This is a genomic window from Mycolicibacterium flavescens, from assembly GCF_001722335.1.
In the GTDB taxonomy this organism is placed as follows: domain Bacteria; phylum Actinomycetota; class Actinomycetes; order Mycobacteriales; family Mycobacteriaceae; genus Mycobacterium; species Mycobacterium flavescens.
Window position 1 is genome coordinate 1 of record NZ_MIHA01000022.1, and the last position, 54266, is coordinate 54266.

Annotated in this window: 62 protein-coding genes (1 of these 62 running past the window's edge); 36 read left to right on the plus strand and 26 right to left on the minus strand. The window is 68.0% G+C overall.

The genetic code is table 11. The features are described 5' to 3' along the window. The coding region (locus BHQ18_RS23525) for a DUF4192 family protein (protein ID WP_131815732.1) at window positions 1–295 on the minus strand (295 nt) is incomplete at its 3' end. 161 nt (window positions 296–456) lie between these two features. Here BHQ18_RS23525 and sthA point away from each other — a divergent pair. The 4 genes from sthA to BHQ18_RS23545 all read left to right on the plus strand — a co-directional run bounded on the left by sthA (window position 457) and on the right by BHQ18_RS23545 (window position 4887). After that, a complete protein-coding gene (gene sthA / locus BHQ18_RS23530) occupies window positions 457–1863 on the plus strand; it encodes a Si-specific NAD(P)(+) transhydrogenase (protein WP_205866181.1) in 1407 nt (468 codons plus the stop codon). Window positions 1864–2068: 205 nt separating this feature from the next. Next, the gene (locus BHQ18_RS23535; protein WP_069416072.1) at window positions 2069–3058 is read left to right on the plus strand and encodes a proteasome assembly chaperone family protein; all 990 of its coding nucleotides are present in this window, start codon (window positions 2069–2071) and stop codon (window positions 3056–3058) included. A gap of 63 nt (window positions 3059–3121) precedes the next feature. Next, entirely contained in the window at window positions 3122–4144 is a 1023-nt protein-coding gene (locus BHQ18_RS23540) for an alpha/beta fold hydrolase (protein WP_069416073.1), read from the plus strand. A gap of 56 nt (window positions 4145–4200) precedes the next feature. Continuing rightward, on the plus strand, window positions 4201–4887 hold the full coding sequence (locus tag BHQ18_RS23545; RefSeq protein WP_069416074.1) for a PhzF family protein: 687 nt from the start codon (window positions 4201–4203) through the stop codon (window positions 4885–4887). 17 nt (window positions 4888–4904) lie between these two features. Here BHQ18_RS23545 and nrdR read toward each other — a convergent pair whose 3' ends face one another. Together nrdR and BHQ18_RS23555 are read right to left on the minus strand one after the other, a co-directional pair. Beyond that, a complete protein-coding gene (gene nrdR / locus BHQ18_RS23550; protein WP_069416075.1) occupies window positions 4905–5372 on the minus strand; it encodes a transcriptional regulator NrdR in 468 nt (155 codons plus the stop codon). A 158-nt stretch (window positions 5373–5530) separates the two neighbouring features. Beyond that, window positions 5531–5998, minus strand: a complete 468-nt coding sequence (locus BHQ18_RS23555) for a LysM peptidoglycan-binding domain-containing protein (protein WP_069416166.1) — start codon at window positions 5996–5998, stop codon at window positions 5531–5533. 232 nt (window positions 5999–6230) lie between these two features. Here BHQ18_RS23555 and lexA point away from each other — a divergent pair, with 232 nt between their 5' ends. Continuing rightward, entirely contained in the window at window positions 6231–6926 is a 696-nt protein-coding gene (lexA, locus tag BHQ18_RS23560) for a transcriptional repressor LexA (protein WP_069416076.1), read from the plus strand. Here the strand turns inward: lexA and BHQ18_RS23565 are convergent. Then, window positions 6923–8971 (minus strand): sunset domain-containing protein, encoded by a 2049-nt coding sequence (locus tag BHQ18_RS23565; protein WP_205866177.1) that lies wholly within the window; start codon window positions 8969–8971, stop codon window positions 6923–6925. The genes lexA and BHQ18_RS23565 overlap by 4 nt on opposite strands. 385 nt (window positions 8972–9356) lie before the next feature. Here BHQ18_RS23565 and BHQ18_RS23570 point away from each other — a divergent pair, with 385 nt between their 5' ends. Together BHQ18_RS23570 and mbp1 are read left to right on the plus strand one after the other, a co-directional pair. Beyond that, window positions 9357–11645 carry a molybdopterin guanine dinucleotide-containing S/N-oxide reductase gene (locus BHQ18_RS23570; protein WP_069416077.1) on the plus strand — a complete coding sequence of 763 codons (2289 nt, stop codon included), beginning with the start codon at window positions 9357–9359 and terminating at the stop codon, window positions 11643–11645. Window positions 11646–11722: 77 nt separating this feature from the next. Then, complete coding sequence (gene mbp1, locus BHQ18_RS23575; protein WP_084294316.1) at window positions 11723–11962, plus strand: microaggregate-binding protein 1; 240 nt, start codon at window positions 11723–11725, stop codon at window positions 11960–11962. A gap of 51 nt (window positions 11963–12013) precedes the next feature. Here mbp1 and hflX read toward each other — a convergent pair whose 3' ends face one another. From hflX to BHQ18_RS23600, 5 genes are read right to left on the minus strand one after another with little or no spacing between them, the layout of a single operon-like run. Then, window positions 12014–13432, minus strand: coding sequence for a GTPase HflX (gene hflX, locus BHQ18_RS23580; protein ID WP_109789394.1), 1419 nt, complete (start codon window positions 13430–13432; stop codon window positions 12014–12016). 45 nt (window positions 13433–13477) lie between these two features. Beyond that, window positions 13478–14350, minus strand: a complete 873-nt coding sequence (dapF, locus tag BHQ18_RS23585; protein WP_069416080.1) for a diaminopimelate epimerase — start codon at window positions 14348–14350, stop codon at window positions 13478–13480. Between the two features lie 4 nt (window positions 14351–14354). After that, entirely contained in the window at window positions 14355–15269 is a 915-nt protein-coding gene (gene miaA / locus BHQ18_RS23590) for a tRNA (adenosine(37)-N6)-dimethylallyltransferase MiaA (protein WP_069416081.1), read from the minus strand. Continuing rightward, on the minus strand, window positions 15266–15949 hold the full coding sequence (locus BHQ18_RS23595) for a class III extradiol ring-cleavage dioxygenase family protein (RefSeq protein WP_069416082.1): 684 nt from the start codon (window positions 15947–15949) through the stop codon (window positions 15266–15268). Before BHQ18_RS23595 ends, miaA begins: the two co-directional genes overlap by 4 nt. Before the next feature lie 9 nt (window positions 15950–15958). Then, window positions 15959–16834 (minus strand): DMT family transporter, encoded by an 876-nt coding sequence (locus BHQ18_RS23600; RefSeq protein ID WP_069416083.1) that lies wholly within the window; start codon window positions 16832–16834, stop codon window positions 15959–15961. Window positions 16835–16993: 159 nt separating this feature from the next. Here BHQ18_RS23600 and BHQ18_RS23605 point away from each other — a divergent pair, with 159 nt between their 5' ends. Further along, window positions 16994–18322, plus strand: a complete 1329-nt coding sequence (locus BHQ18_RS23605) for a DUF349 domain-containing protein (protein WP_084294307.1) — start codon at window positions 16994–16996, stop codon at window positions 18320–18322. Between the two features lie 4 nt (window positions 18323–18326). Here BHQ18_RS23605 and BHQ18_RS23610 read toward each other — a convergent pair whose 3' ends face one another. Beyond that, window positions 18327–18701, minus strand: a complete 375-nt coding sequence (locus BHQ18_RS23610) for a lipoprotein LpqH (protein ID WP_234794298.1) — start codon at window positions 18699–18701, stop codon at window positions 18327–18329. Between the two features lie 183 nt (window positions 18702–18884). On the opposite strand from BHQ18_RS23610, the gene BHQ18_RS23615 reads away from it, so the two are divergent. Next, entirely contained in the window at window positions 18885–19322 is a 438-nt protein-coding gene (locus BHQ18_RS23615) for a lipoprotein LpqH (protein ID WP_069416086.1), read from the plus strand. Between the two features lie 245 nt (window positions 19323–19567). On the opposite strand, the gene BHQ18_RS23620 is transcribed toward BHQ18_RS23615, so the two are convergent. From BHQ18_RS23620 to BHQ18_RS30630, 3 genes are all read right to left on the minus strand, one after another. Next, on the minus strand, window positions 19568–19894 hold the full coding sequence (locus tag BHQ18_RS23620; RefSeq protein WP_234794291.1) for a hypothetical protein: 327 nt from the start codon (window positions 19892–19894) through the stop codon (window positions 19568–19570). Window positions 19895–19908: 14 nt separating this feature from the next. After that, window positions 19909–20751 carry a SigB/SigF/SigG family RNA polymerase sigma factor gene (locus tag BHQ18_RS23625; protein WP_084294309.1) on the minus strand — a complete coding sequence of 281 codons (843 nt, stop codon included), beginning with the start codon at window positions 20749–20751 and terminating at the stop codon, window positions 19909–19911. Window positions 20752–21165: 414 nt separating this feature from the next. Next, window positions 21166–21402, minus strand: coding sequence for a hypothetical protein (locus tag BHQ18_RS30630; protein ID WP_234794292.1), 237 nt, complete (start codon window positions 21400–21402; stop codon window positions 21166–21168). Between BHQ18_RS30630 and BHQ18_RS30635 the strand changes: the two genes are divergently transcribed. Further along, the gene (locus tag BHQ18_RS30635; protein WP_234794293.1) at window positions 21392–21691 is read left to right on the plus strand and encodes a copper chaperone PCu(A)C domain-containing protein; all 300 of its coding nucleotides are present in this window, start codon (window positions 21392–21394) and stop codon (window positions 21689–21691) included. The genes BHQ18_RS30630 and BHQ18_RS30635 overlap by 11 nt on opposite strands. A 30-nt stretch (window positions 21692–21721) precedes the next feature. On the opposite strand, the gene BHQ18_RS23635 is transcribed toward BHQ18_RS30635, so the two are convergent. Further along, window positions 21722–22306: an Rv2732c family membrane protein gene (locus tag BHQ18_RS23635; RefSeq protein ID WP_069416089.1), complete on the minus strand. Its 585-nt coding sequence runs from the start codon at window positions 22304–22306 to the stop codon at window positions 21722–21724. Continuing rightward, window positions 22294–23847: a tRNA (N6-isopentenyl adenosine(37)-C2)-methylthiotransferase MiaB gene (miaB, locus tag BHQ18_RS23640; protein ID WP_069416169.1), complete on the minus strand. Its 1554-nt coding sequence runs from the start codon at window positions 23845–23847 to the stop codon at window positions 22294–22296. The genes BHQ18_RS23635 and miaB overlap by 13 nt, the downstream gene beginning before the upstream one ends. A 205-nt stretch (window positions 23848–24052) precedes the next feature. On the opposite strand from miaB, the gene BHQ18_RS23645 reads away from it, so the two are divergent. From BHQ18_RS23645 to BHQ18_RS23660, 4 genes are read left to right on the plus strand one after another with little or no spacing between them, the layout of a single operon-like run. Further along, entirely contained in the window at window positions 24053–24781 is a 729-nt protein-coding gene (locus BHQ18_RS23645; RefSeq protein ID WP_069416090.1) for an amino acid ABC transporter ATP-binding protein, read from the plus strand. A 16-nt stretch (window positions 24782–24797) separates the two neighbouring features. Continuing rightward, window positions 24798–25610 carry a glutamate ABC transporter substrate-binding protein gene (locus BHQ18_RS23650; RefSeq protein ID WP_069416091.1) on the plus strand — a complete coding sequence of 271 codons (813 nt, stop codon included), beginning with the start codon at window positions 24798–24800 and terminating at the stop codon, window positions 25608–25610. Window positions 25611–25637: 27 nt separating this feature from the next. After that, window positions 25638–26321 (plus strand): amino acid ABC transporter permease, encoded by a 684-nt coding sequence (locus BHQ18_RS23655; protein WP_069416092.1) that lies wholly within the window; start codon window positions 25638–25640, stop codon window positions 26319–26321. Then, window positions 26318–27199: an amino acid ABC transporter permease gene (locus BHQ18_RS23660; RefSeq protein ID WP_069416093.1), complete on the plus strand. Its 882-nt coding sequence runs from the start codon at window positions 26318–26320 to the stop codon at window positions 27197–27199. The genes BHQ18_RS23655 and BHQ18_RS23660 overlap by 4 nt, the downstream gene beginning before the upstream one ends. A 2-nt stretch (window positions 27200–27201) precedes the next feature. On the opposite strand, the gene BHQ18_RS23665 is transcribed toward BHQ18_RS23660, so the two are convergent. Then, window positions 27202–28023: a TIGR03560 family F420-dependent LLM class oxidoreductase gene (locus BHQ18_RS23665; protein ID WP_069416094.1), complete on the minus strand. Its 822-nt coding sequence runs from the start codon at window positions 28021–28023 to the stop codon at window positions 27202–27204. A gap of 145 nt (window positions 28024–28168) precedes the next feature. On the opposite strand from BHQ18_RS23665, the gene BHQ18_RS23670 reads away from it, so the two are divergent. Both BHQ18_RS23670 and BHQ18_RS23675 read left to right on the plus strand, forming a co-directional pair. Continuing rightward, a complete protein-coding gene (locus tag BHQ18_RS23670; protein WP_084294318.1) occupies window positions 28169–28513 on the plus strand; it encodes a DUF1622 domain-containing protein in 345 nt (114 codons plus the stop codon). Beyond that, window positions 28510–28782 carry a hypothetical protein gene (locus BHQ18_RS23675; RefSeq protein WP_069416096.1) on the plus strand — a complete coding sequence of 91 codons (273 nt, stop codon included), beginning with the start codon at window positions 28510–28512 and terminating at the stop codon, window positions 28780–28782. The genes BHQ18_RS23670 and BHQ18_RS23675 overlap by 4 nt, the downstream gene beginning before the upstream one ends. Here the strand turns inward: BHQ18_RS23675 and recX are convergent. Beyond that, the gene (recX, locus tag BHQ18_RS23680) at window positions 28739–29260 is read right to left on the minus strand and encodes a recombination regulator RecX (protein WP_069416097.1); all 522 of its coding nucleotides are present in this window, start codon (window positions 29258–29260) and stop codon (window positions 28739–28741) included. The genes BHQ18_RS23675 and recX overlap by 44 nt on opposite strands. Next, entirely contained in the window at window positions 29226–31358 is a 2133-nt protein-coding gene (gene recA / locus BHQ18_RS23685) for an intein-containing recombinase RecA (protein ID WP_069416098.1), read from the minus strand. Before recA ends, recX begins: the two co-directional genes overlap by 35 nt. Window positions 31359–31619: 261 nt before the next feature. Between recA and BHQ18_RS23690 the strand changes: the two genes are divergently transcribed. From BHQ18_RS23690 to hypD, 18 genes are all read left to right on the plus strand, one after another. Next, on the plus strand, window positions 31620–31949 hold the full coding sequence (locus BHQ18_RS23690; protein ID WP_069416099.1) for a hydrogenase maturation nickel metallochaperone HypA/HybF: 330 nt from the start codon (window positions 31620–31622) through the stop codon (window positions 31947–31949). Between the two features lies 1 nt (window position 31950). Then, complete coding sequence (hypB, locus tag BHQ18_RS23695; protein ID WP_069416100.1) at window positions 31951–32727, plus strand: hydrogenase nickel incorporation protein HypB; 777 nt, start codon at window positions 31951–31953, stop codon at window positions 32725–32727. 121 nt (window positions 32728–32848) lie between these two features. Beyond that, window positions 32849–33904: an NADH-quinone oxidoreductase subunit B family protein gene (locus BHQ18_RS23700; RefSeq protein WP_069416101.1), complete on the plus strand. Its 1056-nt coding sequence runs from the start codon at window positions 32849–32851 to the stop codon at window positions 33902–33904. A gap of 84 nt (window positions 33905–33988) precedes the next feature. Continuing rightward, on the plus strand, window positions 33989–35785 hold the full coding sequence (locus BHQ18_RS23705; protein WP_069416102.1) for a nickel-dependent hydrogenase large subunit: 1797 nt from the start codon (window positions 33989–33991) through the stop codon (window positions 35783–35785). 3 nt (window positions 35786–35788) lie between these two features. Then, window positions 35789–36721, plus strand: a complete 933-nt coding sequence (locus BHQ18_RS23710; protein ID WP_069416103.1) for a NifU-related iron-sulfur-binding protein — start codon at window positions 35789–35791, stop codon at window positions 36719–36721. Next, entirely contained in the window at window positions 36718–37359 is a 642-nt protein-coding gene (locus BHQ18_RS23715) for a DUF5947 family protein (RefSeq protein WP_069416104.1), read from the plus strand. Before BHQ18_RS23710 ends, BHQ18_RS23715 begins: the two co-directional genes overlap by 4 nt. Continuing rightward, on the plus strand, window positions 37347–37991 hold the full coding sequence (locus BHQ18_RS23720; protein WP_069416105.1) for a DUF6084 family protein: 645 nt from the start codon (window positions 37347–37349) through the stop codon (window positions 37989–37991). Before BHQ18_RS23715 ends, BHQ18_RS23720 begins: the two co-directional genes overlap by 13 nt. Then, complete coding sequence (locus BHQ18_RS23725; RefSeq protein WP_069416106.1) at window positions 37988–39316, plus strand: hypothetical protein; 1329 nt, start codon at window positions 37988–37990, stop codon at window positions 39314–39316. The genes BHQ18_RS23720 and BHQ18_RS23725 overlap by 4 nt, the downstream gene beginning before the upstream one ends. Continuing rightward, complete coding sequence (locus BHQ18_RS30955) at window positions 39307–39426, plus strand: DUF6893 family small protein (protein WP_372516610.1); 120 nt, start codon at window positions 39307–39309, stop codon at window positions 39424–39426. The genes BHQ18_RS23725 and BHQ18_RS30955 overlap by 10 nt, the downstream gene beginning before the upstream one ends. 16 nt (window positions 39427–39442) lie before the next feature. Beyond that, window positions 39443–39931 carry a hydrogenase maturation protease gene (locus BHQ18_RS23730; RefSeq protein ID WP_069416107.1) on the plus strand — a complete coding sequence of 163 codons (489 nt, stop codon included), beginning with the start codon at window positions 39443–39445 and terminating at the stop codon, window positions 39929–39931. A 3-nt stretch (window positions 39932–39934) separates the two neighbouring features. Further along, window positions 39935–40198: a HypC/HybG/HupF family hydrogenase formation chaperone gene (locus BHQ18_RS23735; RefSeq protein WP_069416108.1), complete on the plus strand. Its 264-nt coding sequence runs from the start codon at window positions 39935–39937 to the stop codon at window positions 40196–40198. A gap of 2 nt (window positions 40199–40200) precedes the next feature. Next, window positions 40201–42489, plus strand: coding sequence for a carbamoyltransferase HypF (gene hypF, locus BHQ18_RS23740; protein ID WP_069416109.1), 2289 nt, complete (start codon window positions 40201–40203; stop codon window positions 42487–42489). Continuing rightward, window positions 42486–43214 carry a DUF6390 family protein gene (locus BHQ18_RS23745; RefSeq protein WP_069416110.1) on the plus strand — a complete coding sequence of 243 codons (729 nt, stop codon included), beginning with the start codon at window positions 42486–42488 and terminating at the stop codon, window positions 43212–43214. Before hypF ends, BHQ18_RS23745 begins: the two co-directional genes overlap by 4 nt. Next, entirely contained in the window at window positions 43211–43939 is a 729-nt protein-coding gene (locus tag BHQ18_RS23750; RefSeq protein ID WP_069416111.1) for a HypC/HybG/HupF family hydrogenase formation chaperone, read from the plus strand. Before BHQ18_RS23745 ends, BHQ18_RS23750 begins: the two co-directional genes overlap by 4 nt. After that, window positions 43936–44634, plus strand: coding sequence for a D-sedoheptulose-7-phosphate isomerase (locus tag BHQ18_RS23755; RefSeq protein WP_069416112.1), 699 nt, complete (start codon window positions 43936–43938; stop codon window positions 44632–44634). Before BHQ18_RS23750 ends, BHQ18_RS23755 begins: the two co-directional genes overlap by 4 nt. Continuing rightward, window positions 44631–45725 (plus strand): hydrogenase expression/formation protein HypE, encoded by a 1095-nt coding sequence (hypE, locus tag BHQ18_RS23760; RefSeq protein WP_069416113.1) that lies wholly within the window; start codon window positions 44631–44633, stop codon window positions 45723–45725. The genes BHQ18_RS23755 and hypE overlap by 4 nt, the downstream gene beginning before the upstream one ends. 13 nt (window positions 45726–45738) lie before the next feature. Continuing rightward, the gene (locus tag BHQ18_RS23765) at window positions 45739–46011 is read left to right on the plus strand and encodes a HypC/HybG/HupF family hydrogenase formation chaperone (RefSeq protein ID WP_069416114.1); all 273 of its coding nucleotides are present in this window, start codon (window positions 45739–45741) and stop codon (window positions 46009–46011) included. Window positions 46012–46021: 10 nt separating this feature from the next. After that, window positions 46022–47149 (plus strand): hydrogenase formation protein HypD, encoded by a 1128-nt coding sequence (gene hypD / locus BHQ18_RS23770; protein WP_069416115.1) that lies wholly within the window; start codon window positions 46022–46024, stop codon window positions 47147–47149. A 507-nt stretch (window positions 47150–47656) separates the two neighbouring features. Here the strand turns inward: hypD and BHQ18_RS23780 are convergent. Both BHQ18_RS23780 and BHQ18_RS23785 read right to left on the minus strand, forming a co-directional pair. After that, window positions 47657–47851 (minus strand): DUF3046 domain-containing protein, encoded by a 195-nt coding sequence (locus BHQ18_RS23780; RefSeq protein WP_069416117.1) that lies wholly within the window; start codon window positions 47849–47851, stop codon window positions 47657–47659. A 9-nt stretch (window positions 47852–47860) separates the two neighbouring features. Then, a complete protein-coding gene (locus BHQ18_RS23785) occupies window positions 47861–49027 on the minus strand; it encodes a glycosyltransferase (RefSeq protein ID WP_069416118.1) in 1167 nt (388 codons plus the stop codon). Between the two features lie 41 nt (window positions 49028–49068). Between BHQ18_RS23785 and BHQ18_RS23790 the strand changes: the two genes are divergently transcribed. Beyond that, window positions 49069–49509 (plus strand): limonene-1,2-epoxide hydrolase family protein, encoded by a 441-nt coding sequence (locus tag BHQ18_RS23790; protein WP_069416119.1) that lies wholly within the window; start codon window positions 49069–49071, stop codon window positions 49507–49509. On the opposite strand, the gene pspM is transcribed toward BHQ18_RS23790, so the two are convergent. From pspM to pgsA, 5 genes are all read right to left on the minus strand, one after another. Continuing rightward, on the minus strand, window positions 49510–50319 hold the full coding sequence (gene pspM, locus BHQ18_RS23795) for a phage shock envelope stress response protein PspM (protein WP_069416120.1): 810 nt from the start codon (window positions 50317–50319) through the stop codon (window positions 49510–49512). It abuts the gene before it with no gap. A gap of 15 nt (window positions 50320–50334) precedes the next feature. Further along, on the minus strand, window positions 50335–51150 hold the full coding sequence (gene pspA / locus BHQ18_RS23800; RefSeq protein ID WP_069416121.1) for a phage shock protein PspA: 816 nt from the start codon (window positions 51148–51150) through the stop codon (window positions 50335–50337). Window positions 51151–51263: 113 nt separating this feature from the next. Continuing rightward, window positions 51264–51590, minus strand: coding sequence for a transcriptional regulator ClgR (clgR, locus tag BHQ18_RS23805; protein ID WP_069416122.1), 327 nt, complete (start codon window positions 51588–51590; stop codon window positions 51264–51266). 94 nt (window positions 51591–51684) lie between these two features. Continuing rightward, window positions 51685–52173, minus strand: coding sequence for a CinA family protein (locus BHQ18_RS23810; protein WP_069416123.1), 489 nt, complete (start codon window positions 52171–52173; stop codon window positions 51685–51687). Continuing rightward, window positions 52151–52747, minus strand: coding sequence for a CDP-diacylglycerol--glycerol-3-phosphate 3-phosphatidyltransferase (gene pgsA / locus BHQ18_RS23815; RefSeq protein ID WP_069416170.1), 597 nt, complete (start codon window positions 52745–52747; stop codon window positions 52151–52153). The genes BHQ18_RS23810 and pgsA overlap by 23 nt, the downstream gene beginning before the upstream one ends. Window positions 52748–52815: 68 nt before the next feature. Here pgsA and BHQ18_RS23820 point away from each other — a divergent pair, with 68 nt between their 5' ends. After that, window positions 52816–53298 (plus strand): amino-acid N-acetyltransferase, encoded by a 483-nt coding sequence (locus BHQ18_RS23820; protein ID WP_069416171.1) that lies wholly within the window; start codon window positions 52816–52818, stop codon window positions 53296–53298. A gap of 45 nt (window positions 53299–53343) precedes the next feature. Here BHQ18_RS23820 and BHQ18_RS23825 read toward each other — a convergent pair whose 3' ends face one another. Further along, window positions 53344–54266 carry the final stretch of a DNA translocase FtsK gene (locus BHQ18_RS23825; protein ID WP_205866180.1) on the minus strand. It continues 1579 nt past the right edge of the window, so only the last 923 of its 2502 coding nucleotides appear in the window; its start codon lies off the right edge, out of view — the gene reads right to left on this strand; the stop codon is at window positions 53344–53346.

Genomic DNA, 54266 nt, shown 5'->3' on the forward strand with positions numbered 1-54266 from the left:
GCTCGCGGTACTCGTCGGCGCAGGTCTGACAACTGGAGCCACGGTCGTCGACGATCACCGCGATCGCCGAGTCGGGTTCGGCGGCGGCAGCCACCTCGGCGACGTGGTCGAGGCAGCCGTCGAGGTCGTTGAGCGCACCGGGCAGGTCCACCCGCATGACGCAGCCCAGCGCGCCGCGGTCGACCGTCACGAGCACGAGTGAGTTCTCCGGTACGAAGCCCAGCACCGCGGGCAGGGCGGCGATCAGGACGCCGGGCCGGTTCAGGTGGAAATCGGGTGAGTGCGATGTCGTCATGGGCCGACCTTCCCCGCCGGGTCGGACTACCGACGGCGCCCGAGGCCCGCCGACGGCGTACCTGTGGACGAATTCGCGGTTGGGGATGAATTCACCTCGTGTTGCTGCGTCCAGCGTGCGAGATCACCGCAACCGGCGTACACCTAGTGGCTATGGGTTCGATGCTGGAGTATGACCTGGTCGTCATCGGTTCGGGCCCGGGCGGCCAGAAAGCCGCCATCGCGGCAGCGAAGCTCGGCAAATCGGTCGCCGTGATCGAACGCGGACGGATGCTCGGCGGCGTCTGCGTGAACACCGGAACCATCCCGTCCAAGACGCTGCGCGAGGCGGTCGTCTACCTCACCGGGATGAGCCAGCGCGAGCTGTACGGCTCCAGCTACCGGGTCAAGGAGAAGATCACCCCCGCCGATCTGCTGGCCCGCACGAGCCATGTCATCGGCAAGGAGCAGGACGTCGTGCGCTCACAGCTGATGCGCAACCGGATCGACCTGGTCCAGGGGCACGGCCGGTTCGTCGACGCGCACACCGTGCTGGTCGAGGAGCCCACCCGCGGGGAGAGCACCACCGTCCGCGGTGAATACATCGTCATCGCCACCGGCACCAAGCCGGCGCGGCCCACCGGGGTGGAGTTCGACGAGGAGCGGGTGCTCGACTCCGACGGCATCCTGGACCTCAAATCGCTGCCGACGACGATGGTCGTGGTGGGCGCCGGTGTGATCGGCATCGAGTACGCGTCGATGTTCGCCGCGCTGGGCACCAAGGTGACCGTCGTCGAGAAGCGCGAGAACATGCTCGAGTTCTGCGATCCCGAGATCATCGAGGCGCTCAAGTTCCACCTGCGCGACCTGGCGGTGACGTTCCGGTTCGGCGAGGAGGTCACCGCCGTCGACGTCGGCGCCGCCGGCACCGTCACCACGCTGGCCAGCGGCAAACAGATCCCCGCCGAAACCGTGATGTACTCGGCGGGCCGGCAGGGCCAGACCGACCACCTCGATCTCGGCAACGCCGGCCTGGAAACCGATGCGCGCGGGCGGATCTCCGTCGACAGCAACTTCCAGACCATGGTCGACCACGTCTACGCCGTCGGCGACGTGATCGGCTTCCCGGCGCTGGCGGCCACCTCGATGGACCAGGGCCGGCTGGCGGCCTACCACGCGTTCGGCGAACCCGCCAAGGGCATGACCGACCTGCAGCCCATCGGCATCTACTCCATCCCCGAGGTGTCCTACGTCGGCGCCACCGAAGTCGAACTCACCCGAAACGCCATCCCCTACGAGGTCGGCGTGTCGCGGTACCGCGAGCTGGCCCGCGGGCAGATCGCCGGCGACTCCTACGGCATGCTCAAGCTGCTGGTCTCCACCGACGACCTGAAGTTGCTGGGCGTGCACATCTTCGGCACCAGCGCCACCGAGATGGTGCACATCGGTCAGGCGGTGATGGGCTGCGGCGGCACCATCGAATACCTCGTCGACGCGGTGTTCAACTACCCCACGTTCTCGGAGGCCTACAAGGTCGCCGCGCTCGACGTGATGAACAAGCTGCGTGCGCTGAGCCAGTTCCGGAGCTGACACCGGCGGCTTCAGCGCCGAGCGGCCACTTACCTGGCGGAGATCACCACACACGGCGTCATAACTGGCCGCTCGCAACACCGGAGGATCTGACATCTCGGCCGGATGGGGTATGGGTTACCCGGCAACGGGAACGCATTGTGCGCGACACTAGTTGTACTGGTACAAGACAACATTGTCCGGTACCACGGCGAGGAGGCGAATCATGGCTGACAACGCTGGCAAGCCTGAGCACCACTACCAGCCCGAGCACTCCGGCATGTACGAGCTGGAGTTCCCGGCACCGCAACTGTCGTCGACCGACGGGCGCGGTCCGGTGCTCATCCATGCGTTGGAGGGGTTCTCCGACGCCGGCCACGCGATCCGGTTGGCCGCCCAGCACCTGAAGAACACGTTGGATACCGAGCTGGTGGCGTCGTTCGCCATCGACGAGCTGCTGGACTACCGCTCCCGCCGGCCGCTGATGACGTTCAAGACCGACCACTTCACCCACTACGAGGAACCCGAGCTCAACCTCTACGCGCTACGCGACAGCGTCGGCACCCCGTTCCTGCTGCTGGCCGGCCTGGAGCCGGACCTGCGCTGGGAACGGTTCATCACCGCGGTACGGCTGCTGGCCGAGCGGCTCGGGGTGCGCCGGGTGGTCGGCCTGGGCACGATCCCGATGGCGGTGCCGCACACCCGGCCGATCACGATGACCGCGCATTCCAACGACAAGGAACTCATCGCCGACCACCAGCCGTGGGTGGGTGAGGTGCAGGTGCCGGGCAGTGCGTCGAACCTGCTCGAGTTCCGCATGTCGCAACACGGCCACGAGGTCGTCGGCTACACGGTGCACGTGCCGCACTACCTGGCCCAGACCGACTACCCCGCCGCCGCCGAGGCGTTGCTGGCCGAGGTCTCCCGCAGCGCCGCGCTGCAGATTCCGCTCGACGCGCTCACGACCGCCGGCGCCGAGGTGCTGGACAAGATCAACGAGCAGGTCGAGGCCAGCCCGGAGGTCGCCCAGGTGGTGACCGCCCTGGAGCGTCAGTACGACGCGTTCGTCGCCGCGCAGGAAAACCGGTCGCTGCTGGCCAGCGACGAGGATCTGCCCAGCGGGGACGAACTCGGCGCCGAGTTCGAGCGGTTCCTGGCGCAGCAGGCGGAGAAGAAGTCCAAGGACCGCCACCAGGACGGCGACGACACCGGTTAGCGGGCCGTCCCGGTCAACGGCCGTCGAATAGCGCGACACCGTGAGGCCAGCTAAGTTGTCGCAATGGCAGCGCGAAAGGCCAATCTGCGGCCGGTCCGGGAACTGACACCCACGCTGCAGTTCCGCACCATCCACGGCTACCGTCGCGCGTTCCGGGTGGCGGGTTCGGGGCCGGCGATCCTGCTGATCCACGGCATCGGCGACAACTCGACGACCTGGGAGACGGTGCAGGCCAAGCTCGCCCAGCGGTTCACCGTGATCGCTCCGGATCTGCTGGGGCACGGCAAATCCGACAAGCCGCGCGCGGACTACTCGGTGGCGGCCTACGCCAACGGGATGCGCGATCTGCTCAGCGTGCTCGACATCGACCGAGTCACCGTCGTCGGGCACTCGCTGGGCGGCGGTGTGGCGATGCAGTTCGCCTACCAGTTCCCGCAGTTGGTCGACCGGCTGATCCTGGTCGGCTCCGGCGGGGTCACCAAGGACGTCAACATCGCGCTGCGGTTCGCGTCGCTGCCGATGGGCAGTGAAGCGCTGGCGTTGCTGCGGCTGCCGCTGGTGCTGCCCGCGCTGCAGGCGATGGGCCGGATCGCCGGTGGTGCACTGGGATCCACCGGGCTGGGCCGCGACCTGCCGCAGGCACTGCGCATCCTGGCTGACCTTCCAGAGCCGACCGCATCCTCGGCGTTCGCCCGGACCCTGCGAGCTGTGGTGGACTGGCGCGGCCAGGTGGTCACCATGCTCGACCGCTGCTATCTGACGCAATCGGTTCCGGTGCAGCTGATCTGGGGTAGCGCGGATTCGGTCATCCCGGTCAGCCACGCTCACATGGCACACGCCGCGATGCCCGGTTCGCGACTGGAGATCTTCGAGGGTTGCGGGCACTTCCCGTTCCACGGCGAGCCCGACCGGTTCGTCGAGGTGGTCGAAAAGTTCATCGACTCCACCGAACCCGCCGAACACGACCAGGAGTACCTGCGAGCGTTGCTACGGGCCGGGGCCAACGAAGGCACGATCAGCGGGCCCGGCGACACCCGTGCCGCCGTCCTCGACGCGATCGACGCCGACGAGCGCAGCGCCACCTAGCTCCGGCGCCGAACGAACCCGGCCACCGCCTCATCGGCAGCACGTAGCATCGGGTCATGCCTATCGACGTGACCGTGCTGAGGGTCTTCACCGATCCGGACGGCAATCACGGGAACCCGCTGGGGGTCGTCGACGCGAGCACCGTCGACCCCGCCGACCGGCAACGCATCGCGACGCAATTGGGTTACAGCGAAACGATTTTCATAGATCTGCCCGCTTCCGGCGCGAACACGGCACAGGCCCGGATCTTCACGCCGGCCGTCGAGCTGCCGTTCGCCGGGCATCCGACCGTCGGCGCTTCGTGGTGGCTGCGGGATCGGGGCGCGCCCGTGCACACGTTGCGGGTCCCGGCGGGCATCGTGCAGGTGACCTACCTCGACGACATGGCCGCGATCAGCGCCCGCGCCGAGTGGGCCCCTGACTTCGCGATCTACGACATCGCCTCGGTCGACGAACTGCTTGCCGCCGATCCCGACGACTACTCCGACGACATCAACCACTACCTGTGGACTTGGGCGGACAAGGAGCGCGACGTCGTCCGTTCCCGCATGTTCGCCGCCGACCTGGGCGTGCCCGAGGACGAAGCGACCGGCGCGGCGGCGGTGCGGATCACCGACTACCTGAGCCGCGACCTGCACATCGTGCAGGGCAAGGGCTCGCACATCCACACCCAGTGGAGCCCCGAAGGCTGGGTCCGGGTGGCCGGGCGCGTGGTCGACGACGGCGTCAAGCAGATCGACTGACGACGCGTGCGCGTCGCCTAGCTCGCGGTCGGTTGCGGCGAATCGCGGTGTGCCCGCAGCGCCTCGATCTCCCGCTCGAAGTCCGCGGCCGACGTGAAACCGCGGTACACCGAGGCGAACCGCAGATACGCCACCTCGTCGAGGTCGCGCAGCGGTCCCAGGATCGCCAGCCCGACCTCGTGACTGGGCACCTCCGGACCCGAGGCCCGCACCGTGTCCTCCACCTGCTGGGCGAGCAGGTTCAGCGCGTCGTCGTCGACTTGACGCCCCTGGCAGGCCCGGCGGACGCCCTTGATGACCTTCTCGCGGCTGAACGGTTCGGTGACGCCACTGCGCTTGACCACCGCCAGCACCGCAGTCTCCACCGTCGTGAACCGTTTACCGCACTCCGGGCATGACCGGCGCCGGCGAATCGCCTGGCCCTCGTCGGTTTCCCGGGAATCCACGACGCGCGAATCGGGATGACGGCAGAACGGACAATGCATTACCGCTCCTTCGTCACGCCAACAAACGACTACGTCAAACGTCTTCGAGCGTACCCGCGCCGTCTCGCGCAAGCCCAGAACCGGGCCGATCGGCGCGTAGTCCGCCCACCTGTCGGTGAACATCTGTGCGTGACAAGGTTTTCGACGTGACCGCGCGGTCAGCCGACCGGCGCGATCAACGTCTGGCCGGCGTCGAGCGCCGCGGTGTCGAGCTGATTGAGCTCGCGGATCCGCTCGACCACCTGGCTCACCGGCGCCTCCGGCGCCACGCGCTGCGCGACCTGGTGCAGGCTCTCACCCATCTGGACCTGCACGACCGCCAGCCGGTCGGGCACCGCCGCCGGGGTTGCGCCGACCACGCCGCCGAACTGCGCCACCAGGCCCAGCCATACCGTGATCCCCGCGGCGACCAGCGCCAGCAGCACCGTGGTGCCGGGAGTGATCGGCCGCCTGCGGTGCGAGGCCCGCGACATCACGACCCCCGGACCGCGGTAGCGCAGCGGCGCACCGCCCGGGCGCTGCGACCGCGGCCGCCGACCCGGTGCGCCGCGCCGGCTCGGTTCGACACGCCTGCGGGGCCGCGCCGCAGGTACTGCCTGGATTTCCCGGGTTTCGAGGATCGTCATCGTGGTTGCCTTCCCGTCCGCTGCTTCGCTCTTGTGTTCGAACAATACTCGCTCACGTGTTCGAGTGATAGAACATGTGATCGAACTGTTGCCAAACGAAAAAGCAGGGCACCGACAAAAAATCTGCGCGCAACCATCGGCCGCTTCCGACGCCCCGACCGACCTCCGCCAATCCCGACACGCCTCGAACAAATGTTTGAAAAATGACTTGCTGCGGGTTACATTCGGCGCCATGGACTCCAGCAGCGACACCCCGGACCGCACCCGCGGCCGCAGCCTCGACACGAGTCTGACCGAGCGTCAGCGCACCATCCTCGAGGTCATCCGCACCTCGGTGACCAGCCGCGGCTATCCGCCGAGCATCCGGGAGATCGGCGACGCGGTCGGCCTGACGTCGACGTCGTCGGTGGCCCACCAACTGCGCACCCTGGAGCGCAAGGGCTATCTGCGCCGGGACCCGAATCGCCCTCGCGCGGTGGATGTCCGCGGCGCCGACGAGGTGGCCGCCACACCGATCGTCGCCACCGACGTCGCCGGTTCCGACGCCCTGCCGGAACCCACGTTCGTGCCGGTGCTGGGACGCATCGCCGCCGGCGGCCCGATCCTGGCCGAGGAGGCCGTCGAGGACGTCTTCCCGCTACCGCGCGAACTGGTCGGCGAGGGCTCGCTGTTCCTGCTCAAGGTGGTCGGCGATTCGATGGTCGACGCGGCGATCTGCGACGGCGACTGGGTGGTGGTACGTCAGCAGAACGTCGCCGACAACGGCGACATCGTCGCCGCGATGATCGATGGCGAGGCGACGGTCAAGACCTTCAAGCGCACCCGCGGACAGGTCTGGCTGATGCCGCACAACCCGGCCTTCGATCCGATCCCCGGTAACGACGCCGCGGTGCTCGGCAAGGTCGTCACTGTCATCCGCAAGATCTAGTCGGCGCGGACGAACCCGTTCGTCACCGCGAAATCCTCGCTGGAGAACCAGATTTCGGCGCGCGCCTCGTCGTAGGCGGCCGACCCCGGCACCCAGTAGCGGCCCGACTGGGTGTCGGCCTTGATCGGGTATCCCTCGGGCGCCTCTGCCGAGTCGCCGACCGGCAGCCGGAATGCCGGCGCCGGGGTCTCCGGCTCGTCGATCTCGATGCGGGCGTGGCGACCGGTGTCGGTCAACGGATCCCGGTCCGGTGTGGTCTGCGCGCCCAGCGAAGGTAGCGGTGTCGGAGCGGTGATGACGTCGTCCGGGTTCTCCTCGGGCTCCTCGTCCCCGGCCTGGTGCTGGTCCTCGAGGTGCTGGTCCTCGAGGTGCTGGTCGGCCTGGGGCGGTTCGAGGTCGCCGAAGTCGCCGTACGGATCGACCGGATCGACCGGATCCTTGACGTCGTCGGGTGCCGGCTCATCGAATTCGCGCGGCGCTTCCCACGGGCTGTTCACCGGATCGTCGGGGCCCACCGGGTTCAGTGCGCCCATGCCTTCGCGGGCATACCGGTCGCCGAACATCGCGGCGGCGTAATCTTCGCTGCTGGACTGTTCGACGTCGGGCTCACGCGCGCCGACGGCGCTGTAGACGCGGTCGACGTCGCTGCCGTAGCCGTCGTCGAACCGCTCCTCGTCGAAGCCCGGATGCCAGTCGTCGCTGCGCCGGTTGCGCATCGTCGCGAACACGACCACACCGATCAGGATCAGCACCGGCACGATCGCCAGCAGCCACCACCAGCTCCAGCCGAACCAGCTCGACCCGTCAGAGTCGCCGGGCGGCGCGGCCGGCGTGTCGGGCACCTGCTCGCCGGGCACCTGTAGATCGGACAACTGGCCGGCCAGGTTGGCCGGTTCGGTGCTGAAGTCGCCGGTGGCGCGGTCCCAGGACACGACGCCGCCGCTGAACCGCTGGGTGAGCACACCGTCGCTCTCGGTGTGGTCGGCCATCGGCGCGCCGAGCGGGCCCTCGGCCCCGTCGAGCTTGTCCCAGGCCGCACGCATCGGGCCGCGAACCAGGACGGCGCCGTAATCGGGGGTCCAGAAGATCACCGGTTTGTCCTCGGCGGCGAACGTCGACATCCGGCTGGCGGCGCCGGCTCCGCCGACTTCCTCACCGGAGGTCGGGAAACCGAGGTCGCCTTGCGGCCCGCCGAGGCTTTCGTACTTGGCGAGCACCTGGCCGGTGACCACCCGCGCGCCGGTCGCCGGGCTGTAGAAGATTTTGCCGCCGGCGAAGTTCTGGCCGAGACCGTCCTCGCCGATCTTGTACGGCGGCCCCTCGGCGGCGCCGAGCGGGCCCAGCGCTCCCCCGGCGGCGCGGCGGGCGGCGTTGATCGCCGACGTCGGATCGGCGGGCACCTCGAGCCCGGTCAGCTGCGCGGCCAGCTCCGGCGGGACGGTGGTGAACGTCTTGTCGCGCGTGTTGTACGTCAGCTCACCGCCGGTGAACTTCTGCGAGACGAGATCCCCGCGGTACGCCTCGTCGCCGGCGGGCACGCCGAGCACTCCGGAGGATCCGCCGAGCTTGTCCCAGGCGGCGTTGATGGGTCCGCGCACCACCCGGGCGCCGGTGTCGGCGGTCCAGAAGATCACCGGTTTGTCGGCGGCGCTGAACGTGGTGTTGAAGCTGCCGGGGGCGCGGCCCGGCCCGTCGTCGATCGTGGGGAAGCCCAGGTCGCTGTCGGCGGGCCCGCCGAGTGACTCGTACTTCTCCAGAATCGCGCCGCGCACGTAGTGGGCGCCGGTCTGCGGGGTGAAGAACATCTTGCCGGCGCTGTAGTTCTGCGCGAAGCCGTCACCGGCGGGGTACAAGTCGCCCTGTTCGGCTCCCAGCGGCCCGCCGGGTCCGCCGCTGGCCTGCCACGCCGCGGTGATCGCGGCGTCGGCGTCGGATTCCGGAGTCGCCGCCGCGACCGGGCTCATCAGCAGGGCCGCCGCACCGGCGAGCAGCCCGATCGCCATCCGCGCCCACGTCGCCGTGCGTCGGCTGTTCTGCCCGCTCATTCGTCCTCCCGCGTCGGCACGAAATTCCTGCAATTTCGCGCCCGTCAACTGCTGTCAGCTGACGTCGATCACCTACGAATACGCCGATCCTGGCAAGGAAAATACCTGTCTGCGGGCCCATCGCTGGGATCAACCCCCGTTTGAGCGAGGGCAATTGCAGCAGCTAGACGCCCAAACCAAAGCCGAGGATCGGGTTCAACGCCGCGGTCTGCAGTTTGCAGGCGGTCGCCGAGAATGGCCTACGCCACCACAAATTGAGATGCGCAGCCGTAGCCACCGTGCATTTGTCTGGGCAAAGTCGAATCAAATACCCGCACAAATTCTCCGCGCCATTGCACGGTCGCCGATCGGTCACCGAAGTCGCGGACGGACCTAAGATCGCGCCATGTCCCGCCCTGCCAGCCTCACGCATTGGGGCGCCTTCACCGCGACGATGGCCGACGGGGACATCGCGGCGGTCACCGCGGCCGAAGGTGACGCCGACCCCTCTCCCCTGCTCGGCAACCTGCCCGGCTCGCTGCGGCACCGGTCGAGGGTGGCGGCCCCCGCCGTGCGTCGCGGCTGGCTGCGCGCGGGCCCGGGTCCGTCGGACCGGCGCGGCGACGACGAGTTCGTCGCGGTGTCGTGGGACGAACTCGAAGAGATCCTCGCCACGGAGTTGCGGCGCGTGGTCGACACCCACGGCAACGAGGCGGTCTTCGGCGGCTCCTACGGCTGGTCCAGCGCCGGCCGCTTCCACCACGCCCAGAGCCAGGTGCACCGCTTCCTGAACCTGCTTGGCGGCTACACGTTTTCGCGGCACTCCTACAGCCTGGGCGCGACCGGGGTGATCATGCCCCGCGTCGTCGGCACGCACGACGACCTGTTCAAACGCTCGACGTCGTGGGAGGTCATCGTCGAGCACACCGATCTGCTGGTCTGCTTCGGCGGGATCGCGTTGAAGAACACCGCGATCAACCACGGCGGCACCACGGCGCATCCGGCCCGCGACGCGCTGCGCAAGTTCCGTGCCCGCGGCGGCCGCATCGTGTCGTTCTCCCCGCTGCGCGACGACGTCGACGGCGACTGCGACTGGCATGCCCTGATCCCGGGCACCGACGTGGCGGTCATGCTGGGCCTGGCCTACGTGCTGGCCACCGAGAACCTGGCCGACCGGGAGTTCCTGGCCACCTACTGCACCGGCTATGACCGCTTCGAGCGCTATCTGCTCGGCCACGACGACGGGGTGCCCAAGTCGCCGCAGTGGGCGTCGACGATCAGCGGTCTTCCCGCCGATGACCTGACCGAACTGGCCCGTCGGATGGCCGGACAGCGCACGATCGTCACCGTCAGCTGGTCTCTGCAGCGCATCCGGCACGGCGAGCAGGCCCCGTGGATGGGGCTGACACTGGCCGCCATGCTCGGCCAGATCGGCCTTCCCGGAGGCGGATTCGGGCACGGCTACGGCTCGATGAACGAGCCGGGCCTGCCGCCGCTGCGTTCGGAGCTGCCGCGCCTGCCGCAGGGCATCAACCCGGTGCAGAGCTTCATCCCCGTCGCCGCGATCAGCGACCTGCTACTGCGCCCGGGCGAGCAGTTCGACTACAACGGGCGCCGCCTGAGGTTCCCCGAGATCAAACTGGTGTACTGGGCCGGCGGAAACCCGTTCCACCACCACCAGAACATCCCGCGGTTACGGCGCGCGCTGAGCCGGGTGGACACGATCGTCGTGCACGATCCGTACTGGACCGCGATGGCCAAGCACGCCGACATCGTGGTGCCCTCGACGACGGCGTTCGAACGCGAGGACTATTCGGGCTCGCGTAACGACCCGGTGCTGATGGCAATGCCCCGACTCGCCGAACCGTTCGCCCGATCCCGGGACGACTATTCGACTTTCGCCGCTCTGGCCCACCGCCTCGGCTTCGGCGAGCAGTTCACCGAGGGCCGTACCGCACGTCAGTGGTTGGCGCACCTGTACGACAAGTGGGCCGCCGCACTCGATTTCGCGGTGCCGACGTTCGACGAGTTCTGGCAGCAGGGTCGGCTGCGGCTAGCCACCGAGGACGGGCTGACACTGCTGGCCGATTACCGCGCCGATCCGGCGGCACACCGACTGGGCACCCCGAGCGGGCGCATCGAGATCTTCTCCGCTGACATCGACGGGTTCGGATACGACGACTGCGCTGGGCACCCCAAATGGTTCGAGCCCTCCGAATGGCTCAAATCGCCTCGCGCCACGCAGTTTCCACTTCACCTGCTCGCCAACCAGCCGGCGTCGCGACTGCACGGGCAACTCGACGGCGGCGCGGTCAGCCAGGCGTCGAAAATTCAAGGGCGTGAACCGATCCGGATGCATCCTTCAGATGCCGCCGCCCGCGGCCTGAGCGACGGTGACATCGTGCGGGTGTTCAACGACCGGGGAGCCTGCCTGGCCGGGCTGGTGGTCGACGACCGGTTGCGGCCCTCAGTGGTGCAACTGGCCACCGGGGCCTGGTTCGATCCCGCGGACCCGTCGGATCCCGATGCGATGTGCGTGCACGGGAATCCGAACGTGCTGACCGACGATTCGGGCACCTCGAAGCTCGCCCACGGTTGCACGGGCGCCCATGTGCTGGTGCAGGTGGAGAAGTTCACGGGCGAGTTGCCGCCGGTACGCGCCCACGAACCGCCGGTGATCCGGCGGCGTGAGTGAACCCACACTTCGTTTAGCGGATGGTCGTTTCGGGAATCTGCATGACCACATCCGAACCGACCGGAAGGAACCCGACGATGTCGTCGAACAACAGTGGGCCCGAAGAAGCCGTCAAAGGCGTCGTCGAAGGCGTGAAGGGCAAGGCCAAGGAGGTGCTCGGCGCGGTCGCGGGCCGTGACGACCTGTACCGCGAGGGCCAGGCCCAGCAGGACAAGGCCGAAGCACAGCGCAACGCCGCCGAGAAAGAGGCGGAGGCTGAAAGCGCCCGCGCGGCGGCCAAGACCGCCGAGAAGCGTCAGCAAGCCGAGCAGCAGTAGAAAACGACCGAGGGCGCGGGGAGGCGAACGCTTCTCCGCGCCTTTTGGCGTCTATTCGAACGTGGCGAATTCGCGCAGACTCGCCTCGAGCGCAACCGGGACCCGCGCCTTGATCCTGGTGCCGTCGCCGGTGTGCTCGACGGCGTCCACCCGACCGTCGGCGTGCACGCGGTTCACCAGATCGCCGCGGTCGTACGGGATCGTCACGTCCACGGTGATGTCGGTGGGCGGGATCAGCTCGGCCATCCTCTGCTGCAGCCGGTCCAGCCCGTCACCGGTGTGCGCGGAGACGAACACCGCGTCGGGCAGGGCGCGTCGCAGCTGGGCCAGCGTCAAACCGTCGGCGGAGTCGGTCTTGTTGACCACCAACAACTCCGGCGCTCGCGACACATCACGCTCGGCTACCACCTCGTTGACGACCTGGCGCACCGCGTTGATCTGCGCCAGCGGATTCGCATCGGATCCGTCGACGACATGCACCAGCAGGTCGGCGTCGACGACCTCCTCCAGCGTCGAGCGGAACGCCTCGACGAGTTGCGTGGGCAGGTGCCGGACGAACCCGACCGTGTCCGTCAGCACGAACGGCCGGCCGTCGGCGAATTCGCCTCGACGCGTGGTGGGTTCGAGGGTGGCGAACAATGCGTTCTCGACGAGTACGCCCGCGCCGGTGAGCGCGTTGAGCAGGCTCGACTTGCCGGCGTTGGTGTAGCCGACGATCGCGATCGACGGCACCTCGCTGCGACGCCGCCCGCCGCGCTGCGTATCGCGGATCTTCTTCATGTCCTTGATGTCGCGGCGCAATTTCGCCATCCGTTCGCGGATGCGACGGCGGTCGGTCTCGATCTTGGTCTCACCAGGCCCGCGGGTGCCCACCCCGCCGCCGGCGCCGCCCGCGCGGCCACCGGCCTGCCGGGACATCGACTCACCCCAGCCGCGCAGCCGCGGCAGCATGTACTCCATCTGCGCCAGGCTCACCTGTGCCTTGCCTTCGCGGCTGGTCGCGTGCTGGGCGAAGATGTCGAGGATCAGCGCGGTGCGGTCGATCACCTTGACCTTGACCGCCTTCTCCAGGGCGTTGAGCTGGGCGGGGCTGAGTTCGCCGTCGCAGATGACGGTGTCGGCGCCGGTCGCCAGCACCACCTCGCGTAGTTCGGCGGCCTTACCGGAACCGATGTAGGTCGACGGGTCGGGCCGGTCGCGGCGCTGGATCAGCCCGTCGAGCACCTCGGAGCCGGCGGTCTCGGCGAGCGCGGCGAGTTCGGCCAGGCTGGCTTCCGCGTCGGCGACGCTGCCTTCGGTCCAAACCCCAACCAGCACAACACGTTCCAGACGCAACTGGCGGTATTCGACCTCGGAGACGTCGGCCAGTTCGGTCGACAGCCCGGCCACGCGGCGCAACGCCGTGCGGTCTTCGAGGGCCAGCTCACCCGTGCTCGGGGTCTCTTGTGCGGGGAATTCGGGAAACGTCATAGGCGAATACAGATTCGCACGGAGATCACTTTTCATGCACCTCGATTAACGTTGGGCCGCGCTCCACCATTCCTCCGATATCGTCCCGTGCGCCACCAGCACCGACGGGCCGCGCAGGTAACTGCTGGCCTCGGTGACCGTGACGGTGACCTCCCCGCCGGGAACCCGCACGTCCAGAGCCCCGGTGGCGGCACCGGCGAACGCCAGCGCGGCGACCGCCGCCGCGACCGTCCCGGTTCCGCAGGATCGCGTCTCGCCGACCCCGCGCTCGTGCACCCGCATCGCGACCGCGCCGTCGGCCGCTGCGGTCAGCACCTCCACGTTGACACCCCGGGGGAACTGCGCGGCGTCGAACGACACCGGCGCCGCCACGTCCAGTGCGGCCAACTCCTCGAGCGTCAGGTCGGGGTCCACGCACGCCAGATGCGGGTTGCCGACGTCGATGGCCAGCCCCGCGAACGGCCGGCCCCCGACGACCGCCTCGCCGACGCCCAACTGGTTGGCCTTACCCATCTCGACCGTGACGAGCGCGTGGGTGGCGTCCCAGTCGTGCAGCACCACCGGGCGCGGACCGGCCAGCGTGCCCACGACGAACTCTTCGCGCCGCTCCAGACCACTGGCCCGCAGGTAGTGCGCGAAAACCCGGACGCCGTTGCCGCACATCTCCGCAATGGACCCGTCGGCGTTGCGGTAGTCCATGTACCAGTCCTCGGCGGCGACGCCCTCGGGCAGCGCCTCGAACAGCCCCGCCTGCTGGGCGGCGCCGGCCGTGGTCACCCGCAGTACACCGTCGGCGCCCAGCCCGCGACGCCGGTCGCACAGCTCCGCCACCGCCGCAGGCGACAGCGCGCGCTCGAAACCGGTGTCGGGCAGCAGCAGAAAGTCGTTCTGCGTGCCGTGCCCCTTGGCGAACTCCACCCGTTCAGGGTACGTCGCGCCACACCCGCAGGGTGTCGTCCACGAGCCGGGCGGGTTCGGCGCCGTCGAGCCAGGTGATGCGGTGGTCACGCCGGAACCAGGACCGCTGCCGGCGCACGTAGCGCCGGGTGCCGATGAACGTGGGCTCGCGGGCGGCCGATCCGTCACCGCCGGCGTCGATGTCGGCCAGCACCTGCGCGTACCCCAGCGCGCGGGAGGCGGTGACCCCGTCGCGCAGCCCCCGGCCCATCAGCGTGCGCACCTCGCCGACGAGGCCGTCGTCGAACATCTTGTCGGTGCGCAATGCCAGCCGCTCGTCCAGTAACGCGGTCTCCCAATCGATTCCGACGATCACGGTGTCCCATTTGGGTGCGCCGATGGCGGGAAACGACGCCGCGAACGGCTGACCCGTCAGTTCGACGACCTCGAGCGCGCGCACGATCCGGCGCCCGTCGGTCGGCAGGATGGAAGCGGCCGCATCCGCGTCGACGCGCGCCAACTCGCCGTGCAGCGCGGCCACCCCGATCTCGGCCAGCCGCTGCTCCCACCGGGCCCGCACCGCGGGGTCGGTCGCCGGGAACGTCCAGTCGTCGAGCAGCGCCTGGATGTACATCATCGATCCGCCCACCAGGATCGGCACCGCCCCGCGCGCGGCGATCGCCTCGACGTCGGCAGCGGCCGCCCGCTGATAGCGCGCGACGCTGGCGGTCTCGGTCACCTCGAGTACGTCGAGTTGGTGGTGCGGGACGCCGCGGCGCTCGCAGACCCGGAGTTTCGCGGTCCCGATGTCCATTCCCCGGTACAGCTGCATCGCGTCGGCGTTGACGATCTCGGCGGCGCCCAGCCGTTCGGCGATGTCGAGCGCCAGCGCCGATTTCCCGGTCCCGGTCGGCCCGACGACCGCGATGGGTCTCGTCACGGCTTCCAGACGCCGACGAAGTACCCAACCCCGTACGGCGCCCCGCGGTAGAGCTCGCCGGCGGACCGCGGGGCCTCGGCCAGCCCGGCCAGCACCTGGTATGCCACCCGGCCGATCACCGCGCCGGGCAGACGGGTCAACGCCGCGGCGTCGCCGGCGGCCAGCGCGTCGTCGAGGTCGGCCTGCACCGGCACGGAGTCCGGCTCGTGGCCGCCGGGCGCCGACGGTGTCAGCGTGTTGAGCCCGTCGCCGACCACCAGCACACCGATCGGGTCGGCCGCCTCGTCGACCAGTGCCCGCAGCTGCCGTCCGTGCCGTACCGCGGCGTCGCTGTCGTGGTCGGCGGCGTAGGCCCGCACCTCGGCCGTCGCAGCCCCGCCTGCCGCGCCGCGCACCCATCCGGCGATCAGCGCGCACAGCGGCAGCCGGGTCGGCGCGGCGTCGACGTCGGGGGCCAGCGTGACCCGCACGTCGAGGCCGTAGCCGGCGAAGGTGCCGGCCGTCTGCGGGTCCACAACGGTGTCGGTGTCGGCCACCCCGACGGCGATCCACCGGGGCGGCAACTCGGCCACAGCGGAGAACACGGCGTCGCGCAGCCCGGTCAGTTCGGCGGCCGCACCGCCGGCCAGCTCGGGCACCAGCACCGGTGCCGACGGGATGATCGCGATGGCGCTCAGCACGCGTCCACGCTAATGCGGTGTGCCCGCGTGCCCGACGCTGGCCGCCTCGCCGCGCGCGAGCGCGACCGTCGACACCACCATCACCGCCACCGCAGCCACCAGCGTCAACCAGCCGGCCTCGCCGGGACGCAGCGTCTCGCCCAGCACGACCACCCCGAGCGCCGAGGCGACCACCGGCTCGGCCACCGTCATCGTCGGCAGCGACGCGGTCAGCGAACCGGCCCGGAACGAGGCCTGCTGCCAGGCGGTGCCCGCGACCGCGACCGCCGCCCACACGTACAGCTCCGGCAACGTCAGCAGCGCCCAGATCCCGTCGCCGAGGCGGTCGACGACGCCCTTGGTCAGCACCGCGAACACGCCCCACAGCGCCCCGGACACCAGCGCCAAAAGCACCGCGCTCACCTGGCCTCTGGCGATCCCGGCGCCGATCACGCACAGCAGCAGCGCCGGGCCGAGCACCACGATGACGCCCATCCAGGCGTCGGTGGAACCGCGCGCGTCGCCCTCGGTCGGGTTGCCGACGGTGACGATCACCGCGACCGACGCGGCCAGCAGCGCCGCCCACGTCCACTGCCAGCCGGTCATTGGGCGCCGGGTCAGTCGCGCGTTGATCGGCAGCGCGAACAGCAGCGAGGTGACCAGCAGCGCCTGCACCAGCAGCACGGACCCGAGGCCCAGCGCAGCGGCCTGCAGCGCGAACCCGACGGCGGCGACCGCGCTGCCCAGCCACCACTGCCGGTCGCGCAGCAGCCGCGTGAACAACTGCAGGTGCCCGACCGGCTCGTCGGTGACCTCGTGGGCCTGGCGCTGGTGGATGACATCGCCGATCGCGATGAACAGGGCCGCCCCGAGCGCGCACAGCACCGCGAGATCCGCCCTGGCCATCCCGCTCCTCCCGTCGGTCCCCGACGAGCCTAGGCAGGTCATCGGGTGAAGCCGTGCGCACGGCCCCCGGCGACCTGTTTCAATATTGCCGACAGCGAGCAGGCGCCGCGGTGCGCGGCAGGTGCGCGGTGACCGCGCGGAGGGCATGAGGATACGGACATGACGACCAGCGAGCCAGGAGGCCAGGCCTCCCCGCCCAAACCCGCTCCCCGGCCCGGACCTGCGCGTCCCGTGCCGCGGCCGGGTCGGCCGGCAGCACCGGCGGTGGCCGCACCGCCGGCAAGCGACCCGCACCGCTTCGGCAGGGTCGACCCCGACGGCACGGTGTGGCTGATCACCGGTTCCGGCGAGCGCGTGATCGGGTCCTGGCAGGCCGGTGACCCGGAAGCCGCCTACGCGCACTTCGGCAGGCGCTTCGACGACATGGCGACCGAGGTGGCGCTGATGGAGAGCCGCCTGGAGTCCGGCACCGGTGACGCCCGCAAGATCCGGGCGGCTGCGCAGGCGCTGGCCGAGACGCTGCCGACCGCGCACGTGCTCGGCGACGTCGACGCGATCGCCGGGCGGTTGACCGCGATCATCACCCAGGCCGACGAGGCCGCGCACGCCGACAAGGCCAAGCGCGAGGAGTTCCGCGCGGCTCAGACCGCGCGCAAGGAGGCGCTCGCCGCCGAGGCCGAGGACCTGGCCGCCAACTCGACCCAGTGGAAGTCCGCCGGCGACCGGCTGCGCGACATCCTCGAGGAGTGGCGCACGATCACCGGACTGGACCGCAAGACCGACGATGCCCTGTGGAAGCGGTACTCGGCGGCCCGCGAACAGTTCAACCGCAGGCGCGGTTCGCATTTCGCCGAGCTCGACCGCGACCGCGCCGGCGCCCGCCAGGCCAAGGAGGCGCTGTGCGAACGCGCCGAGGCGTTGTCGGACTCCACCGACTGGGGCCCGACCGGCGCGGCGTTCCGCGATCTGCTCAGCGAGTGGAAGGCTGCCGGGCGGGCCGCCAAGGATATCGACGACGCCCTGTGGCAGCGGTTCAAGGCCGCGCAGGACAAGTTCTTCGGCGCCCGCAACGCGGCCAACGCCGAACGTGACGCCGAGTTCCGCGCCAACGCCGAGGCCAAGGAAGCGCTGCTGGCCGAAGCCGAGAAGATCGACACCTCGGATCTGGACGCCGCGCGGGCCTCGCTGCGGGTGATCGGCGACAAATGGGACGCCATCGGCAAGGTGCCGCGCGAGCGGGCCGCCGATCTGGAGCGGCGGCTGCGGGCCATCGAGAAGAAAGTCCGCGAGGCGCCCACGCGCGGTGTCGACCCGGAGGCGCAGGCCCGCGCCGACCAGTTCCGGGCCCGCGCCGAACAGTACGAACGGCAGGCGGAGAAGGCCGCCGCGGCCGGACGCGACAAGGACGCCGCTGATGCGCGGGCCAACGCCGAGCAGTGGCGGCAGTGGGCCGACGCGGCCGCCGAGGCGCTCGGCAAGGGCCGCTGAACGCTCAGCAATCGGTGGAGATCTCGAACGGCGCGGTGGTGCGTTCGCCCGGATCGTCGTGGAAGAACCCGACCGCCGTGCCGGTGATCGTGAACTTGCCATCCACCAGGCTGGCTTCGGCCTCACCGGTGGTCTTGTCCCAAAAGCTGCCCGTGAACCCGCCCAGGTTGTTGATCTGCACCGATCGCGCGACGACCGGATCCCCGGTGCGAACCTGGGCGATCAGGCCGGGCGTCTGCTCGAGCGTCTCGAGATTCCACAGCCAGCCCACTTGGGTGCAATCGACGAGGTGCCCGCCGGTGTCCTTCCCGTCGATGCTCACGTGGACGAGGTGCTTGGCCAGCAGTTCCGGGCCCGACGCGCATCCCGTGAGGATCATCAGCACGGCTGCTGTTGCAACGGCAAATCGTTTGTCCATGGTGCCGCCTCGATGACTTTCCGGCTACTCGTCTTCGCCGGGCGTTGACATTCGCGTTCCCCACGGAGATTTGCTGCATACCTCCGGCGTATGGCGGGCAGCCATTGCGGGTATGACTTTGACCCGACTCCGGGAGGTCCGGTTATGGTCGAAGACCTCAGCGTCGCGCGCACCGCGGCAGCGCTGTTGCTGACCGTAGGACTCTCCGGCTGCTCTTCCGCACCGCCGGCTTCACCCGACACCATGGGCGGCACCGCGACGGTGTCCATCAACTCGCACCCCACCGGTGATCGGTACTACGTCAGCTGCGCCAAGGTGAAGTGGCTGCTGACCATCGAAAGCGGGGACGCCGACACGGGTTTCACGGCCATCGTCGATACGGACGACGGCCCCGACGCGCAGGTCGTCAAGATCCGCGACCTCGGCGGGTTCACCGGCTCCGCGTGGACGGGTGGCGTCGGTCAACTGCGGGCAACCCGCGACAATGGCCTGACCACGATCAGCGGCACCGGTTACGGGTACTTCGCCGACGACCCTCACCGCCCAGCGACAGCGGGCTTCGAAGTCACGGCCGGATGCTAGCCCGGCCGCGAGCGTTAGCCCGTGCGCGAACGGATCGTCACGGTTGTTCGCTCACGGTCCCCCCCGGCGCATGAACACCATTGATTGCTCGGACCCCGCCTGCGTCTGGTGCAAGCCACCCAGTGGTCCTCGACGGAATGCACCGGCTTGCCGGCAAAATCGGCGACCGCGGCCAGCGCTGCCGCTCCGACCCGAAGATGCTTGGCTCCCAGAGGGTTACCTCCTGAATTCAGTGCACGGGCCGGCTAGGGGGACCGCTTGGCTCGCTTCCAGCGGGCACCCAGCACGAGCGCGCCGGCGGCAGCGACGACACCGGCTACCGCCAGCGTGATCGTCCATATCCTCCGATCTTCGAGATTCATCTGACACAGCCGCGTGAAGTCGGTGTCGGCGACCACCCCACCGGGAACCGGGATGTTGACTGCGCTGCCGTCGTCGTGCGCGCGGGCGGCGGACAGGTCGGGCGCCACGGCGCTGCCGCACTCGATCGTCAGATTTTCGGGTGATGCCGAAACTGGAGTGAACAAGCCCGCGATGCCGACGATCGCCGCGACGACACCAACGATAAGCACTATCCGAGGCACAATCATGCGCTCATACCCATCGCCGCGGATTCCTCGCGGCAAGATTGCCGCAGCCGCTCCAGCGTCGCGGCGAGCAGCCTCGATACCTGTACCTGCGAAACGCCGACGCGCCGGCCGATTTGGCTCTGCGGCAGGTTCTCAACGAACCGCAGCCGCAGGATCAGCCGTTCACGCTCGGTGAGCGTGCTCACCAGTACGGCGACGGTCAGCGCGTCCTCGACGCTGCTGTAGCGCGGGTCGTCGAGGCCCTGTCGTGCGGCGGCCGGTTCGGATTTCCCATCACCGGGGGCAGCCGCGTCGAGTGACGACGGTCGGTACGCGACGGCCGCGTTGACCGACTGCACCACCTCGTCCCGGTCGACACCGAGTTCGGCGGCCAGTTCGGTGGCCGTCGGCGCCCGGCCGAGACGCTGTGACATCGGACCGATCGCGGCGCGCACGCGCTGGCGGGTGTCCCTGATCCTGCGGGGCACGTACATAACCCACGTGTGGTCGCGGAAGTGGCGGCGAACCTCGCCCATGATCGTCGGTACGGCGTAACCGAGAAACGGCCCCTTACCTGGGTCGTAGCGGTCGATTGCCTTGATCAGGCCCAGGCGGGCCACCTGCCTCAGGTCGTCGGCCGATTCGCCGCGGCCGGCGAAGCGGCCCGCGATATGGTCGGCCAGCGGCAAACATCTGGTGATGATCTGGCAACGAAGCGAGTCCCGTCCCGCCCCCTCAGGCGTGCGGCGCAGCTCGCAACACTGCGGGTGCACGTCGTCGTAGTCGTCTTCGTGAGTCCCCGCCGCGTCCGTGTCCACGGAATCGACGCGATTGTCGGGTTCCAGCAGGGCGGATACCATGACTGCCTCCCCTCTCGGTATTGACGTCGGACCGGCCCGCCCACGTTCGGCTGGGCGCTGACGACCGGCCTGTACGTGCAGACTATCGGCGCACGGATACCGCAACCTGAAAGGAATCTGATAAGAACCCGTGAACCCGGACTCGCAGATCCAGCGAACAGAAGTAGGCGCAATCGGCGCAGTGTGTCGGTCGGCCGCCGAACGTATAGGGACGCCGTTCGCGGGCAACTCGTCACCTCATGCAAGCTCTCACCCTTGACCCGACCAAAGCCCAGTCTCTGCGAGTGGCGGGAAACGCGCCGCAGGCCTTGAGCCTGGTGGGGTTGATCAACACCGCGCGGCAGCCGCACCACCACCTCGGCTGCACCTCAGAACCAGAACCTCAGCCCGGGCATCAGATTCGAGATAGGCAACTCAGATGAAAACACTGACCGATTCACGGCGTCGCGTTGCGGCGGCCGGTTTGGTGACGAGCGTGCTGGTCGCCGGTTGCGGTGACTCTTCGGAAATCGGATCGTCGAACAGGGGCGCGGGTTCGGAGACCGAGACGACGTCGGTCGAGAACGCGTTCATCGTGCCGCGGTTCATACCGGAGTCGTGCGCCATCCAGGTCGGCGATGCGGCGGCGCTAACGTTCACGGTGACGAACAACCGGATCACCGAGCCCGAACGCCTGCTCGGCATCGAGACACCCGCCGCCGAGGCGATTCGCCTGTCTCCCGACGCGACGCTGCGGATTCCGCCCGAGACGTCGATAGCCGCCGGCCAACCGATCGAAGACGTCACCGACGGCACCCCAGACCGACCCTTCACGGCCGTCGTCGAAGGGCTTCGGGAATCGGCCAGGCCCGGCACGTCGGTGGACATGACGTTCCACTTCGATAAGCAGGGCGACCTAGAGATGAAGGTTCCGATCGAGGCCTGTCCCACTCAGAAGTAGGCCATTCGGTGTGGCCGCCCGCGGGGTGGATCAGCCGTCGGTCGAACCGTCGGCCTCGTCGGGATCGTCGAGCAGGCTCTTCTTCTCGCGCTCGGCGGCGGCCCGGCGACGCTCCTCCTCGGCGGCCAATTGCAATGCGGTGCGCGACCACACGGCGCGCGCCCAGTGGAAGGTCACCAGCGCGACGGCCACCCACGCGATGATGAGCCCGACGTGGGGGCCTGGGTACTGCTCGGGAGCGGTCTGGCGCGACCACACCCCCAGCAGACCCAGAAGCGTCGCCACGGTCGACCCGGCCAGCGCCACCCAGGCCAGCGCCCACCGCCGCGTCAGCAGGGCCAGCATCGAGAAGCCGACGCCGAACACCGCAGCCAACCAGGTGAACACCCGCAGCGGCAGCGTGACGCCTTCGCGGATCGCGGCGTCGCTGTAGGTGAGCACGTCCAGCCCGCGCGCGGACCCCGTGTAGGGCAGGATGAACGACACCAGCAACGCGAACACGCCGATCGCAATGACCAAAGCTCTTGCGCCGGGGTCGATTTCGCGCGCGACGCGGCGTTCGGCGTCCTCCAGGTCGCCCTTGAACTGGTCGAAACCGTTGGTCATCGCGAACATCCTGTCGACACGGGGGCTTCGGTGGGCGCACCGATGCCCGGCATACCCAGCCCGACGCCGGTGCGCGGGCGCGTCCCGGCGGCGTGCGCGTCGCCGGCGCGGGTCCGGCGGTGCTGGTGCAGCGCCGAGTCGGCGATCAGATGGTGCGGCGCGGCACCGGTCACCGTCGTGGTCACGACGTCCCCGGGTCTGATGTCGGCGTCGCCCGGGTGGAAATGCACCAGGCGGCCGTCGCGGGCGCGGCCCGACATCCGCGCGGTGCTGGCGTCTTTGCGGCCCTCGCCGGTGGCGACCAGCACCTCGACGGTGCGGCCGATCTGCGCCCGGTTCTCCTCGAGCGAGATCCGCTCCTGCAGCTCGATCAGACGCTGGTAACGCTCGCCGACAACGGCTTTGGGTATCTGGTCGGCGAGCTCGGCGGCCGGTGTGCCCGGCCGTTTGGAGTACTGGAAGGTGAACGCGCTGGCGAAGCGGGCCTGTTCGACGACGTCGAGGGTGGCCTGGAAGTCCTCTTCGGTCTCGCCGGGGAATCCGACGATCAGGTCGGTGGTGATCGCCGCGTCCGGGATCGCGGCGCGCACCCGGTCGATGATGCCCAGGAACCGTTCGGCGCGGTAGGACCGGCGCATCGCCCGCAGGATCCGGTCGGAGCCCGACTGCAGCGGCATGTGCAGCGTCGGGCAGACATTCGGGGTTTCGGCCATGGCCGCGATCACGTCGTCGGTGAACTCGGCGGGGTGCGGTGAGGTGAACCGCAGCCGCTCCAGACCGTCGATGGTTCCGCAGGCGCGCAGCAGTTTGGCGAACGCGCCGCGGTCGCGCGGCTGCGCGGGGTCGGCGAACGAGACGCCGTAGGCGTTGACGTTCTGCCCGAGCAGTGTGATCTCGAGGACACCCTGGTCGACCAGGGACTGGACTTCGGCCAGCACATCGCCGGGCCGGCGGTCGACCTCCTTGCCACGCAGGGCGGGCACGATGCAGAACGTGCAGGTGTTGTTGCAGCCCACCGACACCGACACCCATGCGGCATAGGCGGATTCGCGGGCGGCGGGCAGCGCCGACGGAAATTCCTGCAGGGCCTCGACGATCTCGACCTGCGCGGACCGGTTGTGCCGGGCACGGTCCAGTAGCGCCGGAAGCGAACCGATGTTGTGGGTGCCGAACACCACGTCGACGTACGGCGCGCGGCGCACCACCGCGTCGCGGTCCTTCTGCGCCAGGCACCCGCCGACGGCGATCTGCATATCGGGGTCGGCCGCTTTGCGCGGTGCGAGATGGCTGAGGTTGCCGTAGAGCTTGTTGTCGGCGTTCTCACGCACCGCGCAGGTGTTGAACACGACCACGTCGGCGTCCTCGCTGTCGGCGGCCCGCCGGTATCCCGCGGCCTCCAGCAACCCCGCCAGTCGTTCGGAGTCGTGCACGTTCATCTGGCAGCCGTAGGTGCGGACCTGGTAGGTGCGCGTGGTCGACGGCTCGAGCGAGGACCCGACGGCCGCACCATGGCGAACGGCGTCGTCGGCCGTCGCGGATCGGGTCACCATCGAAGTCACGGACCCATGGTACGGACAGGGTCGCTGGCGGCTGCCGAGCACGTACGGGCTGAGCGCTCGCGGGAATTCGTCGGGGGTGATCGGCACGGATTGACGAGTTCCGGGCGAGGTCGGCCAGTGGTCGGTAAGGTCTCCACCCATGGATGCCAGCGGGTCGGATGGGGTCACCGTCAGTCCGACTCAAACCACCGTGCCCATGATCTCGATGACGGACGTCAACAAGCACTTCGGCGACCTGCATGTGCTCAGGGACATCAACCTCGAAGTCGACCGCGGCCAGGTGATCGTGGTGCTCGGCCCGTCGGGTTCGGGCAAGTCGACGTTGTGCCGCACGATCAACCGGCTCGAGCCGATCGACTCGGGCACCATCACCGTCGACGGCGAGGTGCTGCCCGAGGAGGGACGCAAGCTCGCGCAGTTGCGCTCCGATGTCGGGATGGTGTTCCAGTCGTTCAACCTGTTCGCGCACAAGACAATTCTGGAGAACGTCACCCTGGCGCCGATGAAGGTGCGCAAGGCGTCCAAGGACAAGGCGCGCGAGACGGCGATGTCGTTGCTGGAACGGGTCGGCGTGGCCAACCAGGCCGACAAGTACCCGGCACAGCTGTCGGGCGGTCAGCAGCAGCGCGTGGCGATCGCGCGGTCGCTGGCGATGAACCCGAAGGTGATGCTGTTCGACGAGCCGACCAGCGCGCTGGACCCGGAGATGATCAACGAGGTCCTCAACGTGATGACGTCGTTGGCCAAGGAGGGGATGACGATGTTGGTCGTCACGCACGAAATGGGCTTCGCCCGGGGCGCCGCCGACCGGGTGGTGTTCATGGCGGACGGCGCGATCGTCGAAGCTGCCCCGCCGAGTGAGTTCTTCACGAATCCGAAGTCCGAGCGCGCCAAGGACTTCCTCGGCAAAATTCTTCATCACTAGACGAAAGGAACTGGAAATGCCATCCATTTCGAAGCGCGTCCTGGGAGCCCTCGCGCTTGCCGTCGCGCTACCGCTGTCGGCTGTTGCGTGCGGCGGGGGTGAGAGCGGTGACACGATCGTCATCGGGACCAAGTTCGACCAACCGGGTCTGGGCCTGAAGAACCCCGACGGCACGATGAGCGGATTCGACGTGGACGTGGCCAAGTACGTCGCGGAGCAACTCGGTTACCCCGAGGACAAGATCGAGTGGAAAGAAGCCCCGTCCGGGCAGCGCGAGACCCTGATCCAGAACGGTCAGGTCAAGTTCATCGCGGCCACCTACTCGATCACCGACGCGCGCAAGGAGAAGGTCGACTTCGCCGGGCCGTACCTGATCACCGGTCAGAGCCTGCTGGTGCGCTCGGACAACACCGACATCACCGGCGAGGCGTCGTTGGCGAACAACAAGAAGCTGTGCTCGGTGTCGGGATCCACACCGGCACAGCGCATCAAGGACAAGTTCCCGGGTGTGCAGCTTCAGCAGTACGACACCTATTCGGCGTGCATCGAGGCGCTCAAGAACGGCGCGATCGACGCGGTGACCACCGACGAGGTGATCCTGGCCGGGTACGCCGCGCAGAGCCCCGGCGCGTTCAAGGTCGTCGGCGGCACCTTCTCCGAGGAGAACTACGGGATCGGCCTGAAGAAGGGCGACACCGAACTGCTGACGCAGATCAACGACGCGCTGGTCAAGATGGAGCAGGACGGCGCATGGACGAAGGCCTGGGAAGACAATCTGGGCGCCGCGGGTATCCCGGCACCGCAGCCGCCGCAGATCAACCAGAGCTGACGGACCTTCACCACGACAGGAGGTGATGTGGAGGTCCTCCCCGGATACACCGTCGGCCAGATCGTCGAGGCGTTCTGGACCACGATCCAGCTGACGGTCTACTCCGCCATCGGAGCGTTGGTACTCGGCACGGTGCTGGCCGCGATGCGGCTGGCACCGATGCCGGTGCTCAACTGGCTCGGCACCGCGTACGTCAACGTGGTCCGTAACACGCCGCTGACGCTGATCATCCTGTTCTGCTCGTTCGGGTTGGCGGGCACCATGGGCATCACGCTGGTCGACCCCCAATCGCTGACGTCGATCGAGGACAGCAACTTCCGGTTGGCGGTCGTCGGGCTGGCGCTGTACACGGCGGCTTTCGTGTGCGAGACAGTGCGTTCGGGGGTGAACACCGTGCCGCTCGGCCAGGCCGAGGCGGCCCGGTCGCTGGGGTTGACGTTCAGCCAGAATCTGCGGCTCATCCTGCTGCCGCAGGCGTTTCGGGCGGTGATCATCCCGTTGGGATCGGTGTTGATCGCGTTGACGAAGAACACGACCATCGCCTCGGCGATCGGCGTGGCCGAGGCCGCGTTGCTGATGAAGGAGATGATCGAGAACACCGCCGCGATCCTGGCCGTCGGCACCATCTTCGCCGCCGGCTTCGTGGTTCTCACCCTGCCGACCGGCCTTTTCTTCGGGTGGCTGGGTAAGCGGATGGCGGTCGCCAGATGAGTTCGGCCTCGGTACTTTTTGACGCTCCCGGCCCCCGGGCCCGGATCCGCAACTGGGTGGTGTCGGGGGTCGTCCTCGTACTCACCGTGGTGATCTTCGGCGTCGTGCTGGTGCAGATGGCCGCCAAGGACCAGCTGACCGCCGAAAAGTGGCAGCCGTTCCTGACGGCGGACTTGTGGAAGACCTACGTGCTGCCCGGTCTGCAGGGCACCTTGACGGCGGCGGCGATCTCGATCGTGTTGGCGCTGATACTGGGATTCGTTCTCGGCGTGGGAAGGCTGTCGACGCACGCCCCCATCCGCTGGGTCAGCGCGGTCATCGTCGAGTTCTTCCGCGCGGTGCCCGTGCTGATCATGATGCTGTTCGCGTTCGCGCTTTTCGCGCTGTACGACGTATTCCCGTCCAAGCACCTGGCGCTGGCCGCGGTCGTCACCGGCCTCACGCTGTACAACGGGGCGGTCATCGCCGAGATCGTGCGGGCCGGGGTGCACGCGCTGCCCCGTGGTCAGTCGGAGGCGTCGTTCGCGGTGGGGATGACGTGGGGCCAGACCATGCGGTCAATCCTGTTGCCGCAGGCGGTCACATCGATGCTCCCGGTGCTGATCTCGCAGCTGGTCGTGGTGCTCAAGGACAGCGCGATCGGGTACATCATCACCTTCCTCGAACTGGTGCGCCAGGGCGTACAGATGGGTACGGCCTACAGCAATCTTCTGCCGGCGCTGATTGTGGTCGCCATCCTGATCATCAGCATCAACTTCGCGCTGTCATTGGTGGCCACTATGGTGGAGGCGCGGATGCGACGCTCGCGCCGCGGGCCGGCGCCGCTGGAGTCCGATGCCGTCGAACAAGAAGGCGCACCGGGCGCGAAAGCGGTGTGAGTTCAGCGTAATTGCGCGCAGCGCTGCAGCAGCTCCTCGCTGGGTGGATGGTAGAACGACAGCACGACGTGCTGGCAGCCGAGGTTCGCGTACTCCGCGACGGCGGCCAGTTGCGCCTCGACCTGGTCCGGCTGGTCGGGGTGCAGGAACAGCTGCACGCCGCGCCGGATCGACGTCGGGTCGCGTCCGGCGTCCCGGCACGCGGCGTCGAGATGGTCACGGGCGGCGGCCCATTCGCGCGGATCGGTGCTCGGCATGTTCCACTCGTCGGCGTGGCGTGCGGCGACGGCGAGCATCTTGGGCTGTGAGGCCCCTACGACGATCGGTGGGTGCGGCCGCTGCAGCGGTTTCGGGTCGCAGCGCGCTTCCCGCAGGGTGTAGAAGCGGCCGTCGAAGTCGACCTCGTCCTCGGTCCACAGCCGTCGGATGACGGTCAGCGCCTCGTCGACCATCGCCACCCGTTGACCCGGCGACGGGAAGTCGATGCCGTAGCCGCGATGTTCGTTCTCGTGCCAGCCGGCGCCGATTCCGAAGTCGAGTCGCCCGCCGCTGATGTGGTCGACGGTGACGGCCATCTTCGCCAGCACCGCCGGGTTGCGGTAAGTGACTCCGGAAACCAGACACCCCACCCGCGCGCGGCGGATCACCACCGCCATCGCCGCCAAGCTGGTCCAGCCTTCCAGTGTCGGCGTGGTCGGATTCACCAGACCGTAGAAGTGGTCGTAGTTCCACACCGCGGGGAATCCGAGGTCGTCTGCGCTGCGCCAGAACCGCTCGAGGACCGGATACTCGAAGGTGGGTGCGAGTTTGGCCGAAACTTGCATCGGCGCAATCTACCTCGCGACTGAGCAGAATTCACGGTAGCGGCACACGAACGCAGCGCTCTACGGGACACTGACCGCTGTGCAGGTGAGCCTTTTCGCATTCGAACTCCTTCCCGAATCGACGCTGCGTAGCGGTGTCGATCTGATGGTCCGCCTGGTGGAGGCAGCGGGCGCGCTGGTCATCGTGATCGGTGCATTGATCGCGATCGTCAAGTTCTTCGCCGCGCTGCTGCGCCGCGACCCCGTGGAGTTCTCGTCGGTGCGCCTGACCCTGGGCCGATTTCTGGCCCTCGGCCTGGAATTCCAACTCGCCAGCGACGTCCTGCGCACCGCGATCTCGCCGTCGTTCGAGGAGATCGGGAAGCTGGCGGCGATCGCCGCGATCCGCACGGCGCTGAACTACTTCCTCGCCAAGGAGATCGCCGCCGAGCAACGGGCGATCGAGCAACGCACCGCCGCCCGTACGGACCACGACCCGACCGCACCGTGATCGGATTCACCGACCTGTCCTGGGTCATCGCGGCGGCCGGGATCGCGCTGGCCGCGCTGACGCTGGTGGTGATGCGACGACCGCAACTGGCCCTGCACGTGCTGTTGGACTTCCTGCTGGCGGCCGGACTGCTGCGGCTCAGCGCCGACGCGTCCTGGCGGTCGATCGCCGTCACCGCCATCGTGGTCGCGGTGCGCCACCTGGTCACCCGCGGTCTGACGCCGTCTATACCCGGCGGCGTTCCCGCTCGTTCGCCAACGCCACCTTGACGACGTCGAACGCCATGGTCTGGCTGTAGCCGCGGCGGGCGAGCATCCCGACCAGCCGCCGCGCCAGCTTCGTGTCGTCGTCGGTGAGCTTCTCGCGGCGCAGCTTGTCGGCGACGAGCCGTTCGGCCCGGGCACGTTCGGCCTCGGGGTCGTCGTCGGCGAGGACCGCGTCGATGATCTCGTTGTCGACGCCCTTGGTCCGCAACTCCGCGATCAGGGCCCGTCTGCCCTTGCCGGCGTTGGCCCTCCGCGACTGCACCCATTGCTCGGCGAAGTCGGCGTCATCGATCAGGCCGACTTCGGCGAGCCGGTCGAGTACCCGTTCGCTGACGTCCTCGGGGTAGCCGCGCTTGGCGAGCCGCTCGGCCAGTTCCGCGCGGGTGCGTGCTCTCGCGGTGAGCAGGCGCAGACACACATTCCGCGCCTGCTCCTCGCGAGAGGCCTCAGAAGTCGACGGGGGCGGGCAGGACTTCGTCATCAGTCACCACGGCGCCGATGCCGAGCTTCTCTTTGATCTTCTTCTCGATCTCGTTGGCCACCTCGACGTTCTCGAGCAAGAAGTTACGCGCGTTCTCCTTGCCCTGGCCGAGCTGCTCACCCTCGTAGGTGAACCACGAGCCGGACTTGCGGATGAAGCCCTGCTCGACACCCATGTCGATCAGCGAGCCTTCCTTGCTGATGCCCTTGCCGTAGAGGATGTCGAACTCGGCCTGCTTGAACGGCGGCGAGACCTTGTTCTTGACGACCTTGACCCGGGTGCGGTTACCGACCGCGTCGGTGCCGTCCTTGAGGGTCTCGATCCGTCGAACGTCCATGCGGACCGAGGCGTAGAACTTCAAAGCCTTTCCGCCCGTTGTGGTTTCGGGTGAGTTGTGCACCATGACACCGTCGACGAAGTAGTTGTGGTTGCCTTCGACCTCGATGTCGAAGCGATTCATCGACCGCGTATGCGGCTTGACGTGGACATCGAGGATCCGCGCCGGCACCAACCGCTGCGTGGGCTCCACGAATTGCGGCGTGACCTCCGCCTTGCCGCGGAACCGCGGCAACAGCTTGTACTCCATCGACGAAGCCATGTGCGGCGCCACAATCTCCTGGAACTTCGCGCTGGCCGCGGTGGAGAACACCAGCACGGCTTTCCCGGCCTTACCGGACCGCCGCAGGCGAACGTCGAGGCCGTGGGTGTCGCGCAGATAGTCACGCAACCGGACGCGCGTGCCCTCGGTCATGGCTTCGACGCAGATCTCGATACGGCCGCTGCCGCCGGCGGTGCGCTCCTGCAGGCCTTTCGACCGGAGGGTGAACGAGCCGTCGTCCATGTACCAGATGGCCAGCGCCAGCGGGGTGAGCGCCTTGAGGTATTCCTCGGAGAAGAACTTCTTGCCGTCACCCAGATAGACCGCGCGCTGCAGCTCGGCCAACTCGGGCAGCGGCGTGAAGTCGACAAACGTCGCACCCTTGTCGTTCACTCGGGTCGAGTGCGCGATATTGCCCAGAAGCGCTGTCTTCCACTGCAAGTAGTCCACCTGCTTGGCGCCGTGTCCCATCCGGAACCGCACGCCGTTGCGGTCTTGCCGATTGGGCGACAGGTTGCCGTCACCCATCAGTGAGCCGAGCACGACCTGGAACTGCTGATCGCTGAGTCGATGCGGCTCTGCCGCCATCACCCGGTCGCCGGCGATGAGGTCGCCCGCTTCCGTCCAGCCGCCGGGCGTGCGAATCAGGTGATTCGGGGTGGCCGCAAACTGCGACTTGCCATTGCCGCCCGACTTCTCAACCGTGAACTGCAGGAACTGCTCGGCCGGGCCGTTGTTGAACCAGTTCACGACCTTGCGCGGGACGACCCGATCGGTCTCCGGGTCATACGACAGCACCTCGACGTCCATCTTCTGGTTGACGATCTTGCCGATCTTCTCGGTGGAGCCGTCGGCCAACTGCACGCGGGTGCTGTAATTGAAGCACCCGAACATGACTCCGATTTTTTCGCGGAGCTGGTTGATGAAGATCGCGGTGGTGCCCGAATTACTCAGTGCGCCGGTCATCTTGCGCAGCGCCTGGCTCATCAGCCGGGCCTGCAGACCGACGTGGCTGTCACCCATCTCGCCCTCGATCTCCGCGCGCGGCACCAGCGCGGCAACCGAGTCGATGACCAGGATGTCCAGCGCGCCGGAGCGGATCAGCATGTCGGCGATCTCGAGCGCCTGCTCACCGGTGTCGGGCTGGCTGACCAGAAGCGCGTCGGTGTCCACGCCGAGCTTCTTGGCGTACTCGGGGTCCAACGCGTGCTCGGCGTCGATGAACGCCGCGATCCCGCCGGCGGCCTGCGCGTTGGCGACCGCGTGCAGCGCGACGGTGGTCTTACCCGAGGATTCCGGGCCGTAGATCTCGACGACCCGGCCGCGCGGCAGCCCGCCGATGCCGAGCGCCACGTCCAGCGCGATCGAGCCGGTCGGGATGACCGAGATCGGCTGGCGGACCTCTTCGCCCAGCCGCATCACCGAGCCCTTGCCGAAGTTCTTGTCGATCTGTGCGAGGGCCAGCTCGAGGGCTTTCTCGCGGTCGGGTGCCTGCGCCATGATGGTCTCCGTCCTGGATGTCTAGCTGTTCGGTGATCGGTTTCGATCAGTTGGCCGTGACGCTAGAGGCAGCCACCGACAAGTTCGGGACAAGTCGGCCTGACCAGCATCTAGCCGTCGAACACTGCCCACAGTAGACGAACATCTGTTCGACTCAAGTCTGACACGCCGTGTTCTGGAGCGAACCGTCGAGCGGATCCGGCGTCTGCGCCATGCTCTGCGGCCTATGGTGAAGTCATCCCGCCCGGAACGGGGTCCGGCATGCACGAGATGGCGATAACCCAGAGCGTGGTCGATGCGGTGTGCGAGCACGCCGCGGGCCGCCGGGTGCACTGCGTCACGCTCGAGGTCGGGGCACTCTGCGCCATCGTGCCCGACGCAATGCAGTTCTGCTTCGAGCTCGCCACCGCGGGCACCGTGGCCGACGGGGCACGTCTGGACATCGGCGTCCAGCCCGGGGCCGCGCGCTGCCGCACCTGCGACGAGAGCTTCGAACTGTCCGACCCGATCTTGCTGTGCCCATGCGGCAGTGCGGACGTCGAGGTGACCGCCGGACGGGACCTCAAGATTCTTTCGATGGAGGTGAGTTGACATGTGCGCAACCTGTGGCTGCGGCGAGGACGGGGTGACCGTCACCATTCCCGGACACACCCACCCCCACGAGCACGAGCACGAGCATCACGATCACACCGAGACGGTCACGCTCGAACAGAAGGTGCTTGCGAAGAACGATGAGCTTGCCGACCGGAACCGCGCCTGGTTGGCCGAACGCGACATTCTCGCGCTCAATCTCACCAGTTCGCCCGGGGCGGGTAAGACGACGCTACTCGAGCGCACCATCCGCGAGCTGAGCCCGCGCCGGCCGGTGGCGGTCATCGAGGGCGACCAGGAGACACTGCTCGACGCCGATCGCATCAAGGCCGCGGGTGCACGCGCCGTGCAAGTCAACACCGGTGCGGGCTGCCACCTCGACGCCGCCATGGTGCAGCGTGCCTTGAGGACCCTCGACCCGGAACCGGAGTCACTGCTGTTCATCGAGAACGTCGGGAATCTCGTCTGCCCCGCCCTGTTCGATCTGGGCGAACACGGCAAAGTCGTCATCATCTCGGTGACGGAGGGCGACGACAAGCCGCTGAAGTATCCACACATCTTCGCCGCGGCGGAACTGGTGATCGTGAACAAGATCGACCTGCTGCAACACGTGGTCTTTGATGTCAAAAAATGTTGCGGCCATGTGCGATCACTGAACCGGCGCGCGCAGATACTGACGCTGTCGGCCGCCAGCGGCGATGGTAGCGCTCAGTGGTACGAGTGGATCGACGAATGCGCAAAAACCGCTTCCTCGCGTACACCCGTTGACAAGATATGACCCCCGGAGTAAACCCATGTTCAGCACCGAACTCGGTGCCACGACACCGAGTGACGTTGGGAGTCGCAGCCCGGCTCCCGGTCGTGAGGGCCCCAGCCCGGCCCCCAGAAAGCTGTGACCTATGCCAACGGAGGCAGCAGTCAAAGCAGAAGAGGCGCTGATCCACGTTCTCTGGATCAACGCCGGATTGAGTTGTGACGGTGATTCTGTGGCGCTGACTGCCGCCACCCAACCCAGCATCGAGGAGATCGCCCTGGGCGCTCTTCCCGGGCTGCCGAGGATCGCCGTCCATTGGCCCCTGATCGATTTCGAGTGCGGACCAAACGGGGGCGCCGACGATTTTCTCGAATGGTTCTTCAAAGCCGACCGGGGTGAGCTGGATCCGTTCGTTCTGGTGGTCGAGGGGTCCATCCCGAACGAGAAGATCAAGGCCGAAGGCTACTGGTGCGGATTCGGAAACGACCCGGCCACCGGCCAACCGATGACGACGAGCGAGTGGCTGGATCGGCTGACACCCAAGGCCACTGCGCTCGTCGCGGTGGGCACGTGCGCCACCTACGGCGGTATCCACGCGATGGCGGGCAACCCGACCGGGGCCATGGGAGTACCCGATTACCTCGGCTGGGACTGGAAGAGCAAGGCGGGCATACCGATCGTCTGCGTGCCCGGCTGTCCCATCCAACCGGACAACCTCGCCGAGACACTGACCTACCTGCTCTACATGGCCACAAACCAGGCTCCGATGATTCCGCTCGACGACGCGTTGCGGCCCCAGTGGCTGTTCGGCGCATCCGTGCACGAAGGTTGCGACCGCGCCGGCTATTACGAACAGGGTGACTTCGCCACCGAATACGGCTCTCCCAAATGCATTGTCAAGCTTGGCTGTTGGGGCCCGGTGGTGAAGTGCAACGTGCCCAAGCGCGGTTGGATCAACGGTGTCGGTGGCTGCCCTAACGTCGGCGGCATCTGCATCGGATGCACGATGCCCGGGTTCCCCGACAAGTTCATGCCGTTCATGGACGAACCGCCCGGCGGCAAAGTGTCGACCGCGGCGTCGGGACTGTACGGGTCGGTCATCCGCAGCCTGCGTCACGTCACGGGCCGCACGGTCGACAAAGAACCCAAATGGCGCCATCCCGGCACGCAACTCACAACCGGAGCGACGCGCACCTGGTAGTGCGCTCCCCCGGGGCGCCCAGGCGTGCTTTCGGGTACCGGAACACCCTGTGACGCTTCTCCTTCAGCCGAAAGGGAAAGCTCAATGACCACCATCATCCCCGAGCCCTCACACGTGAAGCGCGATCCCGGTCAACTCGTGGAGATGGCCTGGGATCCCATCACCCGCATCGTCGGCAGCCTCGGCATCTACACCAAGATCGACTTCGACAACCGCGAAGTCGTCGAGTGTCACAGCACCTCGTCGATCTTCCGCGGTTACTCGATCTTCATGAAAGGCAAGGACCCTCGCGACGCCCACTTCATCACCAGCCGCATCTGCGGTATCTGCGGCGACAACCACGCCACCTGCTCGTGCTACTGCCAGAACATGGCTTACGGCGTCAAACCACCGCACCTGGGCGAATGGCTGATCAACCTGGGCGAGGCCGCCGAGTACATGTTCGACCACAACATCTTCCAAGAGAACCTGGTCGGGGTGGACTACTGCGAGAAGATGGTCGCCGAGACGAACCCCAGTGTGCTGGCCAAGGCTGAGAACACGCAGGCCCCGCACGCGGACATGCACGGCCACCGCACGATCGCCGACATCATGCGCGCGCTCAACCCGTTCACCGGTGAGTTCTACCGCGAGGCGCTGCAGGTCAGCCGCTGGACGCGGGAGATGTTCTGCCTCATGGAAGGTCGCCACGTCCACCCGTCCACGCTGTATCCCGGTGGCATCGGCACCACCGCGACGGTCCAGTTGATGACCGACTACATGACCCGATTGATGCGATACGTGGAGTTCATGAAGAAGGTCGTGCCGATGCACGACGACCTCTTCGACTTCTTCTACGAAGCGCTCCCCGGTTACGACCAGGTCGGGTTGCGGCGGACGCTGCTGGGGTGCTGGGGATCCTTCCAGGATCCCGAGGTGTGCAACTTCGAGTACAAGGACATGGAACGCTGGGGCGACGCGATGTTTGTCACCCCGGGCGTGGTGATCGACGGCAAGCTGCACACCCACTCGCTGGTGGACATCAATCTGGGCATCCGAATCCTGCTGGGGCACTCGTACTACGACGATTGGACCGACCAGGAGATGTTCGTCAAGACCGATCCGCTGGGCAATCCGGTGGACCGGCGGCACCCCTGGAACCAGCACACCAATCCCCGCCCGCAGAAGCGCGACTTCGACGGCAACTACAGCTGGGTGATGGCGCCGCGATGGTTCGACGGCACGGATCATCTGGCGCTGGACACCGGCGGCGGACCGTTGGCGCGGTTGTGGTCCACCGCGCTCGCCGGGCTTGTCGACATCGGCTACGTGAAGGCGACCGGACGAAGCGTGCAGATCAACCTGCCCAAGACCGCCCTGAAGGGACCGGTCGAGTTCGAATGGAAGATACCCGAATACGGCAGCAACACCCTCGAGCGCAATCGGGCGCGGACGTACTTCCAGGCCTACGCGGCCGCCTGTGCGCTGCACTTCGCTGAGAAGGCGCTGACCGAGATCCGCGCGGGCCGCACCAAGACCTGGGAGAAGTTCGAGGTACCCGACGAGGGCATCGGGTGCGGGTTCACCGAGGCGGTCCGCGGAGTGCTGAGCCACCACATGGTGATCCGTGACGGCAAGATCGCGAACTATCACCCCTATCCGCCGACCCCGTGGAACGCGAACCCGCGCGACAGTTACGGCACACCGGGCCCCTACGAGGATGCGGTGCAGGGTCAGCCGATCTTCGAGGAGAACGGCCGGGAACACTTCAAGGGCATCGACGTCATGCGCACGGTGCGCAGTTTCGATCCGTGTCTGCCCTGCGGTGTGCACATGTACCTGGGAAAGGGGAAGTCGCTGGACCTGCTGCACTCCCCCACCCAGTCCGTCACCGGGGAATAGGAAATGGTCCCGCCGGAAAGAGACGACGTGCAGTGGCGTACGGCGGGTGACCGGATACAGGGCCTGCTCGACGCGTCCGCCGCGGGCGGCCCCGCGGCCTACGAGCGGGCGGTTCAGCTCGTCGGCGAGGTGACCGATCTCTACGGCGAAGGGCTGGAGCGGATACTGCGGATCGCGGTGGGCGCCGACGCCCGCCTGGCGGAGCGGTTCGCCGGCGACGACCTGGTGGCGAGCCTGCTGCTCGTGCACGGGCTCCACCCCCACAACGTCGAGCAGAGGGTCGCGGATGCCCTGAACAGGGTCCGCCCGTACCTGGGCTCACACGGCGGCGACGTCACCTTGCTCGACATCGCGTCTCACCCCGAAGGATCGGTTGTGCGGCTGCAGTTCACGGGCAGCTGTAAGAGCTGTCCGTCCTCGGCGGTGACGCTCGAACTGACCGTCGAGGACGCCATCCGGGCGGCGGCCCCTGAGGTGAGCTCGATCGAGGTGGTCCCCGCGGATGCCGCCGGCACCGTGATACCCGCGGCGGCACTGCTCAGCCGCGTCCATCAGAGCGGACCGGGCTCGGCGGTGTGGCACGCCGTTCCCGAGCTCGCGGACCTGGCACCCGGCGACGTCGGCGGGTTCTACGTCGCGGGACACACCGTGCTCGCGTGCCGCGTCGGCGACGCGGTGTTCGCCTACCGCAACCGGTGCGGTGTCTGCGGTGAGACGCTGGCCGGTGCTGCCTTGCATCGCCGGATGGGCCGGCCCGCCGACGAGGCCGTACTGCGCTGCCCGGGTTGTCACGCCCACTTCGATGTCGTGCACGCCGGCGCCTGCGTCGACGACGCCGCCCCGCAAGCGCACCTGCAACCGATCCCGCTGCTCACCCGCGACGGAGTGCTCTCGATTGCGATGGCGACCGAACCAACGGGAGCGGGCATGGCATGAGTGACGCCTACGACGTGCTCGCCCGGATCCGGGCCAGCCGGGGCGGACCCGCTCCGGCGGTCGAGCGCTGTGAGATGTGCACCGAGCCGATCACCGAGCGCCATCAGCACGTCGTGAATGTCGATGCACGACAGTTGATGTGCGTGTGCCGCGGTTGTTACCTGCTTTTCACCGACGCCACCGCCGAGCTCCGCTTCCGCGCGGTGCCCGACCGCTGGCTGACCTTTCCGGACTTCGGGCTCGGGCATCGGGAGTGGCAACTCCTTCAGATCCCGGTGGGGTTGGCGTTCTTCTTCCGCAACTCGGCGGTGAACCACGTGGTGGCCTTCTATCCGGGGCCGGCTGGTGCGACGGAGTCCGAACTGGACCTGACCGCGTGGGACGGTGTGCGCGACGCGGACCGGCGCGTCGATCTGCTGGCCGACGACACCGAGGCCCTCCTCGTGCGCGTGCCCGACGACGAGACCCGGCCGCCGGAATGCCATCTGGTGCCCATCGACGCCTGCTACGAGTTCGTCGGCCGGCTCCGCCAACTGTGGCGCGGCTTCGACGGCGGTCAGCAGGTCCGGGAGTACGTCGACGACTTCTTCGACGAGGTTCGCGCCCGCGGCAAGGTGGTGGTGCCGTGCCAGAGTTGACGTTCGCAGTGCTCGACATCTCCGCCGAACCGTACGCGGTGACTCCGGTGCTCACCGCGCGTCTCGGTATCTCCGCCGACGGCGAGGAACCCGTGCACGCGATCGCATTGCGCTGCCAGGTCCGCATCGAGCCGTTGCGGCGCGGTTACACCGACGACGAAGCGCTCGGACTGCTGGACCTGTTCGGGCCCCGCGAGCGCTGGGACGCCACACAGCACAATTTCCTCTGGCAGCACTGCAGTACGGTGGTGCCGGGCTTCTCCGGCACCACACAGGTCGACCTGGCACTCGAGTGCACCTACGACTTCGAGGTCACCGCCGCCAAATACTTCCATGCGCTGCGGGACGGTGCGATTCCCCTGCAATTCCTGTTCAGTGGAACGGTTTTCACCAGGGGCGTCAACAACTTCGCCGTGCAGCAGGTGCCGTGGGACCGCGAAGACCACTACAAACTTCCCGTCTCGACATGGCGTGAACTCATGCGGCTGCACTATCCCAACGCCGGATGGCTGAGGTTGAGCCACGACACCCTGGCGGCTTTGTCCGCGTTCAAATCCGCGCGCGGACTGCTGGGCTACGACGATGCGATCGCCTCACTGCTGACCACCCACGTCGCACAGGAGGTTCGATGACCGCAGACTGGGACCACGCGCGAGCCGTCGCGGATGCAGTGCTCTACGAGGGGTATCTGCTGTACCCGTATCGTGCGACGTCGAGCAAGAACCAGTCCCGTTGGCAATTCGGGGTGTTGAGCCCGATCGGCGCTTCCGAAGCCGGCATCGGCGAAGAGTCCACGCTGTCGGCTCAGGTTCTGATCGCTTCCCGCGGCATCACGATGGTAACCGGTGTGGTCCGGTTTCTTCATCTGCAGCACCGCGGTGTCGAACGCGACCTCGGCGACGGCCGTTTCGAACCCGTCGACGAACTCGTGTCGGATGCGGGCTGTTGGCTTTGCTGGGACGAGGCCGTCGAGTGCGAGGTCCCGATCGACCCGCTCCCGGTGATGAGCCTGCCTGCCACGCTGAACATCTCGGTCGCGCCGACGACCGAGGTGGAGCTCGTCCCCGGCGGCCGGCTGGTGCGGACTCGGCGACCGTTGCGCGGTCGGGTGGACATCTCCGCTGACGACGACGACGGACTTCTGCGGCTCACCATCGATGTGCGCAATACGGCCCCGCCCACCGGGGACAAAGACGAGGCGATCGCCCGTTCGATGATCGGGACCCATCTGTTGCTCGAGGTCGCGGACGGCGAGTTCGTCTCATTGCTCGAACCGCCGGACCGGGCGGCCGATGCCGCGGCGCGTTGCCGCCAGCATCGGTGCTTTCCGGTGCTCGCGGGCCCGTCGCCGCACCGGGACCTCATGCTGGCCTCCCCGATCATCCTCTACGACCACCCGGAGATCGCCGAACAGAGCCAAGGCGCTCTCTACGATTCGACCGAGATCGACGAAATCCTGACCTTGCGGATCATGACGATGACCGACGGCGAGAAGGCGCAGGCTCGGGCCACCGACCCACGCGCCGCGGCGATCATCGACCGCTGCGACTCGTTGTCACCCGAGGCGATGCTCGACCTGCACGGTGTGCTCCGCGATCCGCACGCACCCGCCGGACTGATACCCGAGATTCCCGACGGGGTCGGGTGGTGGGACCCCACGGCCGACGCGGCGGTACGGCCGCACTCCGATGCCGTTCTGGTCAACGAGACCCGAGTGGCCCGCGGCAGCCGCGTGCGATTGCATCCCTCGCGCCGCGCCGACGCCCAGGATGTGTTCTACGCGAACAAGATCGCACGCGTCACGTCGGTGCACGAAGACGTCGACGGCGAACAGCACATCGGCGTTGTGCTCGAGGAGGACCCGGCGGCCGACCTGCACGACTGGTACGGCCGCTACCTGTACTTCGCACCCGACGAAGTCGAACCCGTGGTGGAAGGGAGTTCACAATGGAAGTGATCGGCTGGATCGCTGTCGCACTGGTGGCCGGGATCGCCCTGGCGGCAGCGCTGATCGGCATTCGTTCGGTACCGGATGCGCGCCGCTACGTGAAGATGCGGCGGATGTGACCGCAATCGAGGTGTCCTGATCTCTCGAATCCTGGTCGCCGGGCTCGGCAACATCTTTCTCGGGGACGACGGCTTCGGTCCCGAGGTGATCCGACGCGTGCCCGCCGGACTCGATCGTCCACAGGTTCGGGTCCGGGATTACGGCATCGGAGGCATGCATTTGGCGTACGACCTGCTGGACGGCTGGGATGCCCTCGTGCTCGTCGACGCGATCCCGAGCCGCGGTGTGCCCGGCACAGTCCATGTCTTCGAAGCCGATCTGCAGACTCGGCGCGACATCTCGGGTCTGGATGCGCACGCGATGGATCCGGCCGCGGTGTTCGCCGGCCTGGGCGCACTCGGCGGAAACCCGCCCTACACAGTGGTGGTCGGCTGCGAGGCCGGGTGCGTCGACGAGGGCATCGGCCTCTCCGATGCTGTCGCGCAGGCGGTGCCGGAAGCGGTGCGCACCATTGACGCTGTGGTGGCCGGGCTGCTGGCCCGCTCCCCGGTGGCGGAGGGCTGACCGATGTGTCTCGGGATTCCCGGACAGGTCGTCTCGATGCTGGACGGCTACGGCGGCCAGCTTGCCCTCGTCGACGTCGCCGGAGAGCACCGCAAGGTCAACGTCGGCATGCTGCCCGAGGAGACGTTCTCGGCCGGCGACTGGGTGATCATCCACATGGGATTCGTCATGGAGAAGACCGACAAGGCCGGGGCCGACGCCGCGCTGGCGGGCCTTCAGCTGTTACGCAGAGGCGAACCCGCCCCGGGGCTGGCGGAGTCACCATGACCATGACCACCCGGCGCTGCCTGCGCGTCCACGTACACGGGGTGGTACAGGGCGTCGGTTTCCGGCCATTCGTCTACACGACGGCCGCCGCGCTGGGGTTGAGCGGCAGTGTGCGCAACGACAGCGCTGGGGCGGTCATCGAGATCGAAGGTGACACCGCAGACGTCGGCACCTTCTTGAACCGGCTACGTGACCGTCCGCCGCCGCTTGCGGTGATCGAATCGATCGACATCGAGCGGCTTTCACCGGCAGGCGGGACAGGATTCGTCATCGTCGGCACGTCGCGCGCAGACGGCGGGCGCACATTGGTGTCTCCTGATGTCGCGATGTGCACCGACTGCGCCGCGGAGCAGCGCGACCCCGCCAACCGGCGATACCGGCACGCCTTCGTCAACTGCACCAACTGCGGCCCCCGCTTCACGATCGTCGCCAGCCTGCCCTATGACCGACACACCACGACCATGGCGCCGTTCCCGATGTGCGCGGCCTGCGCCCGCGAGTACCGCGATCCCGCCGACCGCAGGTTTCACGCCCAACCGGTCTGCTGCCCCGACTGCGGACCCACGCTGACGTACCGCGACGGCAACGGTATGACGACTACGGGCGAGGCCGCGCTCCGAGACGCACGGCGCCTGTTACGCGAGGGCGGGATCCTCGCCGTCAAGGGCATCGGTGGCTACCACCTGGCCTGTGACGCGGCCGACGGGCGCGCCGTCACCGAACTGCGGCGGCGAAAGCGCCGCGGCGACAAGCCGTTCGCGGTGATGGCGACCGATCTTCACACGGCCCGAGGGTTGGCCGAGATCGACGCGGCGTCGACGCAACTGCTCACCGGCCCCCAACGTCCCATCGTGCTGGCGCCCCGGCGGGACAACGCCCCGGTCGCCGAATCGGTGGCTCCGCACAACCCGGACCTCGGCATCCTGCTCGCCTACACACCGCTGCACAAGCTGCTGTTCGGCCTGCCGGGCGACGAACCGGGCCCCACCGCGTTGGTGATGACGTCGGGCAACCTTGCCGGTGAGCCGATCTGCATCAGCGAGGAATTTGCCGTCGAGCGGCTCGCGCACCTTGTCGACGGCTGGCTCATGCATGACCGGGAGATCCTGGTGCCCTGCGACGACTCTGTCATGCGGGTGGTTTGTGGTGCGGAGTTACCGATCCGGCGCTCACGGGGTTACGCGCCGCTGCCGGTGGCGTTGCCGGTGCCGGTGCCGCCGTCGCTGGCGGTCGGTGCCGACCTGAAGAACACCATGGCGGTGGCGGATGGCCGGTACGCGTGGTTGAGCCAGCACATCGGTGACATGGACGACCTGGCGACGCTCTCGGCGTTCGATTCCGCGCAGCGGCACCTCACGGCGTTGACGACGGTCGCGCCGGAGGTACTCGTCGCCGACGCGCATCCGCTGTATCGCTCCACCATGTGGGCACAACGCAACGCGGCCGGGCGCCCGGTCAGGATGGTCCAGCATCATCACGCTCACGTGGCGGCCGTGATGGCCGAACACGGACTCGACGGCTCCACCCAGGTTCTCGGGTTCGCGTTCGACGGAACGGGCTACGGATCCGACGGCGCTGTCTGGGGCGGAGAAGTGCTGCTGGCCAATTACAAAGGCTTCCAACGGCTCGCTCACCTGAAATATGTACCGCTACCCGGCGGGGACATCAGCGTGCGGCGCCCGTATCGCATGGCGTTGGCACATCTGCGGTCGGCCGGCATCGCGTGGGGCCGCAATCTGCCGTCGGTTTCGGCGTGCCCGCCCGATGAACGCTCAGCGCTGGCTCGCCAACTCGAGACCGGTCTCGGTTGTGCCCCGACTTCCAGCATGGGCCGATTGTTCGACGCGGTGGCCTCGCTCATCGGGGTGCGCCAGATCGCGACCTACGAAGCCCAGGCAGCCATCGAGCTGGAGGGCATCTCCCGCGACATCGACTGCGGTTCAGGATCCTACGAGTTCGGCCTCGCCGCCCGCGAGGCAGCGGTGCTGATGGATCCGGCTCCTACGCTGCGGGCCGTGGTCCGCGACCTCCGAGCCGGTGTGCCCCCGCCCGTGATCGGAGCACGGTTCCATCGCGCGGTCGCCGATCTGGTCGTTAACCTCGCCTGCGCGCACGCCGACCCTTCTCGACCCGTGGCGCTGTCGGGTGGGGTGTTTCAGAACGCTCTGCTCCTCCAACTGACGCGCAACGGCCTACACGCCCGGGGCCTTCAGGTGCTCACACACCGCACGGTGCCGGCCAACGACGGCGGTATCGCGCTGGGCCAGCTGATGGTGGGGAATGCCGGATGAGTCACAACAGGGCGCCTGAGGGCCATTCGTTGTTCGGCCGGTACGCCTACCCACCGAACGAACTGGGCTATTGCGGGCCGACGACTGATGGGAGCGTTTCCGGGCTGGCCGCGCGGGCAGAGGATTTCGACGGCACTTGGCCGTACCTGTCTGCCATCGCCGAGGCCGTCGGCGCCACCGACGTGCTCGACGAGGAGGTCGTCCGCAATTATTGGGTCGGTGGCCGGGGGTTGGGCAAGGTCGACCCCGCGCAACTTCTCACCCGACTGCGCGCGGCGTTCACCGGCCAGGTCACCGGACTGCTCGACACCGTGCCCGCTACCGCGAAGGTGCTCGCCCACCACAGCTTTCACGTCTTGGTCGTCTATCCGTGGACGAGGTTCCTGAGTCGTGACGCGACGACTGCGGTCGGTGTGATGCAGGACTGCCGCATCCGGTGGGGAACGGTCCTGAACGTCGCCGGTGATCAGACGGAGATCGCGTCGCGTCCCCTGCAATACACGAGCGGCCGACTGCGACTCGGCGATCCGCGCTGTGAGCGAGTCGGATGGAGGAAGGGCGAGCTGACGCTGGCCCCCGCGCCGAAACCGGGCGCAGTCGTCTCCGCGCATTGGGACTGGGTCTGCGCGACGCTGAGCGACGAGGAAGGCGCGGAACTCGAGGCGGCTACTCAGGCAACTCTTGATCTCGTCAATTCGGTTATCGGACAGGAACAGTCGAAATGACCACCGTTGATCGCCCCTACGTCGACGAAGAGCTGTCCGCAGATCTCGCCGCCGCCGCACTGAATCTGGCCTGCAGGTTCCACAAGGGCGCCACGCTGTGGGTGATCTCCCCGCAATGGGAACCACACGCTCACCACATCGCCGTGGAGTTCGTGCATCCGGTCATAATGGGCAAACGGGCCCTGCCGTCGGTTGCCCTCGTCGAACCGGACCCGGTGGCCCAAGCGAGGGTGGCCAGCCGCCCTGGTGATCTGTTGATCGCCGTGGCATCGGCGGACGAGCCGTCGGTCGTCGACGCCATGCGCCGGGCGCAGGCGTGGGGCGTCCTGACGTTGTGGATCGGTTCGGGCCCGCGCCCGCCGGCGGGTGCGGCCAACCACATCCTGTGGATCGACACCGACGATCCGATGGTGCCGGCCACCGGCGCATTCGTGCTGATGTATCACCTGCTGTGGGAGCTGACCCACGTTTGCTTCGAGCATCCTGGTTTGCTGAAACCGGCGGAGTGCGCCGACGAGCCCTGTGTGACGTGCAGTGACGAGGGTCGGCTCGGTGAGGTGCTGGCCGAACCCGCCGACGCCACGAGTTCGGCGCTGGTACGCACCGCCGACGGCGAAGAGTGGGTCGACGTCACGCTGATCGGAGCCGTCGCGCCCAACGACCTCGTCCTGTTACACACCGGAGCCGCCATCACCCGCATCGACCCCGAGGAGGTGCGTCGATGACCGACTCCGACGCCACCGGCTTCCTGTATCCGTTCATCGAGTCCGAGGAGACCGACGCGGCAAGTCTGCTCACCGATCTCGCGGCCTCGGCCCGCGGTAAGGCCGCGGAAAGCTCACGGCTGCAAAGAGAATCGCTCGAAGAGTACGGTGCCTCCCTGACCGTTGCCGGAACGCAGATGGCCGAGCGGTTCCACCGGGGGGGCCGGCTCTACACGTTCGGCAACGGTGGCAGCTCCACCGACGCCGCGACGTTGGCGTCGCTGTTCAGCAGACCGGCACGGGGCCGACCGATCGCCGCCTGGTCGCTGGCCGCCGACAACGCCGTGGTGACCGCACTGGGCAACGATGTCGGGTTCGAACTGATCTTCAAGCGTCAGATCATCGCCCACGCCCGTGACCGCGATGTTGCGATCGCGCTATCCACATCCGGCAACTCCGACGACCTGATGACCGCGATCACCGAGGCCAGAGAACGCGGGCTGCTGACCATCGGCTTCTCCGGCCACGACGGCGGTCGTATGGCAGCCGCCGATGACCTCGACTTCTGCTTCACCGTCCGCTCTCAGTGCATCCACCGCATCCAGGAGAGCCACGCGATGCTCGGCTACCGACTCTGGTCGGTGGTGCAGGTCCACATGCAGTCACTCAGGCGGACGATCACCGCCCGCGCACTGGACGGAGCACACGCGATATGACACAAGCAACAAGCGCGGCCGACCGCGAGGATCGCGTGCTCGAACGCATCGACAAGTTCCGCCGGCGTCGGCCGCGTCTGCTCGACGACGTGGTGACGCTCGCGCACGGGGCCGGGGGCAAGTCATCGGCCGCCCTCGTGGACGCGGTCTTCCTCGAAGCCTTCCGCAACGACGAACTCGAACAACTCGGTGATGCTGCGGCGCTTCGCATCCCGTCGGGGGAACGGTTGGCGTTCTCCACGGATTCGTATGTGGTTTCGCCGCGGCGCTTTCCAGGTGGGTCCATCGGCCACGTCGCCGTGCACGGCACCATCAATGACCTGGCTGTCTCGGGTGCTCGGCCACAGTGGCTGTCAGCGGCGTTCGTGATCGAGGAGGGATTCCCGATCGCCGAACTGCGTGAGATCGTCGCCGACATGAGCGAAGCGGCGCTCAAGGCGGGAGTGCAGATCGTCACCGGTGACACAAAGGTCGTCGGTAAGGGGGCAGCCGATGGGGTGTACATCTGCACCGCGGGGCTAGGGCAGGTACCCGAGGCCAGGCAACTCTCGCGTGACCTCGTCAGAGCCGGTGACAAGGTGCTGCTGTCCGGCACCATCGGCGAGCACGGGATGGCGGTCATGCTGGCCCGCGGCGATTTGGCCATTGACGCCGACATCGCCTCCGACACCGCGCCGGTGCACGAACTCGTCGAAATCCTGTTGGCCGCAGCACCGTCGACACGCTGGATGCGCGATGCGACACGCGGCGGTGTCGGCACGGTGGCCAACGAACTGGTCAAGGACGCCCCATTCGCGCTTATCCTCGACGAGGACAGACTCCCGGTCCAACCCCAGGTGCTGGGCGCGTGCGACATGCTCGGCATCGACCCGCTGTACGTGGCGAACGAGGGCAAGTTCATCGCCGTCGTGCCCGCCGACGAGTCGGGCGCTGCGGTCGCCGCGTTACGCGCGCATCCGCAGGGTATGCAAGCCGCCGTCGTCGGTGAGATCGTTCCGAACCCGCACGGAATCGTCGCGCTCCGAACCTCTTTCGGTGGCAGCCGGATTGTCGACATGCTCGTCGGTGACCCGCTGCCGCGGATCTGTTGAAAGGAATCTGAGGATGTGTCTTGGCATTCCCGGTCAGGTGGTCGACATCGTCGACGCCGAGCAGTCGCTGGCCACAGTCGCCGTCAACGGCGTGCGGCGGACCATCAGTGTGCGACTGCTGGCCGACGACAACCTCCAGGTCGGCGACTGGGTCCTGGTTCACGTCGGGTTCGCCATGGCGAAGATCGACGAACACGAGGCCACGCTGACGCTCGATCAGGTGCAGAAGATGGGCGCCGACTACACCGCCGAGATCGAAGCATTCAACTCGTCTGAAATCGCTTGAGAGGCTTGCCATGAAGTTCGTCGACGAATTCCGTGATCCGGCAGCTGCGCGCGCATTGGTCAGATCAATCACCGACCTGGCGGGCACCGACGAGTTCAAGTTCATGGAGGTGTGCGGCGGCCACACCCACACCATCTACCGGCACGGCATCGAGCACCTGCTACCGGAGACGGTCGAGTTGGTGCACGGCCCCGGCTGCCCGGTGTGCGTCATCCCGATGGGGCGCGTCGACGACGCGATGTGGCTGGCGGAGCAACCGGATGTCATCTTCACGACATTCGGCGACATGATGCGGGTACCCGGATCTCGAGGCAACCTCATCGAGGCCAAGGCGCGCGGTGCCGACGTACGGTTCGTCTACTCGCCGCTCGATGCGCTCAAGATCGCGCTCGACACCCCGGACAAACACGTCGTGTTCTTCGCGGTCGGCTTCGAGACGACGGCGCCGTCCACCGCGGTGACGCTTGTCCGCGCCCGCGCGCTGGGCGTGCAGAACTTCAGCGTGTACTGCAACCATGTGACGATCGTTCCGCCGATCAAGGCGATTCTGGAGTCACCCGACCTTCGGCTGTCCGGCTTCCTCGGACCTGGGCACGTCTCGACGGTAGTGGGCTTGCGGCCCTACCGGTTCGTACCCGACGTATACGGAAAACCGATGGTGGTAGCGGGTTTCGAACCGCTCGACATTCTCGCGTCGGTGCACATGCTGCTGCAGCAGATACGTGACGGACGCTGCGAGGTCGAGAACCAGTACACGCGGGTGGTCCGCCCAGAAGGCAACACCCAGGCACTGAAGCTGATGGCCCAGACGTTCGAACTGCGGCCCCATTTCGAATGGCGGGGATTGGGTTTCATCTCGCAGAGCGCGTTGAGAATCCACTCCGACTACGCGAACTTCGATGCGGAACGCATATTCGCCATGCCCGGCGTGCGAGTGGCCGACCCGAAGGCCTGCCAGTGCGGCGAGGTGCTCAAGGGCGTCATAAAACCCTGGGAGTGCAAGGTGTTCGGGACCGCATGCACACCGGAGACACCGATCGGGACGTGCATGGTGTCACCCGAGGGCGCCTGCGCGGCGTACTACAACTTCGGCCGCTTGCACCGCGAAACAGCATTGGTGCTGGGTCAGCGCGCCTAGTACCGGTCCATCGAGTACGTCGCCGCAGTCGATGCGGCGGCGGGTGAGGAGTATCAGTCATGTCAGAGCCGGAAGAGCGGGGTAAGCGCGGTACCGGATCAGATCAACCATCAGGCGGGCCGGCAGATCGGCCGTCGGGCACATATCGGGGCGACGAGTCCGTTCCCGAACACGGCGACGGAGGCAACCCGGACTTCGAGACCGGTTTCACCGATGAACCGCCGAAGGACGTGAAACCGGCGGTGCCGCCCTATGAAGGGCGCCAAACCGCGGCGAAACCGGCCGGCGGCGCGGACGAGGACGATGCACGAACTGGCGGCGCGGTGAAACCTGTCACGGATGCCGACCCGAAAGCCCCGTCACCGAGTGAGACTACCGGGGGTGCCACGGCCTCTCCGGCCGAGGAACAACCGGCAGCACAAATGCCGGAATCCGATCGCGACGACGACCGGGTGGGCCCCTCCCACACCGCGGGCACCGGGCGCGCCGAGGGCAAGGGCTAGCGATCTACCACTGGTCACGCGGGACGTCGAAGTCGGCGCACAGCGCCCGCCAGACGTCGCGCGGATCGACCCCGTCCTCGATGGCCTGCGCCGCGGTCCGCCCGTCGAGGCCCGTCAGCACGTGATCCATCACCAGCGAAGCACCCCGCACGGGGCCGAACTGTCCGTCCACCAGTTCCCGGAACTCCGTCAACCGCACGAGCCCAAACTACGCCGACGCCGCTTCATGGCACACCCGTACCGGATCCTGAACTTGCGCGATCGACGCCCCCGCGCGGCGCGCGGCGTCGCGGAACCCGGGACCGGACAGCACCTCGCCGACCGCCAGTGCCAGCGCGTCGGCGCTGAGCGGGCGCACCAGTTTCGCACTCCCCTGCCGCACAACGCGATTCGCGATCTCCCACTGATCGCCACCGCCGGGCACCACGACCATCGGCACCCCGGCCAGCAGCGTCTTGGAGACCATGCCGTGCCCGCCGCCGCAGATCACGAGGTCGGCCTGTTTCAGCAGTTCGTCCTGCCGGCCCAGTCCGACCACCGCCCACGGAGGCACCGCGACGTCGGCGCCGTCCAGCCGCGACACCACCACGCGCGAACCTTCCGGCAGCCCCTCTCCGGGCTTCAGCGCCTGCAGCGCCACCTCGGCGAGCCCGCCGGCCCCTGTAGTGGCGGTCGACGGGGCGACGACGATCACCGGCCCTGCACCGGGCGGCACCTCCAGCGTCGTCGCCGTCGGCTCGAAGTGCAGCGGACCCACCACGACCGCCTCGGCCGGCCAGTCCGGGCGCGGCACCTCCAGCGCAGGCAGCGTGGCGATCAGCCGCCGCAGCGGACCCGGATCGTCCGCCGGCAGCCCGATCTCCACCCGCACGTCCGAGCGCTGCCGCATGCCTTCGCGCCACGACCGCGCCGACAGCGCCCGCATCACCGCATCACGCAGCCGGCCGCGAAGCCCTACCCCGGGGGCCAGGCCACTGCCGATCGGCGGCAACCCCTTCGACGGCCGGTACAGCGGGTGCGGGTTGAGCTCTACCCACGGCAGCCCGAGGAGTTCGGCGGCCAGGCCGCCCGCGGTGGTGATCACGTCGGAGATCACCAGGTCCGGCGCCAGCTCGCGCAGCTGTGGTGCGTTGAGCACCGCCATCCGAGCGCCGCGACGGTGGATCTTGGCGCCCGCGTCGGCGTCGTCGTCGGTGTCCGCCGGGTCCAGACCCAGCAGTTCGCGGAACTCGACCCCGGCGTCGCGTGCGGTGTCCCGCCATTGTGTGCCGGTCAGCAGTGTCGGCGAATCCCCGTCGGCGAGAAACCGAAGACACAGCGCAAGCGCGGGAAACGCATGTCCGGGGTCCGGTCCGGCAACGATCGCGACGCGCATTGGGCTACCCTGCCACAGCGTGCGGCCACTAGGCTGACCCCATGACCGACCAGGCTTCCGGTGTACACACCGATGTCGACAATGTCCGGGCGGTGGAGACCTTCCTGTACGCGCTGCAGGACGAGGACTTCGACGTGGCCGACACCCTGCTCGCCGACCACGCCGAGTGGCACAACGTCGGCTACCCCATCATCCGCGGCCGTCAGCGCATCATCGGGCTGATGCGCCGCGGTCAGGGCCGCTTCGGTTTCGAGGTCAAGATTCACCGCATCGCGGCCGACGGTAACTCGGTGCTCACCGAACGCACCGACGCCCTGGTGCTGGGACCGGTGCGTCTGCAGTTCTGGGTGTGCGGAACCTTTGAGGTGCACGCCGGTCGAATCACGTTGTGGCGCGACTACTTCGACACGCTGGACTTCCTCAAGGCCATTGTGCGCGGGCTGGCGGCGACGGTGTTCCCGTCGCTGCGCCCGACCATGTAGTCACGCGCCGCGGACGTGGCCCAGTTCGTCGAAGGCCTGCGCCCAGCCGACGAGCCGGTCGGTGGCGCTGGACAACTCGTCGCGGTAACGCTGCTGCCACATCGGTGAGGTCGACGCCGGCCCGGAGTTGGCGGCCGACACGAGTTGCGCTGCGGCGGTGACCATCTCGTTGTACTGACGGGCGCCGTGCTCGAGTTGCGCGGTGAACGCCCCGATCGTGGGAACCAGATGCGCGCGCGACTGCGGCGCCGACCCGATCGCGCGTTCCATCGAGACCACCTCGTTGGCGGTCGCGGCCATCGTCGCCGCCGTGTGGTTGGCGGCGGCGGTGATCTCACGCAGTTCGGCGGCGGGCAGCATCCGGCCACGCTCCATCACCCCGACCAGTGAATGCAGCCCGCGTTCGGAGGCGGCCAGCGCGGCCATCGGCTGCCGGGCCGCCGATCCCCACGGCGGAAGCCGACGTCCGGCCCGGGATCGCTGCGGCGGCAACGGTTCAGCCTTGAGCCAGCGGTAGCGAAGGAACGTCAGCGTCGCCAGGAACGCCGCTCCGGCGGCGATCGGCGCCGGGATGAACAGCGCCCACCACGGCGTGCTCCACGCCGCCAGCAGCGCGGTCACCCCGATCCACAACACGCACGAGAACGCGAAGAACACCGTCAACCGCAGCGCCCACCGCCGTTTCCGCAGCAGCTTCGCGCGCGGATCGGCGGCGGCGCTGAGTTTCGCGGCCAGCACGTCGGACCATTCGGCGGCGGTGTCCACACCGCGTTGCACCAGCGAACGCCAGGCTTCGGGCCGACTACTCATGACATTCCTCGGAACCTACTGTGACAACGGGTTTTCGGGTGTCGCCTGCGTGGGGTTGGCGGCCGGGGTGGCCGGCGATGCCGCGGTGTTGCCGCCCGCTGGCAGCTGCTCACCGCGCATCGAGGCACGGATCTGCTCGAGCCGCGAGTGGCCCGCCATCTGCACGCTGGCCTGCTGGACCTCCATCATGCGGCCCTGCACCGAGTTCTGCGCCAGCTCGGCCTCGCCCATCGCGTTGGCGTAGCGACGCTCGATCTTCTGGCGCACCTCGTCGAGGCTCGGCGTGGTGCCCGGGGCGGCCAACTCGCTCATCGACCTCAGCGACGAACTGACCTGCTCCTGCATCTTGGCCTGCTCGAGCTGGGACAGCAGCTTGGTGCGCTCGGCGATCTTCTGCTGCAGCATCATCGCGTTCTGCTCGACGGCCTTCTTGGCCTGGCCGGCGGCCTGCAGCGCCTGGTCGTGCAGACCCTTGAGGTCTTCGACGCTCTGCTCGGCGGTCACCAGCTGGGCGGCGAACGCCTCGGCGGCGTTGTTGTACTCGGTGGCCTTGGCGGCGTCACCGGCCGCGGTGGCCTGATCGGCCAGCGTCAGCGCCTGCCGGACGTTGACCTGCAGCTTCTCGATGTCGGCGAGCTGACGGTTCAGCCGCATCTCGAGTTGGCGCTGATTGCCGATGACCTGCGCGGCCTGCTGGGTCAGCGCCTGGTGCTGACGCTGGGCGTCCTCGATGGCCTGCTGGATCTGCACCTTCGGGTCGGCGTACTCGTCGACCTTGGAGCTGAACAGCGCCATGAGGTACTTCCACGCCTTGACGAACGGATTGGCCATTTCAGTTCACTCCGCCTTCGTGTCTCTGGGTTGTCCCGGCCTCACCGATTCCCGGCTCACCGTGCTGCCCAATCTATCGGGTCAGCGTGCCTCACCACACCTACAAGGCAGGCTCAGGCCACCGCCATCGACACGACCTGCGGGATGACGACCTTGGTGGCGGCGTCGATGTTGGCTGTGCCTGCCGCAGCGACGGCGGCGGTCTCCTCGCGCTGCATCTCCTCGCCGGCGTCGGAGAGCACCCGTGACAGCGGGATGTCGAGAGCGCCGCAAATCGCGCTGAGCAGTTCGCTGGAGGCTTCCTTGCGTCCGCGTTCGACCTCGGAGAGGTAGCCCAGGCTGACGCGCGCCGTGTCGGAGACCTCCCGCAGCGTGCGCCCCTGATCGACACGGGCCCGACGCAGCACGTCGCCGATCACCTCGCGGAGCAATGCCGTCATCGTGCTCTCCCTTCCGGGGTCAGTGGGGGCTTACTAATAGCGCAACGCCGCGCCCTGCCCGGTTGGTTCCCGCCGGGACCCGATCAATTCGAGTTCACTGTGCGGCGATGGTGGCCCGCAGCCGCGCGAGCGCTTCCCGCACGGCCGCGAGGCGGATCTCCCAACGCGCGCCGGCCAGGGCCAGTTGGACGGCGTCGGTGGTGACCGGGCCCGCGATGCCCAGGAACACGGTGCCGACGGGATGCCCGCCGTGCGGTTCGGGACCGGCGACCCCGGTCAACCCGACACCCCAGGTGGCTCCGCAGCGCTGCTGAGCGCCGACGGCCAACGCCCGGGCGGTGGGCGCCGCGACGGGACCGACGTCGTCGAGCACCTCGCGGGGCACCCCGGCCAGCGCGACCTTGGTGTCCTCGACGTAGGTGATCAGGCCGCCGCGCAGCACCGCGCTGGCGCCGGCGACCCCGGCCAGGGTCGCGGCCAGCAGGCCCGCGGTCAGCGATTCGGCGGTGGCCACGGTCTGGCCGCGCACGGTCAGGTCGGCGACCACCGCGCGGGCGGTGTCATCGACCAGGGGGTCGTCCACGCGAGTCCTTGATCGCCGAGACGACGTAGTCGACCCCGGTGGCGACGGTCAGCACCAGCGCCGCCCACATGATCACCCACGCCGCCGACAGCCAGGCCCCCGACAGCGGCAGCACGAACAACCCGATCGCCACCGCCTGCACCAGCGTCTTGAGCTTGCCGCCGCGGCTGGCCGGGATCACGCCGTGGCGCAGCACCGCGAACCGCAGCACTGTGATGCCGACCTCCCTGACCAGGATCACGATGGTCATCCACCACGGCAGGTCGCCGAGCATCGAGAGCCCGATCAACGCGGCACCGATGAGTGCCTTATCGGCGATGGGATCGGCGAGCGCGCCGAACTCGGTCACCATGCCGTAGCTGCGCGCCAATGCACCGTCGAGCCGGTCGGTGATGACCGCGACGCAGAACACGATGAATGCCGCTATCCGCCAGAATGTTTCATGCCCGTCGCCGACGAACAGCAGGGCCAGGAAAACCGGGACCAACGCGAACCGCACGCCGGTGAGCACGTTGGCGATGTTGGCCACCCGGGCGCGCGGCACCACCGGATCGATATGAGGTTGGCCCGCCACCGCCACAGAATATCGGTAGTCCGAACCGATACTCTCCACCTGTGAGCCTCGAATCCGGCCAGCTCGTCGTGCGACGCGCGCGGACCACGGATGTTCCCGCCATCAAATCCTTGGTGGACATCTATGCCGGCAGGATTCTGCTGGAGAAGAATCTGGTCAACCTGTACGAGGCGGTGCAGGAATTCTGGGTGGCTGAACTCGACGGCGAGCTGATCGGCTGCGGCGCCCTGCACGTGCTGTGGTCCGATCTGGGCGAGGTTCGTACCGTCGCGGTACACCCGAAGGTGCGCGGCCAGGGGGTCGGGCATGCGATCGTCGACCGGCTCCTGGTCGTGGCTCGCGAACTGCAGCTCGAACGGATCTTCGTGCTGACCTTCGAAGTCGCATTCTTCAGCAGGCACGGGTTCCGTGAGATCGACGGCACACCGGTGACCGCCGAGGTCTACGAGGAGATGTGCCGCTCGTACGACACCGGCGTCGCCGAGTTCCTGGACCTGTCCTACGTCAAGCCCAACATCCTCGGCAACACGCGAATGCTGCTCACCCTCTAGTGGTTTCGGTGCGCTGGCCGCCCGGCGATCGGTAGCGCCCCGAAATCACTCGTCGTCGTCGGGCTCGCCGCCGTTGGCGTCCGACCCGCCGCGAATCAGGGCCAGGGTCGCGGCCAACTCGTCCGGCTTGACCAGCACCTCACGGGCCTTCGACCCCTCCGAGGGGCCCACGATGTTGCGCGTCTCCATCAGGTCCATCAACCGGCCGGCCTTGGCGAACCCGACGCGCAGCTTGCGCTGCAGCATCGAGGTCGAACCGAACTGGCTGGACACCACCAGTTCGACCGCCTGCAGGAAGACGTCCATGTCGTCGCCGATGTCGGGGTCGACGTCGGTGCGTTCACTGTTGGTCTTTGCGTTGGTGACACCCTCGGTGTACTCGGGCTCGGCCTGCGCCTTCGTCGCGTCGACGACCGCACCGATCTCCTCGTCGGTGATGAACGCGCCCTGCAACCGGATCGGCTTGTTGGCGCCCATCGGCAGGAACAGCCCGTCGCCCATGCCGATCAGCTTCTCGGCGCCCTGCTGGTCGAGGATGACGCGGCTGTCGGTCAGCGAGGAAGTGGCGAACGCCAACCGCGAGGGCACGTTGGTCTTGATCAGGCCGGTGACGACGTCGACCGAGGGCCGCTGCGTGGCCAGCACCAGGTGGATACCGGCCGCGCGGGCCTTCTGCGTGATCCTCACGATCGCGTCCTCGACGTCGCGCGGCGCGGTCATCATCAGGTCGGCCAACTCGTCGACGATCGCGATGATGTACGGGTACGGCTTGTACTCGCGCTGGCTCCCCAGCGGTGTGGTGATCTCGCCGGAGCGCACCTTCTTGTTGAAGTCGTCGATGTGCCGCACCCGCGACGCCTGCATGTCCTGGTAGCGCTGCTCCATCTCCTCGACCAGCCAGGCCAGCGCGGCCGCAGCCTTCTTGGGCTGGGTGATGATCGGCGTGATCAGGTGCGGAATGCCCTCAT

Excerpts from the sequence above, each read along its gene's own strand:
- BHQ18_RS23660 (WP_069416093.1), top strand. The coding sequence starts at position 26,318 with ATGAGTTCGGCCTCGGTACTTTTTGACGCTCCCGGCCCCCGGGCCCGG.
- BHQ18_RS23605 (WP_084294307.1), top strand. The coding sequence starts at position 16,994 with ATGACGACCAGCGAGCCAGGAGGCCAGGCCTCCCCGCCCAAACCCGCT.
- BHQ18_RS23625 (WP_084294309.1), bottom strand. The coding sequence starts at position 20,751 with ATGGTATCCGCCCTGCTGGAACCCGACAATCGCGTCGATTCCGTGGAC.
- BHQ18_RS23735 (WP_069416108.1), top strand. The coding sequence starts at position 39,935 with ATGTGTCTCGGGATTCCCGGACAGGTCGTCTCGATGCTGGACGGCTAC.
- BHQ18_RS23700 (WP_069416101.1), top strand. The coding sequence starts at position 32,849 with ATGCCAACGGAGGCAGCAGTCAAAGCAGAAGAGGCGCTGATCCACGTT.
- BHQ18_RS23785 (WP_069416118.1), bottom strand. The coding sequence starts at position 49,027 with ATGCGCGTCGCGATCGTTGCCGGACCGGACCCCGGACATGCGTTTCCC.
- BHQ18_RS23725 (WP_069416106.1), top strand. The coding sequence starts at position 37,988 with ATGACCGCAGACTGGGACCACGCGCGAGCCGTCGCGGATGCAGTGCTC.
- BHQ18_RS23765 (WP_069416114.1), top strand. The coding sequence starts at position 45,739 with ATGTGTCTTGGCATTCCCGGTCAGGTGGTCGACATCGTCGACGCCGAG.
- hypB (WP_069416100.1), top strand. The coding sequence starts at position 31,951 with ATGTGCGCAACCTGTGGCTGCGGCGAGGACGGGGTGACCGTCACCATT.
- BHQ18_RS23635 (WP_069416089.1), bottom strand. The coding sequence starts at position 22,306 with ATGTTCGCGATGACCAACGGTTTCGACCAGTTCAAGGGCGACCTGGAG.
- nrdR (WP_069416075.1), bottom strand. The coding sequence starts at position 5,372 with ATGCATTGTCCGTTCTGCCGTCATCCCGATTCGCGCGTCGTGGATTCC.
- BHQ18_RS23600 (WP_069416083.1), bottom strand. The coding sequence starts at position 16,834 with ATGGCCAGGGCGGATCTCGCGGTGCTGTGCGCGCTCGGGGCGGCCCTG.
- BHQ18_RS23710 (WP_069416103.1), top strand. The coding sequence starts at position 35,789 with ATGGTCCCGCCGGAAAGAGACGACGTGCAGTGGCGTACGGCGGGTGAC.
- BHQ18_RS23705 (WP_069416102.1), top strand. The coding sequence starts at position 33,989 with ATGACCACCATCATCCCCGAGCCCTCACACGTGAAGCGCGATCCCGGT.
- BHQ18_RS30955 (WP_372516610.1), top strand. The coding sequence starts at position 39,307 with ATGGAAGTGATCGGCTGGATCGCTGTCGCACTGGTGGCCGGGATCGCC.
- BHQ18_RS23745 (WP_069416110.1), top strand. The coding sequence starts at position 42,486 with ATGAGTCACAACAGGGCGCCTGAGGGCCATTCGTTGTTCGGCCGGTAC.
- BHQ18_RS23570 (WP_069416077.1), top strand. The coding sequence starts at position 9,357 with ATGTCCCGCCCTGCCAGCCTCACGCATTGGGGCGCCTTCACCGCGACG.
- BHQ18_RS23670 (WP_084294318.1), top strand. The coding sequence starts at position 28,169 with ATGGTCCGCCTGGTGGAGGCAGCGGGCGCGCTGGTCATCGTGATCGGT.
- BHQ18_RS23555 (WP_069416166.1), bottom strand. The coding sequence starts at position 5,998 with ATGACGATCCTCGAAACCCGGGAAATCCAGGCAGTACCTGCGGCGCGG.
- hypF (WP_069416109.1), top strand. The coding sequence starts at position 40,201 with ATGACCACCCGGCGCTGCCTGCGCGTCCACGTACACGGGGTGGTACAG.
- BHQ18_RS23535 (WP_069416072.1), top strand. The coding sequence starts at position 2,069 with ATGGCTGACAACGCTGGCAAGCCTGAGCACCACTACCAGCCCGAGCAC.
- BHQ18_RS23540 (WP_069416073.1), top strand. The coding sequence starts at position 3,122 with ATGGCAGCGCGAAAGGCCAATCTGCGGCCGGTCCGGGAACTGACACCC.
- BHQ18_RS23790 (WP_069416119.1), top strand. The coding sequence starts at position 49,069 with ATGACCGACCAGGCTTCCGGTGTACACACCGATGTCGACAATGTCCGG.
- BHQ18_RS23565 (WP_205866177.1), bottom strand. The coding sequence starts at position 8,971 with ATGAGCGGGCAGAACAGCCGACGCACGGCGACGTGGGCGCGGATGGCG.
- recX (WP_069416097.1), bottom strand. The coding sequence starts at position 29,260 with ATGACGAAGTCCTGCCCGCCCCCGTCGACTTCTGAGGCCTCTCGCGAG.
- clgR (WP_069416122.1), bottom strand. The coding sequence starts at position 51,590 with ATGACGGCATTGCTCCGCGAGGTGATCGGCGACGTGCTGCGTCGGGCC.
- BHQ18_RS23665 (WP_069416094.1), bottom strand. The coding sequence starts at position 28,023 with ATGCAAGTTTCGGCCAAACTCGCACCCACCTTCGAGTATCCGGTCCTC.
- BHQ18_RS23615 (WP_069416086.1), top strand. The coding sequence starts at position 18,885 with ATGGTCGAAGACCTCAGCGTCGCGCGCACCGCGGCAGCGCTGTTGCTG.
- BHQ18_RS23755 (WP_069416112.1), top strand. The coding sequence starts at position 43,936 with ATGACCGACTCCGACGCCACCGGCTTCCTGTATCCGTTCATCGAGTCC.
- recA (WP_069416098.1), bottom strand. The coding sequence starts at position 31,358 with ATGGCGCAGGCACCCGACCGCGAGAAAGCCCTCGAGCTGGCCCTCGCA.
- BHQ18_RS23645 (WP_069416090.1), top strand. The coding sequence starts at position 24,053 with ATGATCTCGATGACGGACGTCAACAAGCACTTCGGCGACCTGCATGTG.
- BHQ18_RS23545 (WP_069416074.1), top strand. The coding sequence starts at position 4,201 with ATGCCTATCGACGTGACCGTGCTGAGGGTCTTCACCGATCCGGACGGC.
- miaB (WP_069416169.1), bottom strand. The coding sequence starts at position 23,847 with ATGGTGACCCGATCCGCGACGGCCGACGACGCCGTTCGCCATGGTGCG.
- BHQ18_RS23715 (WP_069416104.1), top strand. The coding sequence starts at position 36,718 with ATGAGTGACGCCTACGACGTGCTCGCCCGGATCCGGGCCAGCCGGGGC.
- hflX (WP_109789394.1), bottom strand. The coding sequence starts at position 13,432 with ATGACGTTTCCCGAATTCCCCGCACAAGAGACCCCGAGCACGGGTGAG.
- BHQ18_RS23650 (WP_069416091.1), top strand. The coding sequence starts at position 24,798 with ATGCCATCCATTTCGAAGCGCGTCCTGGGAGCCCTCGCGCTTGCCGTC.
- mbp1 (WP_084294316.1), top strand. The coding sequence starts at position 11,723 with ATGTCGTCGAACAACAGTGGGCCCGAAGAAGCCGTCAAAGGCGTCGTC.
- sthA (WP_205866181.1), top strand. The coding sequence starts at position 457 with ATGCTGGAGTATGACCTGGTCGTCATCGGTTCGGGCCCGGGCGGCCAG.
- BHQ18_RS23690 (WP_069416099.1), top strand. The coding sequence starts at position 31,620 with ATGCACGAGATGGCGATAACCCAGAGCGTGGTCGATGCGGTGTGCGAG.
- hypD (WP_069416115.1), top strand. The coding sequence starts at position 46,022 with ATGAAGTTCGTCGACGAATTCCGTGATCCGGCAGCTGCGCGCGCATTG.
- pspA (WP_069416121.1), bottom strand. The coding sequence starts at position 51,150 with ATGGCCAATCCGTTCGTCAAGGCGTGGAAGTACCTCATGGCGCTGTTC.
- BHQ18_RS23610 (WP_234794298.1), bottom strand. The coding sequence starts at position 18,701 with ATGATCCTCACGGGATGCGCGTCGGGCCCGGAACTGCTGGCCAAGCAC.
- BHQ18_RS23750 (WP_069416111.1), top strand. The coding sequence starts at position 43,211 with ATGACCACCGTTGATCGCCCCTACGTCGACGAAGAGCTGTCCGCAGAT.
- pspM (WP_069416120.1), bottom strand. The coding sequence starts at position 50,319 with ATGAGTAGTCGGCCCGAAGCCTGGCGTTCGCTGGTGCAACGCGGTGTG.
- lexA (WP_069416076.1), top strand. The coding sequence starts at position 6,231 with ATGGACTCCAGCAGCGACACCCCGGACCGCACCCGCGGCCGCAGCCTC.
- hypE (WP_069416113.1), top strand. The coding sequence starts at position 44,631 with ATGACACAAGCAACAAGCGCGGCCGACCGCGAGGATCGCGTGCTCGAA.